We start from the raw sequence: 57,671 nt of genomic DNA, 5'->3' as shown, positions 1-57,671 counted from the left end.
AGGGCGATAGTTCCGCCAAAAATCAGCAGGCCCGTATCGTAAGGAATGCCCGCCGCCGTTTCCAGCAGGCGAGCGCCGCCGATAAACTGCACGGTCATGGCACCGATAAATGCCACCAGCAGGCTGATACTGGCCAGCCAGATCAGCAGCGGGCTGCGATAGCGACCATAAAGCATATCGTTGAGCGTTACTGCGTTATAGCGCCGGGCCAGAATGGCAAATTTCTTGCCGAGCACGCCCAGTGATAGCCAGACGGCAGGCACCTGAATCATCGCCAGCAGTACCCAGCCCAGACCATATTTATAGGCGGCACCGGGCCCCCCTATAAATGAGCTGGCGCTGATATAGGTTGTGGTCAGCGTCATGGCCAGCACAAACCCGCCCATGGAGCGGCTGCCGAGAAAATATTCGGTCAGAAAACTGCCCTGGCGCTGTTTGCGCATGGCGATTACCGATAGCACGGCGATCAGAACCAGGTAAGCCAGCAGCGGCAGAAGGATCTCACTCTCCATCACGGTCCTCCAGTGACATATCACGGAAAATGACGCGGACCATCAGCGCACAGAGTCCGGTAAACAGTAGCGGTGCAAATATGCAGGAGAGTTCGAACCAGCGGGGCAGGCCAGATATTCCGCTTTGCGTCCCGCCGAGCCAGGCAGACAGGGCCCACACCAGCAGATATGCGAGAGCGAGGCCCAGCGACCAGCGCGCCTCTTTGTTCGCTTGTAGAAAACGCCCATCCATCAGATAACCTCACAGGCGATAACAATAAAAAAGGCCGGATTAACCGGCCTCTGTCGTGCTCTGCGCTGCGATTACTTTTCGTGCAGGCCGAGTTTTTTCTCCAGATAGTGGATGTTAGTGCCACCCTGCTGGAAGTTTTCGTCGGACATGATTTTCATCTGCAGCTCGACGTTGGTTTTGATGCCGTCGATGATCAGCTCAGCCAGAGCATTTTTCATGCGGGCGATCGCCACTTCACGGGTTTCGCCGTAAGTAATGAGTTTGCCAATCATGGAATCGTAGTACGGCGGCACGGTGTAGCCAGCGTAAATGTGCGATTCCCAGCGTACACCAAAGCCACCCGGCGCGTGGAAACGCGTAATTTTACCCGGGCTTGGCAGGAAGGTATTAGGATCTTCGGCGTTGATACGGCATTCCACCGCATGACCACGCACGACCACATCTTCCTGTTTGATCGACAGCGGCTGACCGGCAGCAATACGCAGCTGCTCTTTGATAAGGTCAACGCCGGTGATCATTTCGGTAACCGGATGTTCAACCTGAATACGGGTGTTCATCTCAATAAAGTAGAACTCGCCGTTTTCATACAGGAACTCAAAAGTACCGGCTCCACGATAGCCAATTTCCACGCAGGCGTTAGAGCAGCGCTCGCCGATGAAGCGACGCAGTTCCGGCGTGATGCCTGGCGCAGGTGCTTCTTCCACCACTTTCTGGTGGCGACGCTGCATGGAGCAGTCGCGCTCCGCCAGATAGATGGCGTTGCCCTGGCCATCGGCCAGCACCTGAATTTCGATATGGCGCGGGTTCTCGAGGAATTTTTCCATGTAGACCATGTCGTTATTGAAAGCCGCTTTGGCTTCCGCTTTCGTCATGCCGATGGATTGCTCAAGATCTTTTTCATGGCGTACAACGCGCATACCGCGTCCGCCGCCGCCGCCAGAGGCTTTGATGATAACCGGATAACCGATACGCTTCGCGATAGCGCGGTTCTTATCCATATCATCAGTCAGTGAGCCATCTGAACCCGGAACGGTCGGTACGCCCGCTTTTTTCATCGCGGTAATAGCAGAAACTTTGTCGCCCATCAGGCGGATTGTATCCGCTTTCGGACCCACAAAGATAAAGCCTGAACGTTCAACCTGCTCAGCAAAATCAGCGTTCTCAGACAGAAAGCCGTATCCCGGATGGATCGCAACTGCGCCGGTAATTTCAGCGGCAGAGATCAGGGCCGGAATATTCAGGTAACTTTTGACCGACTGCGCCGGGCCGATGCAGACAGTTTCATCTGCCAGCAGCACGTGCTTGAGGTCGCGATCTGCCGTGGAGTGGACCGCTACAGTTTTGATGCCCAGCTCTTTGCAGGCACGCAGAATGCGCAGCGCGATTTCACCACGGTTAGCAATGACAATTTTATCCAGCATGCTTCGCCTCGTTATTCGATGACGACCAGCGGCTCGTCAAATTCAACCGGCTGGCCGCTTTCTACCAGGATCGCCTTCACAACGCCGGATTTATCGGCTTCGATCTGGTTCATCATTTTCATCGCTTCAACGATGCACAGGGTATCGCCAGCGTTCACTTTCTGACCCACTTCCACAAACGCTTTTGCGTCCGGGCTTGGGGTGCGGTAGAAGGTGCCGACCATCGGTGAACGGACAATGTGACCGCTGACTTCAGGCTTAGCGGCTTCAACCGGAGCGGCAGCAACCGGCGCAACGGCAGCGGCCAGTGCAGGCTGCGGAGCAGGTGCAGCATAAGCCTGCTGCATCATAGGATAACCGACATTGGCAGGTGAACGGCTGATGCGAACTGACTCTTCGCCTTCAGAGATTTCCAGCTCAGCAATGCCGGACTCTTCAACCAGTTCGATCAGTTTCTTAATTTTACGAATATCCATGAGTGTGGTTCCGTACTCTGTTTAATTGGAATGTGACAGGCGTTTTATCGCCGTTTGTAAAGCCCACGCGTACCCATCCGCGCCAAGTCCACAAATGACGCCGGCAGATACATCGGAAAGATAGGAGTGGTGCCGGAACGGCTCGCGTGCATGCACGTTGGAGAGATGCACCTCGATAAAAGGTATGCTTACCGCCAGCAAAGCATCACGCAGCGCAACGCTGGTGTGCGTGAACGCAGCCGGATTGATGATGATGTAATCCACATCGCTGCGCGCGGCGTGAATATGATCGATCAGCTGATATTCTGCGTTCGATTGCAAATGACTCAATTTCACATGGTGCTGGTCAGCCTGCTGCGCCAGATCGCTGACGATATCAGCCAGCGTGGCGTGACCATACTTGTCAGGCTCGCGCGTTCCCAGCAAATTCAGGTTGGGACCGTTCAACAACAGTATGTGAAATTTATGCGCCATCTTGCGGCTATCTCCTGCAATCATTAGGGCATCGCGTAAAATACCGCGACATCCTTCATTTGTCACCCTTGAGAGTGAAAAAGAAGGGTTTGCTTGCAATAAAGCCGGGCATTATATCCGTTTCGGGACAATTCGCAGCAAAATACTGGTCTTATCTGCGAAGTTGATCCGGTGCGGCCCGAAGGCCACACGTTTTAACAGAAAGCGGGGGGAGAAAACAACCTCAGGAAAATCAGCGGCTGAAGCTTTTGCGTAACTTTTTATAGCGCCACGCCAGCAGCAGCGCGGCTGCCAGCGCATAGAGCCACGGCTGTGGTGACAGGACTTTGACTGACCAGAGATAGTGAATGGGAACGAGGATCGCTACCAGATAGATAGCGTTATGCAGCGTTTGCCAGCGTCTGCCCAGCTTGCGCTGCGCGCGCTGAAACGAGGTTATTGCCAGCGCACACAGCACTACCCAGCTGATCATACCCAGCAGCAGATAGGGGCGGGCGAAAATTTCACTGCCGAGCAGACGCAGATGCGTAAAGCCCAGCTCCAGCAGCCAGTAGCTGATCAGATGTAGCGTGGCCCAGGCAAAGCACCAGAGTCCCAGCATGCGCCGGGTGCGGATCAGCAGTGGCTGTTTCAGGTAGCGCGTCAGCGGGCTGACCAGCAGCGTTGCCAGCAACAGCTTCAGCGCCATTCTGCCGGTAACGTGCTGAATATCTTTGGCCGGATCGGCGCTCAGCCAGCCCTGATCAGCCGAAAACATCAGATAGACCAGCGGCAGCAGGGCGGCCAGGTGCAGCACCACTTTAAGCCAGGTAACCTGTCTCAGGGTCAGTCGCATTTAAAAATTCTCCCGCAGATCGAGCCCGCGATAGAGTGACGCAACCTCACGTGCATAACCGTTAAACAGCAGCGTAGGCTGCCGCTCTACGTTGAGCAGGCCGCCCGCGCCGATAAAACGCTCTGTCGCCTGTGACCAGCGCGGATGATCAACATGCGGATTCACATTGGCGTAAAACCCATATTCGCTGGCGGCAATCTGGCTCCAGGTGGTCGGCGGCTGTTCAGCGGTCAGCGTGATTTTCACAATCGATTTAATGCCTTTGAAACCATATTTCCACGGCACCGTCAGGCGTATCGGGGCACCATTCTGCGGCGGCAGCGCTTTGCCATAGACACCGGTGCTGAGCAGCGTCAGCGGATGCATCGCTTCATCCAGCCGCAATCCTTCAACATAGGGATAGTCGAGTCCGCCGCCAATAAAGCGATCTTTCTGACCTGGCATCTGCTCAGGGTCGTAGAGCGTCTGAAACGCCACATAGCGTGCGTTGCTGGTGGGTTCAGCCAGCTTCAGCAGTTTACTGAGTTCAAAGCCCACCCAGGGCACGATCATTGACCAGGCTTCGACGCAGCGCATACGGTAGATACGCTGCTCCATGGCAAAGCGTTTAAAAATGTCATCCATATCCAGCGTTATGGGCTTGGCCACTTCGCCTTCAATACGCAGCTGCCAGGGTTCAGTCTTTAGTGAGCCGGCGTTGGCCGCGGGATCGGCCTTATCCAGGCCAAACTCATAAAAGTTGTTGTAGCCAGCAACCTTATCATAAGGCGTCAGGGGTAAATCCGCCTGCCACTGTGCGGGTTTGGTGAACGTTAAATCGCGTCCTGCCGGTGCCGGCGGACGATCGTTTCCTTTAAACCAGCTCAGAATGTCCGCCCGCGCGCTACCCGGCAGCGTCGCAGCGGCAGCGCCAATCCCCAGCGCCTTCAGCACCTGACGCCGGCGCAGCGCAAAGATGTTTTCCGGGGTAACATCAGCTTCAGTGAGAGTGTGCTTGAACTTCATGGTGTTCTCCGGCAGATAAGCAGTAATCATTAAGATGCGTAAACCCCATCGGCGATGCCACTTTGCCGGGGAAAATATGAAATTTCCTGGCAGACAGCCTCTGTTGAGAATAGGACGAAAAAGCCCGCCCGGCAGTCAGGCGCCGTGACTTTACCGTTATACTCGCGCGACAGCGTGCTTGCCGGAGCATTGGCGCTGATTCAGACAGCTATTTATGGTACTTTGCTCAGGATTGCGTCAGCTGAATGACGCACAGGCTGGCTGCCCGTTTATAACCGCAGTGGTACAGGCACAGGGATGCGATCAACAACGAAGTTTTCTGCATTTATTACATTATTAAGCTTACTGGCAATGTTACTGATGCTGGTAGGCTGCGCTTTTAGTTTTATCTGGCTGTCGCAGGAGCGCGTCGAGAGCCGTATCGATACGCTGGCGACCGAAGTCGACAAAGCGCTGATGACTCAGTCGCCGCAGGAGGTTGAACAGTGGCTGACGCGGCTGATGCCGGTGATCAACGCTGAGCAGGTCACGCTGCTTAACGACGAAGGCGAAGTATTCCGTCTTACCCGCCATGAGAATCCGATGCTGGAAGATGAACCTAACCGGTTTATCCAGTTTGAGCTGCCCCTGGTGCACGCGCCCGAGATGCAGCTGCGCGTCGTGGTTCTCGATCCGGCAAAAACATGGTTCCGCTCCTTTACCGGCGCCTATACGCTGGTGGTGCTGCTGAGCGTGGTTGCCATTATGGCAGCGCTGCTGGCGATGACGCACCACTGGCTTAATCGTCGCTGGCGCAATATGGATCGGCTGGAGGCGCGCGCGGAACGCATTATTGCCGGCGAGCGAATCGCCCGCATCCCGGGCACCACTGAATGGCCGGCTAAAGCCAGCCGCGCGCTGGATACGCTGCTCAGCGATCTGCAGGAGGCGGGAGAACAGCGTCTGCGAATCGATACGCTGATCCGCACATTTGCGGCTCAGGATGCGCGCACGGGTCTCAATAATCGCCTCTTTTTTGATAACCAGCTGGCGACGCTGCTGGAAGATCAGGAGGATGTCGGTACGCATGGCGTGGTAATGATGATCCGCCTGCCTGACTTCGACAATCTGCATGAGATAATTGGTCCGACGCTGGCCGAAGAGTACCTGTTTGATATCATCAATATGTTTTCTACGTTTGTGCTGCGCTATCCGGGGGCGCTGCTGGCACGCTATTTTCGCAGCGATTTTGCCGTGTTGCTGCCGCACCGGACGCTGAAAGAGGCGAACAGCATCGCCGAGCAGCTTATCAATGCGGTGGACTCGCTGCCGCCGATGCGCAGAGTGGATCGTGATGATTTAATCCATATCGGCATTAACGCCTGGTGCAGCGGACAGAGCGTACTGCAGGTGATGGAGAGCGTAGAGCTGGCCACGCGGCGCGCCGTGCTGCAGGGAGGCAACACCTGGTCAGTGGGCGAGGGTAATCCGCTGGAGATGGGCCGCGGCAGCGTGCGCTGGCGTACGCTGCTGGAGAATACGCTCAATCGCGGGGGTCCCCGTCTTTATCAAAAGCCTGCGGTACTGCTGGATGGTAAAGTGCACCACCGTGAGATGCTGGCGCGCATATTTGATGGTGATAAAGAAGTGGTTGCCGCCGAGTTTATGCCGCTGGTCATGCAGCTGGGGCTGACCGACAGCTGGGATCGCCAGCTGGTGACGCGCATCGCCGCGCTGACCGAAGTGTGGCCGGATGAGACGCTGGCGCTGCCGGTAAGTATCGATTCACTGCTGCAGCGCCCGTTCCAGCGCTGGCTGCAAAAATTGCTGCTGCAGTGTAATAAATCCCAGCGCCGGCGATTTTTATTTGAACTTGCCGAGGCGGATGTGTGTCAACACATCAATCGTTTGCTGCCGGTCTTTCACATGCTCACCACGTTTGGCTGCCGTATCGCAGTCGATCAGGCGGGAATGACGGTGGTCAGCAGCGCCTATATCCGCCAGCTTCCTGTTGATGTGATTAAGCTGGATCCGGGGCTGGTACGGAATATTGACCGCCGCACAGAGAATCAGCTTTTTGTGCAAAGCCTGCTGGAGGTGTGTAAATCCACCTCCAGCTATGTTTTTGCTGCTGGCGTGCGTACCCGGGCTGAATGGCAAACCCTGACTGCACTTGGGGTAGCGGGCGGGCAGGGCGATCTGTTTGCGCCTTCCTTACCGGTTAACAGTAACGTTAAAAAACACTCGCAACGTTACCGCATTTGATGCGCTGGCAGGGTTTGTCCTGGCAATCGATGTTTTTCTGGCGTTAACCAGCGGGAGCGGGCAGAGCCAGAGGCATGAAATGTTAAATTTTATGTCGATAACCCCGCCGCAGGTCCGGGCAATTTGCGTTAAAGAGGGCCGTTTAGCGCTATCTGGCGCTGCCAGTAGCGAACAGTACCGGCCGGAAAAATTATATGGTCTATTTTTTCACCTTAGCCGAACGTTTTTGCGCCTTGTAGCGGCTTCGTGTGGTTGGTAAAGTAAGCGGATTTTATTTTCCGCCCCCAGCTTGCAGGATTATCCCTTAGTATGTTTAAAAAATTTCGCGGCATGTTTTCCAATGACTTGTCCATTGACCTGGGTACTGCGAATACCCTGATTTATGTAAAAGGACAGGGCATCGTGCTTAACGAGCCTTCAGTGGTTGCTATCCGTCAGGACCGCGCCGGCTCCCCAAAGAGCGTAGCGGCTGTTGGTCATGACGCAAAGCAGATGCTTGGCCGTACGCCGGGCAACATTGCCGCTATTCGTCCGATGAAAGATGGCGTGATTGCCGACTTCTTCGTGACTGAAAAAATGCTCCAGCACTTTATTAAGCAGGTACACAGCAACAGCTTTATGCGCCCGAGTCCGCGCGTACTGGTGTGTGTACCGGTCGGCGCGACCCAGGTTGAGCGTCGCGCTATCCGTGAATCTGCGCAGGGCGCAGGGGCACGCGAAGTATTCCTGATTGAAGAGCCGATGGCTGCGGCTATCGGTGCCGGCCTGCCGGTCTCTGAAGCAACCGGTTCTATGGTCGTGGATATCGGTGGCGGTACGACTGAAGTCGCCGTGATCTCCCTGAACGGCGTGGTCTACTCCTCTTCTGTACGTATCGGTGGCGATCGCTTTGATGAAGCTATCATCAATTACGTGCGCCGCAATTACGGTTCATTGATTGGTGAAGCCACCGCAGAACGTATCAAGCATGAAATCGGTTCAGCCTATCCGGGCGACGAAGTGCGCGAAATCGAAGTGCGCGGCCGTAACCTTGCAGAAGGCGTGCCGCGTGGCTTTACGCTGAACTCAAATGAAATTCTTGAAGCGCTGCAGGAGCCGCTGACCGGCATCGTCAGCGCAGTTATGGTTGCGCTGGAGCAGTGTCCGCCAGAGCTCGCTTCTGATATTTCAGAGCGTGGCATGGTGCTGACCGGCGGTGGCGCACTGCTGCGTAATCTGGATCGCCTGCTGATGGAAGAGACAGGTATTCCGGTCGTGGTAGCGGAAGATCCGCTGACCTGCGTAGCGCGTGGCGGCGGTAAAGCGCTGGAGATGATCGACATGCATGGTGGCGATCTGTTCAGCGAGGAGTAATTCCTCACTGGCTGCGACCATGGTCATATTGCGCAGGGAATCGCGACAATACTCATCATAAACTGAACCGCACGCAGCGTTGTATTATGCAGCGGCGGTTCAGGCATGGGTAAATGGCGCGGCTGCGTATGACGGCATAGTGCGTCCAGCCCTGGAGGCGCGGGTCTGCGGACTGGTGCTTCTTCCCTGATGTCGAGGAATTCGCAGAATTTATGAAGCCGATTTTTAGCAGGGGGCCTTCCCTGCAGTTGCGTCTCTTTCTGGCCGTTATCGTGGCAATTGCGATTATCATCGCCGACAGCCGCGTAAGTACTTTCTCCCGGATCCGCAACTATCTGGACACGTCAGTCAGCCCATTTTATTTTCTGGCCAACGGCCCGCGACAGCTGCTTGACGGCGTGTCGGATACGCTGGCATCCCGTCAGCAGCTGGAGCTGGAGAACAAAGCGCTGCGCCGCGAGCTTTTCCTGAAAAACAGCGATCTGCTGATGCTGGGGCAATATAAGCAGGAAAATGCCCGCCTGCGCGAGCTGCTTGGATCGCCGCTGCGTCAGGATGAGCACAAAATGGTGACGCAGGTGATCTCAACCGGCACCGATCCTTATACCGATCAGGTGGTGATCGATAAGGGCAGCGTAAACGGCGTTTACGAAGGTCAGCCGGTGATCAGCGATAAAGGCGTTGTCGGGCAGGTGGTGGCCGTTGGCCAGCTGACCAGCCGCGTGCTGCTGATCTGCGACGCCTCTCACGCGCTGCCGATTCAGGTGCTGCGTAACGATATTCGCGTTATTGCTGCCGGTAACGGCTGCAGCGAAGATCTGCAGCTGGAGCATCTGCCAGGCAATACTGATATTCGCGTCGGCGACGTGCTGGTGACATCCGGCCTCGGCGGCCGGTTCCCGGAAGGTTATCCGGTCGGCGTCGTGTCGTCAGTCAAGGTAGATACCCAGCGAGCCTATACGGTCATTCAGGCGCGTCCGACTGCCGGGCTGCAGCGTCTGCGCTACCTGCTGCTGCTGTGGGGAGCAGATAAAAATGGCGATATGCCGATGGCACCGGATGAGGTACATCGCGTAGCGAACGAGCGTCTGATGCAGATGATGCCTCAGGTGCTGCCACCGGCGGGTGAAATGGGGCCGCCAGCGCCCGCGGGGATGCAGCAGAGTCAGCAGATGGGACCGCCATCTTCTGCGGCCAGCGGGAGTGCGCAGAGCACGCCGGCGAACACGCGTGGGGGCCAGCCTTGAGCCGATATCGCAGTCAGGGACGGTGGGTAATCTGGCTCTCTTTTCTGCTGGCATTAATTCTGCAAATCATGCCGTGGCCGGAGCAGTTCTATATGTTCCGGCCGTCGTGGCTGCTGCTTATTCTGATCTACTGGGTGCTGGCGCTGCCGCATCGGGTCAACGTCGGCACCGGATTCTTTCTCGGTGCCGTTATGGATCTGATTGCCGGCTCCACGCTGGGCGTACGCGCGCTGGCCTTCAGTATCATCGCCTACCTGGTCGCCTTTAAATTCCAGCTGTTCCGCAACCTCGCATTGTGGCAGCAGGCGTTAATGGTTATGGTTCTTTCACTGGCAGTAGATGTCATTGTTTTTTGGGCTGAATTCCTGGTCATAGACGTCTCATTCCGGCCAGAAATTTTCTGGAGTAGCGTGGTCGACGGCATCCTCTGGCCCTGGCTATTCTTATTGATGAGAAAGATCCGCCGGCAGTTTGCCGTTCAGTAAGGAACACAATGATTACCCTGTATCTGGCTTCCGGCTCGCCCCGCCGGCGCGAGCTGCTTACGCAGCTTGGGCTGCAGTTTGAGCGTCTGTTAACCCATACCGAAGAGCAGCGTCAGCCCGACGAAGCGGCTGAACATTACGTTCGCCGACTGGCGGCGGATAAAGCCCGCGCCGGTGTCGCTATGGCGCCCCGGGATCTGCCGGTACTGGGCGCGGACACGATTGTGGTGCTGAATGGTGACGTACTGGAAAAACCGCGTGATGCAGAACACGCCGCAGAGATGCTGGCAAGGCTCTCCGGACAGACGCATCAGGTGATGACCGCGATAGCGCTGGCTGACAGCGAGACGCTGCTGGATTGCCTGGTGCTTACCGATGTGACCTTCCGCAACTTGACCGCTGATGAAATCGCGCACTATATCGCCAGTGGCGAACCGATGGATAAGGCGGGCGCCTATGGCATTCAGGGTCTGGGCGGTAATTTCGTGCGCACGATTAATGGCAGCTACTACGCCGTAGTGGGACTACCGCTGGTGGAAACCACAGAGCTGCTGAGCCATTTTCAGTCGCTGCGTGCATTAAGGGGACAGAATGACGGCTGAACTGCTGGTAAATGTGACACCTTCGGAAACGCGCGTTGCCTATATTGATGGCGGCATTTTGCAGGAAATTCATATTGAGCGCGAAGCGCGACGCGGCATTGTTGGCAACATCTACAAAGGCCGGGTCAGCCGCGTGCTGCCGGGTATGCAGGCCGCCTTTGTCGATATTGGCATGGATAAAGCCGCCTTTCTGCACGCCTCCGACATCATGCCGCACACCGAGTGTGTTGCCGGCGATGAAAAGAAAAATTTTGTTGTACGCGACATCGCCGAGCTGGTACGCCAGGGGCAGGATCTGATGGTGCAGGTAGTGAAAGATCCGCTCGGCACCAAGGGCGCACGCCTGACCACCGATATCACGCTGCCGTCCCGCTATCTGGTTTTTATGCCCGGCGCATCACACGTGGGTGTTTCACAGCGTATTGAAAGTGAGGCGGAGCGCGAACGGCTGAAAGCGGTGGTGGCTGCCTACTGTGACGATCTGGGCGGTTTTATTATTCGTACCGCTGCGGAAGGCATCGGCGCAGAAGAGCTGGCGCAGGATGCGGCGTTTCTCAAACGCCTGTGGACCAAAGTCAGCGAGCGCAAAAAGCGTAACCAGACGCGCTGCCTGCTCTATGGCGAACTGGCGCTGGCGCAGCGTGTGCTGCGCGATTTTGCCGGCGCCGCGCTGGATCGCATTCGCGTCGATTCGCGTCTGACCTGCGATCTGCTGGTGGAATTTACCAGCGAATATATTCCTGAAATGGCGGGCAAAATAGAGCATTACAGCGGCAAGCAGCCTATTTTCGATCTCTATGATGTAGAAAATGAGATTCAGCGTTCGCTGGAGCGCAAGGTCGAGCTTAAATCGGGTGGCTACCTGATTATCGATCAGACGGAGGCGATGACCACGGTAGATATCAACACCGGAGCGTTTGTTGGCCACCGTAACCTGGATGAAACCATATTTAATACGAATATCGAAGCGACGCAGGCTATTGCCCGTCAGCTGCGGTTACGTAACCTCGGCGGTATTATCATTATCGACTTTATCGACATGAGTAATGACGATCACCGCCGTCGCGTGCTGCATTCGCTGGAGAGTGCGCTGAGTAAAGATCGGGTCAAAACCGGGATCCATGGCTTTTCAGCGCTGGGCCTGGTGGAGATGACCCGTAAAAGAACGCGTGAAAGCATTGAGCATGTGCTCTGTGCCGACTGCCCGGTGTGTAAAGGACGCGGCTCGCTGAAAACCGTAGAGACCGTCTGCTATGAAATCATGCGTGAAATTGTACGCGTGCATCACGCCTATGACTCCGACCGCTTTCTGGTTTACGTCTCGCCGGCGGTAGGCGAGGCGCTGAAAACAGATGAGTCGCATGCGCTGGCCGAAGTCGAAATCTTTGTCGGCAAACAGGTCAAAGTTCAGGTTGAACCGCTCTATACTCAGGAGCAGTTTGACGTCGTCATGATGTAAGGCCTGCGGCCAGACGTTATTATCCAGTGACCAGCAAGGAGAGATGTGTGAGGCGGTTGCCAGGGATTTTGTTACTGCTGATCGCCACAGTGATTGTCATTGTGGCGCTGCTGGTGAGCGGGCTGCGTCTGGTGATGCCGCATCTCAACAGCTATCGCAGCGACATTCTGCAGACGGTTTCACGCATCAGCGGCGTCAACGCAGACGCCAGCGAACTGCAGGGAACGTGGCAGAATTTTGGCCCGACGCTGCAGGTACGCGATCTGCGCATTGATATGAAGCAGGATGGCGAACTGCACATTGGCCGCGTCACTCTTGCGCTGGATGTCTGGCAGTCGCTGCTGCACTGGCGCTGGCAGTTCCGCGATCTCACCTTCTGGCAGCTGCGTCTGGCGACGGAGCGGCCGCTGTTTACCCGCGACAGCGATACCACCAGCATCAAGCCTGCTCAGATTAACGACCTCTTCCTGCGCCAGTTCGATCACTTCGATTTGCGCGACAGCACTATCCGCTTTCTGACGCCTTCAGGCCAGCATGCCGAGCTGGCGATACCGCGCCTTACCTGGCTGAATGAAGCCAGCCGGCATCGCGCTGAAGGCGAGGTCAGCCTCAGCAGCTTTACCGGCCAGCATGGCGTGGTGCAGGTCAGGCTGGATTTAAAGGATACCCGTGGCCTGCTGAACGACGGTCGCATCTGGATGCAGGCAGACGATGTGGATGTGCGTCCCTGGATTGGCCGCTGGCTGCGTGATAACACCAGTCTGGAGAGCGCGCGTATCAGCCTGGCGGCGTGGGCCAGCCTGCGCGATGGCGAACTCTATGCGGGCGATGTGCTGATCAAACAGGGTGGGGCGCGCTGGCGCGGCGAGCAGCGCGACCATCAGCTGCAGATTGACGGACTGACCGCACACCTGGCGCGCTTCCGCGACGGCTGGAGCCTGAATATACCGCAGACCCGGCTCAGCACCGATGGCGTGGCCTGGGCGCCCGGCCGGATTGCGCTGCTGTGGCAGCCTGAAGATAAAGCGGCAGCGGAGATCCGCGTGCGCGCTACCCGGCTGGACCTGCAGCGGTTTGCGCCGCTGGTGCCGCTGATTGGCCCGCTCTCGCCGACGCTGCTGGATACCTGGCGTGCGCTGCAGCCGCGCGGTTATATCGATACGCTGGCACTGGATATTCCACTGGCGCAGCCGGAACAGACGCGACTGCAGGCGACGTGGCGCGATCTGGCATGGCATAACTGGAAGCTGCTGCCGGGCATCAGCAATCTCAGCGGGCGCGCCAGCGGCAGCGTCAGCAATGGTCAGGTTTATCTCAGCATGGGGCAGGCTGAAGTGCCCTATGGTGATATGTTCCAGGCGCCGCTGGATATTCATCAGCTGAGTGGCCAGCTGAGCTGGCTGCGCGACCGTCACGGCCTGACGCTGGCCGGACATCAGCTGGATGTGCAGGCGCGGTCGCTCTGGGCGCGCGGAGATTTCCGCTATCAGCAAAACAGTGACGCTGCACCACGGCTCGATATTCTGGCCGGCATCCGCGTAACCGACGCGGGTGATGCCTGGCGCTATCTGCCGGAACCGCTGATGGGGCATAACCTGACGCACTACCTGAGCGAAGCGATAAAAGGCGGGGAGACCGATAACGCCACGCTGCTGTTCGCCGGCGATCCGCGCCTGTTCCCGTTTAAGCATAACGACGGCATGTTTGAAGTTAAAGTGCCGCTGCGCAATGCCGCGTTTCGCTTTCAGCCGGGCTGGCCGGCCCTGCAGGATCTGGATATCGATCTCGATTTTGTGAATGACGGCCTGTGGATGCGCGCCGATAACGCGCGCCTGGGCAAGGTCGAAGCGCGTAACGTCACGGCCGTTATTCCGGATTATCTTAAAGAGAAACTGCTGATCGCCGGCGATCTGAGCGGGCAGGGGGCGGATATCGGCGCCTACTTTAATGAGACGCCGCTGAAATCGTCGCTCGGCGCGGCGCTGCAGCAGCTGCAGGTTGGGGGCAACGTCAAAAGCACGCTCAACCTGGAGATCCCGCTGGATGGCGAACAGGTACACGCCAGCGGCAACGTGGTGATGAATAACAACACGCTGCATATTAAACCGCTGAAGAGCACGCTGACGCAGCTGACAGGGCGTTTCCGCTATAACAACGGCAACCTTGAAAGCGAAGAGATGCAGGCAAACTGGTTTGGTCAGCCGCTGGGCGTGACCTTCAGCACGCAGGAGAATCCGCAGGATTTTGGCGTTAACGTCCACCTGCTGGGCGACTGGCAGCCCGCGCGTCTCAGCGTGATGCCAGCGGCGGTAGCGCGTCAGCTCAGCGGTTCACTCGCCTGGCAGGGCGATGTGGCTATTACGCTGCCGCATAGCGGAGGTGCGAACTACAGCGTCGATCTCAGAGGCGATGGCAAAGCAGTAAGCAGTCACTTACCTGCGCCGCTGACCAAATCTGCCGGTGAGGCGCTGCCGGTAACGGTTAAGGCTAAAGGCGATCTGAACGGCTTTATGCTCAGCGGCAGCGTAGGCGAGATGCACCGCTTTAACAGCCGCTGGCTGCTGGAGCCGCAGCTGCGCGTCGAACGCGGCATCTGGCAGAACCAGACCACGGCAACGCCTGCGCTCCCGGCGCAGCGCGGTATGGTATTAAACCTGCCGCCGCTGGATGGGGAAGTCTGGCTCGGTGTACTGGCCGGAGCGGGCGGCAGCGGAGAGGGCGCCACGCAGGTGGGTGGGGTCGGCCTGCCGGGCGATGTCACGCTGCATACGCCAGCCCTGACGCTGGGCGGGCAGCAGTGGCACGATCTCAGCGCCACTCTGCTGCAGGGCGCGGGCGGTGATGCGCAGCTGAAGCTGGAGAGTCGTGAAGCGCGCGGCACGCTGACAACAGCGCAGCGTGCACCGTGGCGCATCAATCTGAACTACCTTTATTACAACCCGCAATGGAAAGAGACCAGCAGCAAACAGGCGTCATCACCGTTCAGCGGCGACAGCGGGATCGATTTCAGCCAGTGGCCTGCGCTGCAGCTTAACTGCGATGAGTGCTGGCTGCGCGGACAGAAGTTCGGACAGATGGCTGCGACGCTGACGCCGCGCGGAGAGACGTTAGCACTCACTAACGGAATTGTGGACAGCGGCAGCGCCCGGCTCAGCATCAGTGGCGAATGGGTTAACTCGCCGGGCAATCCGCGCACCTCGCTGAAGGGACGCCTGAGCGGCAGCAATATCAATGACGCCACTAACTGGTTCGGTATGAACACGCCGCTGCGCGATGCGCCGTTTAACGTGGATTATGACCTGCACTGGCGCGCCGCGCCTTGGCAGCCTGCTGAGGCGTCGCTGAGCGGCACGCTGAAAACGCACTTTGGCAAAGGAGAGATTGCCGACGTTAATACCGGACGGGCAGGACAGCTGCTGCGTCTGGTAAGTTTTGATGCGCTGCTGCGCAAGCTGCGTCTGGATTTCAGCGATACCTTCAGCGATGGCTTCTATTTTGATTCAATCAACGGCACCGCCTGGATCGAAAACGGCGTTATGCGCACTGATAACCTGCTGGTAGATGGGCTGGAGGCGGATATCGCGATGCAGGGCCGTATCGATCTGGTACAGCGAAAAATTGATATGGAAGCGGTTGTGGCGCCGGAGATCTCCGCGTCGGTCGGTGTGGCAACGGCGTTTGCAATCAATCCGGTGGTTGGGGCCGCCGTTTTTGCCGCCAGCAAGGTACTGGGACCGCTCTGGAACAAGATTTCCCTGCTGCGCTATCACATCAGTGGCCCGCTGGATAAACCGGAAATCAGTGAAGTGCTGCGCAAAGCGCGCGACGCCGGCAGCAAGTGAATTTGACGCCGTCGGGGAATTGCCGCAGGCTATGACTATCTGAGCACATAATGAGTGAGAAACGATGACTCTGAATCTGGTAAGTGAGCAGTTACTAGCTGCGAACAGCATTAATCAGCAGGACCTCCATTCCCTGTTAGGGCAGCTTTCAGAACGTCGTCTGGATTATGCCGATCTCTATTTTCAGTCCAGCTTCCATGAATCCTGGGTGCTGGAAGATAAAATTATTAAAGATGGCTCCTACCATATCGATCAGGGCGTTGGCGTACGTGCCGTAAGCGGTGAAAAAACCGGCTTCGCTTATGCAGACCAGATCACCCTGAATGCGCTACGGCAGTCTTCGGAAGCCGCGCGCAGTATCGTACGCGAGCAGGGCAATGGCACCGCACATACGCTGCAGGCAGTAATGCAACGTTCGCTCTATGCGCCGGTTAACCCGCTCGACAGCCTGACGCGCGAAGATAAAATCGCCCTGCTGCATCGCGTGGACCGCGTGGCGCGCGCGGCCGACCCGCGCGTACAGGAGGTCAATGCCAGCCTGAGCGGCGTTTATGAACAGGTGCTGGTTGCGGCAACCGATGGGACGCTGGCGGCCGATATTCGTCCGCTGGTGCGTCTGTCAATCAGCGTGCAGGTGGAAGATCAGGGCAAGCGCGAGCGCGGCTCAAGCGGCGGCGGCGCGCGTACCGGCTATGAATTTTTCCTCGCCGATGAGAGCGGTGACGTCCGGGCTGACGCCTGGGCGCGCGAAGCGGTGCGTATGGCGCTGGTTAACCTCTCTGCAGTTGCAGCCCCAGCTGGCGCGCTGCCGGTCGTGCTGGGCGCTGGCTGGCCGGGTGTGCTGCTGCACGAAGCGGTAGGACATGGCCTTGAGGGCGACTTTAACCGTCGTGAAACGTCGGTATTCAGCGGCAAGATGGGGCAGCTGGTTGCTTCGGAACTCTGCACCGTGGTGGATGATGGCACGCTGGAGGGGCTGCGTGGCTCGCTGGCGGTGGATGATGAGGGCGTTCCGGGTCAGTACAATATGCTGATCGAAAATGGCGTCCTGAAGGGCTATATCCAGGATAAGCTTAACGCCCGCCTGATGGGTGTGCCGCCAACCGGTAACGGCCGGCGCGAATCGTATGCGCATCTGCCGATGCCGCGCATGACTAATACCTACATGCTGGCGGGCAAGTCCACGCCGCAGGAGATCATCGAAAGCGTGGAATATGGCCTCTATGCGCCTAACTTCGGCGGTGGTCAGGTCGATATCACCTCGGGCAAATTTGTCTTCTCTACCTCAGAGGCGTATCTGATTGAGAAGGGTAAAGTTACCCGGCCGGTCAAAGGCGCTACGCTGATTGGTTCCGGCATTGAAGCGATGCAGCAAATCTCAATGGTCGGTAACGATCTGGCGCTGGATAAAGGCGTCGGCGTATGCGGTAAAGAGGGACAGAGCGTCCCGGTTGGCGTGGGCCAGCCGACGCTGAAGCTGGACAAAATCACCGTAGGCGGCACCGCCTGAGGTGCTGAACCTCTGTCACTATAAGGGCTGCCTACGGGCAGCCTTTTTTGTGGCTGCGTCAGCTATAAATGCCTCCGATTCAGCCACTTTGGCAAAAACAGACATCGCGCTAAGTCGTGCGATTATTTATTCGGATTAAAAAGTGATTTATGTCACGATTTGTAGAAAACATATAGTCAGGAACGTTATTATACGCGCGCTGGGTTTATGCACTGCATTCCGTTACGGACCAGACAGGCTGATGATACGCTATGATTAGCGCAGGGCGGCCTGAAGGTTACTGCCATTTTTCTGCTGCCTGCTTAACCATTCCCGGTGCGGCACAGCGTGGGGGTAAAAGCGGTGCGATCCCGGCAAGGTCGAACTAAGGAACCGAAATGAGTGTGCTTCCGGTATTTGTCGTATTCGGGCTATCTTTCCCGCCCATCTTCATTGAACTACTGGTTTCGCTGGCGCTGTTCTGGCTGGTGAAACGTGTGCTGACGCCAAGCGGGATCTACGATCTGGTCTGGCATCCGGCCCTGTTTAACACGGCCCTGTATTGCTGTGTGTTTTATCTTGTATCCCGTCTATTCATCTGAGGTTTTAAGTGAAAGCGCTCATAAGAAAAATCGCGCGTTACGCGATTACGCTCCTGCTGGTTATCATCGCCGTCGTGATTGTCTTCCGCGCCTGGGTGTTCTACACCGAATCCCCGTGGACACGCGATGCTAAATTCTCTGCGGATGTGGTGGCTATCGCACCTGATGTCACCGGTCTGATCACCGACGTGCCGGTACATGATAACCAGCTGGTGAAAAAGGGCGATACGCTGTTTATCGTCGACCGGCCGCGCTATCAGAAAGCGCTGGCGCAGGCGCAGGCAGACGTGGACTACTATCAGGCGCTGGTGAGTGAAAAACGCCGCGAGGCGGGACGCCGTAATCAGCTCGGTACCAGCGCGATGTCGCGTGAGGCGATTGAACAGGCTAACAGCGATCTGCAGACCAGTGAACATCAGCTGGCGAAATCGATCGCTACCCGCGATCTGGCGGTTATCGATCTCGACCGTACCACGATCAAAGCCCCCTCTGATGGCTGGGTGACCAACCTCAATGTCTATGAGGGTGAGTTCATTACGCGCGGCTCCGTGGCGGTCGCGCTGGTACAGCAGCACTCTTTCTACGTGCTGGCTTATATGGAAGAGACCAAACTCAGCGGCGTGCGTCCGGGCTTTCGCGCTGAAGTCACGCCGCTGGGCAGCAATACCGTGTTACGCGGCACGGTGGACAGCGTGGCTGCCGGGGTGACCAACAGCAGCAGCAGCATTGATAATAAAGGTATGGCAACGGTGGACTCTAATCTGGAGTGGGTGCGCCTGGCGCAGCGCGTGCCGGTGCGTATCCGTCTTGATGCCCAGCCTGGCAACCGCTTCCCGGCAGGCACAACCGCGACCGTGGTGATCACCGGTGAGCAGGATCGGCAGACCAACGCCTCGCCGCTGGCGCAATTCTTCAATCGCCTGCGTGAGTTTGGTTAAGCGGGGGCGTGATGATTGAGTTTTTGCGTTTCCCGATCAAGCTGACGTTTGCGCTGGTGGCCGCGCTGATGATTGGCTTTCACTTTCATCTGGAAACGCCGCGCTGGGCGGTGATGACGGCCGGTATTGTCGCTGGCGGTACCGCCTTTGCGGCCGGCGGCGATCCCTACTCCGGCGCGCTGCGCTATCGCGGCGTGTTGCGCATTATCGGCACCTTTATCGGCTGTATCGCTGCGCTGACTATCATGATCACCACCGTGCGTGCGCCGGTCGTGATGTTGCTGCTGTGCTGCATGTGGGCCGGTTTCTGCGTCTGGCTCTCTTCGCTGATCAAAGTCGAAAACTCCTATGCGCTTGGGCTGGCAGGCTACACGGCGCTGATTATCGTTGTAACCGCTGACGCAACCGGCGGGCTGACGCTCGCCCCCCAGTTTGCCGTTGAGCGCTGCAGCGAAATTGTGCTCGGGATCCTCTGTGCGATTCTGGCAGATATGCTGTTTTCACCGCGTTCCATTAAAAAAGTCATCGATGCCGAAGTGGATGCGCTGCTGGTGGCGCATTATAAACTGCTGCAGCTCTGCGTTGCGCATGAAGATAAAGATGAGGTGGACAAAGCCTGGAGCGCGCTGGTACGCCGCACCACTGCCCTGAACGGCATGCGCAGCCAGCTGATGATGGAGTCGTCTCGCTGGCAGAACAGCAGTCGCCGGCTGAAGATGCTTAATACGCTGTCGCTGACGCTGATTACGCAGGCCGCTGAGACGTTTCTTATCCAGAACTCCCGGCCCGACTATATTCCGCCGCAGTTCCGGCTGCTGCTGGAAAAAGAGGCAAACAGCGCCGGTGAGGTGCATAAGCGCATGAAAGTGCTGCGTCGCGTTATCAGCGACAGCAGCAAAACGGTTCCGGTCACGCTGGCGAGCTGGACCGGAGCAGCGACTGAATATCTGCTGCTGATCAAAGGGATTAAATGCAACAGCCGTATCAGCGCCCTTGAAGAGAACATCCTGCAGCGGGAGATTATCGTTCAGGCCCGTTCGGCTGAAACTCACCATGCGATGATCAACGGTATTCGCACCTTTGTCGCCACCGCGCTGGGGGCCCTGTTCTGGCTCTATACCGGCTGGACCTCCGGCAGCGGCTGCATGGTCATGCTGGGGGTGATCACCGCACTGGCGATGCGCATGCCCAATCCGCTGATGATGGCCAAAGATTTCTTTTACGGTATGGCGGTCGCCGTGCCGCTCGGGTTGTTCTACTTCACCTGGGTTCTGCCTGCCACGCAGCAGAGTGCGCTGCTGCTTTGCATCGCCATCGGCCTGCTCGGCTTTGTCGGCGGTATCTTTGTGCAGCGGCGGCAGATTGGCACGCTGGGCGCGCTGATCGGCACAATCAATGTGCTGGTGCTGGATAACCCGATGAAGTTTGAATTCAACGTGTTTCTGGATAACGCGCTGGGGCAGTGGATCGGCAGCTTTGTCGCCATGATGGTGATTTTGCTGATTCGCGATAAATCCAAAGCGCGTACCGGCCGCAAACTGCTGAATCGCCTGATGTATGCTGCTGTTGCAGCGCTGACGACGAATCAGGCCCGGCGCCGGGAAAACCATCTGCCGGCGCTTTATCAGCAGCTTTTTCTGCTGCTCAATCTGTTTCCGGGCGATATCGATAAATACCGTATCGCCCTGACGCTGATTATTGGTCATCAGCGGCTGCGTAATGCAGAAGTGCCGGTCAATGCGGAGCTCTCCGCTTATCACCGGCAGCTGCGACACACCGCGGACCGGGTTATCTCAGCCAGCAGCGATGATAAGCGACGCGACGCGTTCAAAACGCTGTTGCAGGAGCTGGCTGGCTATCAGGAGAAGCTGGCGCATTATAGTGCCCCTGCCAGCGTCACGGAGCCGGTCGCCCGCCTGACGCAGATGCTGGACAAATATCAGAACACCCTCATCCAGATTTAAGCCTGCCGCCCCGGGCGGCGGCGGGTTTATGCCACGCTGACACAAATCGGCTGCGCGTTGCCATCTATACTTTCCTGACGGATGCATACTGACAGGAGAATATCGATGTCCGCTTCTTTGCAGCAACATGAACTCTTCAAAACCGGCTTCTTCGCTGCGGGTCAATGGCATGCCGCCTCCGCGACGTTTGACGTAACCAATCCGGCGACCGGCGAGGTGATTGCCCGCGTCGCCAAAGCGGGTAAAGCGGAAACCGAACAGGCGATCGCTGCCGCGCAGCGCGCTTTCCCCGGCTGGCGGGATAAAACGGCCAAAGAGCGATCCGGGATCCTGATGCGCTGGTATCAGCTGATCGTGGAAAACAAACGCTGGCTTGCAGAGCTGATGACCGCCGAGCAGGGTAAGCCGGTCAAAGAGGCGGAAGGCGAAGTAGAGTATGCCGCGAGCTTTATTCAGTGGTTTGCAGAAGAGGCAAAGCGCGCTAACGGCGAGATTATTCCGCCCGCTAAACCCGGCTCGCGTATTCTGGCCACGCGTGAACCGGTTGGCGTGGTCGCGGCGATTACCCCCTGGAATTTCCCGATGGCGATGCTGACCCGTAAGCTTGGGCCGGCGCTGGCCGCAGGCTGCACCGGGATTATTAAACCGGCGAACAATACACCGCTCAGCGCGTTTGCCCTGATAGCCCTGGCGCAGCAGGCTGGCGTGCCGGACGGCGTGCTCAATGCCGTCGCGGGCGATACTCAGGCGATCAGCGACGCTATCATGGCCTCACGCGCAGTGCGCAAAATCTCGTTTACCGGTTCCACTGCCGTGGGCAAAACGCTGATGCGCAATGCGGCTGAGACGATGAAAAAGGTCTCCATGGAGCTGGGCGGCAACGCGCCATATATCGTCTTTGAAGATGCGGATATTGACGCTGCGGTACAGGGTGCGATTGCCAATAAATTCCGCAATGCCGGTCAGGTCTGCGTGAGCGTGAATCGTTTTTATATCCATGAGCAGATTTACGATCGCTTTGTTACGCAGCTGGCAGAAGCGGTTAATCAGCTCAAAGTCGGGAACGGTATGGATGAAGGCGTAATCGTCGGGCCGCTGATCGCTGCCTCCGCGCTGGAAAAAGTTGAAGAGCATGTGCAGGATGCGGTGCGTAAAGGTGGCCGAATTGTCACCGGTGGCGAACGGCATGCGCTGGGCGGCAATTTCTGGCAGCCCACGGTTATTGCCGGGGCGCAGGAGAGCATGATGCTGGCGCAGGAGGAGACATTTGGTCCGGTTGCGGCCTGCTTCCGCTTCAGCAGTGAAGAGGAGGTAATCGGGCGGGCGAATGATACCGAATATGGTCTGGCTGCCTACTTCTATACGCAGAATCTGCAGCGGGTGTTCCGCGTCGCTGCCGCGCTGGAAGCGGGGATGATCGGTATTAATGAGTGCGCGGTCTCTACTGAGGTGGCGCCGTTTGGCGGGATTAAAGAATCAGGTCTGGGACGCGAAGGCTCAGTGCTGGGTATTGAAGAGTACCTGGAAGTCAAAGCGCTGCATCTGGGCGGTCTCTCTTAGCAGGAGGATACAGCATGCGAACCGAGCGTTTCGATTTTGATGAAATCGTCGATCAGGCCCACTTCTACAGTCAGTTTGGCGAGCGTTTTATGCTGAACGAGGCCGCTATTCGCGATCCGGACGATCTCTGGCGGGTGATGACCGGTGAACAGCTTCCGCTGCCGCTGGAAATTGTCTTCGTTAATCTGGGGAGAGGGCAGAAACGCCGGTATAGCGCACTGATCCTGCTATTTGAAAAGGCAAAAGAGGAGCTGGAGGGCCAGCTCCGCTTTACCGCTCAGTAATACAACCCAAAAAGGGCCCCGCAAAGCGGGGCCAAAGGGTTCGTCAGGGGTGACGAGGAATTACTTATAGAGTTCGGCGGTCACATGATAGCTGTCGCCGGTACGCGCTTCGATGACGCGGTAAGCACTGGCGCCCTGCGCATCAGCTTTCTGAGAAAGCTGTTCGCGATAATCCATTGGTGAACCGCCGGTACCGCTGATTGAGATGGTGCTGCCAGCAGGCTGCAGATTTTGTGCTGATTCACTGGTAACCAGTTGAGCCGCAGAGGCGCCAAAGGCAAACAGAGAGAGCAGGCCAGCCGTTGCAAGAGTTGTTTTGATTTTCATGATGTATCTCCTCGTTAGCATCAACAACCTGCAGCTACACCAGAGTAAGCGGGTCGTCGATTAGCATCGGCGTTGTATCACGCCGGTTGACAGTTATTTATAGAGTTCAGCTGTAGCGTGGTATGTGTTGTCGTTATAAGCCTCGATAACACGATACGCTTTTGCGCCCTGCGCATCGGCTTTCGCATTCAGCTGCTGGTGGATATCCATTGGCGAGCCGCCCACGCCGCTGACGCTGATGGTGCCGGCAGACTGCAGGTTCGCTGCCTGATCGGCAGAAATAGAATCTGCTGCAGAAGCGCCAAATGAGAGTGCAGAAAGAATGCTTAGGGTGGCGATAGCCGCTTTAACGTTCATGGTATTTTCCTCGTCTGTGATTTTTATCTTTTTAGTTAGTGTGATTTGCGTCACGAAAAGAAGTATAGATCTAATCACGCGGGAAATTAATACTTCGCTAATAATGTTTCGTTGTTATACTTTATCCTTATGCCACCTTTTTATAACGTTAAGTTATTAAAATCGGCTATTTTTCATCCGTTAAGCGCTTTTTTTCGCAAAAACAGTGATCTGCGTCAAATTAACTTTTCGTGCCAAAGTTTATGGTCAATGCCGCTGCACGCTGGCGAGAAAATTAGTTAAAACGGGCGAAAGAGCGGTTACAGGCAGGAGAATATATGGCTGAGAGTAACAGGAGCTTAAAGGTCTGACCTATATCAGCCAGCCTGATAACCTTTAGCGATAAAGGCGGGGCGAAGTAACAGAGGACATCAGGTATCTGAACGCCAGAAGGTGCCGGCAGACTGGCCACCGGCAAAGAAGTGTTACAGCTCCTGCTCAAACAGCACCAGTACCGCGTCATAGAGCTGCTTAACGGTAAAAGCACGCGCCGGGGTGATGAAAATGGTGTCATCGCCGGCGATAGTACCCAGAATTCCTTCTGCTTTGCCGAGAGAATCGAGCAGGCGGGCAATCAGCTGCGCGGCGCCCGGGCTGGTATGAATCACGACCAGCGCTTCATTGTAATCGATATCCAGCACCAGGTTTTTCAGCGGGCTGGTAGCGGTAGGGACGCCCAGTTCAGCGGGCAGGCAGTAAACCATCTCCATTTTCGCGTTGCGCGTGCGCACCGCGCCAAACTTTGTCAGCATGCGGGAGACTTTTGACTGATTGATATTTTCAAAGCCATCTTCCTGCAGCGCCTGCACGATTTCGCCCTGAGAGCTGAATTTTTCTTCTTTAAGCAAGGCTTTAAATGCCTTGATAAGGTCGTCTTGTTTTGAAGGATTACGCATAAGCTACCAATGAATGAGAGGCGCAGCAGGCAACAAGCCTGCAGCTGATAAATTATTATGCATTTAGATGAATTTTTATGCAATGCGTCAGCAGCGACTTTCGCCATACGTCCGCGCGGGACGGGCATTCTAGCAGAAACTGGCTACGCACCAAAATCGCGCGCTGACGCGCAAAGCAGAGGTTGCAAAGTTGTTATATTATTGACGTGGTAACAACCAGATCGACGATCAAAGCCGTATATCTCTGCTGGCTGCGATAAGATCATTCAGGCGCTTCTGAAACAGAGCGGTATCGGAAGCAGATAGCAGCAGGCTGCCTGTGCGCAACGGCTATGTCGCTATCGCCTGAGATGTTGACTAAACTCGTAAGCTGATGGATTTCTGGCATATCTTTGCCCCATCTTAATAAGGAGTTCAGGATGAAAGTTGCCGTTCTCGGAGCCGCTGGCGGTATTGGCCAGGCGCTGGCTCTGCTGCTCAAAACGCAGTTACCCGCGGGTTCCGCCCTCTCTCTCTATGATATTGCACCGGTCACGCCTGGCGTGGCGGTCGATCTCAGCCATATCCCTACCGCTGTGACGGTTGAAGGTTTTAGCGGTGAAGATGCCACCCCTGCGCTGAAGGGGGCCGACGTGGTCCTGATTTCTGCCGGGGTAGCGCGTAAGCCCGGCATGGATCGCGCGGATTTGTTTAACGTTAACGCGGGCATTGTCCGTAACCTGATCGCGCAGGTAGCCAGCACGGCACCTAAAGCGCTGATTGGCGTCATTACTAATCCGGTTAATACCACCGTGGCGATCGCCGCAGAGGTGCTGAAAAAAGCCGGCGTTTACGATAAAAACCGGCTGTTTGGCGTCTCCACGCTGGATGTCATTCGTGCTAATACCTTTGTCGCTGCGCTCAAGGGTAAACAGCCAGGAGAAGTAGAGGTGCCGGTCGTGGGCGGCCACTCTGGCGTGACCATTCTGCCGCTGCTGTCGCAGGTGCCGGGCGTCAGCTTCAGCGAGCAGGAGATCGCCGATCTTACAAAGCGTATTCAGAACGCCGGCACCGAAGTGGTAGAAGCCAAAGCGGGTGGCGGATCGGCGACTCTCTCAATGGGGCAGGCCGCCGCACGCTTTGGTCTGTCGCTGATCCGTGCGCTGCAGGGTGAGGCCAATGTAGTTGAATGCGCCTATGTCGAAGGCGATGGTGAATATGCGCGCTTCTTTTCTCAGCCGCTGCTGCTGGGGAAAAACGGGATTGCCGAACGTCGCCCGCTGGGCACGCTGAGCGAATTTGAACAGCAGGCGCTGAACGGCATGCTGGAGACGCTGAAAAAAGATATTGCGCAGGGTGAAGAGTTTGTGAAGCAGTAACTCCTGTTACGCAGTGTGAAACGCCCGGCTGAAGCCGGGCGTTTTTGTTACAGTCCGCCAGATTTGAAGGTCTGCGTCGCCGCCGTGCCATTGCCGGCAGGCGTTTTGCGTCCCAGCGTTTCCATACGCACCTGGAAGGGCGGGAAAGGCATCTCAATATTGTGCTCCGCGAAGCCCCGCAGAATGAGCTGATGCAGCTCATGCCGCAGCGGCATGCGATGGCCCATCTCTGCCGCATGCACGCGCAGCTCAAACAGCTGAATACCCTGCTGCAGGTCCACCAGGTAAACTTCCGGCGGCGGCATATCCAGCACATAGGTGCAGCGCTCGGCCGCCTGTTTCAGTATGGTAGTGGCTTCTTCACTGTTTACGCGCGCCGGCGCCGGAATCGTCAGCACCACACGCGTAACGGAATCTGACAAAGACCAGTTCACGAACTGCTCGGTAATAAACGCTTTATTGGGCACGATAATCTCTTTCCGGTCCCAGTCGGTAATGGTGGTCGCGCGGGTGTTAATACGCGTAATGCTGCCGGTAAGATCGCGAATAGTGACGGTATCGCCGATGCGGATCGGTTTTTCAAACAGGATAATCAGGCCGGAGATAAAGTTGGCAAAAATCTCCTGCAGGCCAAATCCGAGCCCAAGACCCAGTGCAGCGACCAGCCACTGCAGCTTTGACCACTCCACGCCAATCATTGAGAAGCCTATCAGGCCCCCCATCAGCATCAGCGCATATTTGGTCAGCGTCGTAATGGCGTAGCCGGTACCCGGCGCGAGGCTGAGATGCTGCAGCAGCGCCAGCTCCAGCAGCGCAGGCATATTGCGGACCAGCTGCGTGGTGATGATCAGCACCAGAATGGCGATAAGCACCGCACCCAGCGTGATAGGCTGCACACTCTCAACGCCCTGAACCGTGGTACTGGCATCCCAGAGCGGAATGTTATCGAGGAAGCTAAACGCGGAGTGGATTTCCGACCAGAGCAGGATCACCGATACCAGTGCAATCAGCGTCAGGATAGAGCGCACCAGCCGCAGCGACTGCGCACTGATGGCATCGAGGTCAATCACCGGCTCATCAATTTCAATGGTGTCAGTATTGGTGGCGCTCTGCTGCTCTTTTTCTTCTTCACTGCGGGCGCGATTGGCCAGCATATCAGCGCGACGCTGGCGGGCGCGATCGAACGCAATGCGTCGGCGCTGAATCAGCATCCAGCGGCGAATAATGTGATAAATCACCAGCAGGAAGAACCAGATACAGACTGAGGTTTCCAGGCGAGCCAGCAGCGCCTGGGCGGTTGCCAGATAGCCGATGCAGGATGCAAAAGCGGCCACCAGCGGAATGGCGATCATCAGGTTCCACAGGATGCGATTGACAAAATTATCACCGCTGCCCTCTTTATCAAGATAAAGCGGAATACCGGCGCGCTTCAGGCTGACCGTGACAATGCTCAGTGCACCGCAAATCAGCACAAAACAGAGTCGTCCCAGCGTCGCGGAAAACTGCGGATCTTCCAGATTGCCAAAGGCGATCAGCAGCATGATCAGCGGTACAATCAGCCCAACCGTCAGCGAATAGTAGCGCATGGCGCGCGCCACCCGCGTCTGCGGCCAGCGAAAATGCACGACAAACAGGCCGTCGTGACGGGCAAAGGCGGCGCTAATCATAAACGCCCACAGCAGAGGCAGCGTGGCGGTAATGCCATCCCCTATCGCCACGGCAAACGGATAGGGCCACGCATGCTGCAGGCCATACCCCAGTGCCGCCCAGAGCACCGGCAGCGGCAGCGCCACCAGAATGGACCAGAATACCGTCCGCAGCGTCAAACTGAAGCGATCCTGTGTCACTTTGCCCACGCGGCTGGCGGCGCGCGCCATAAACGCGTTGTAGTGGCGGCGTGAGCTGATGCTGAAACCCACCAGCAGCACGGCACCCATAATCGGCAGCACCGTTTCGCGACTGGTAAACATCATGGCCAGCGCTTTGCCCATCTGACCCAGCGTATCCAGCGACAGCAGGCGGGTGAGGGCGCTTGCTACCTCAAGGGGATACTTCAGGCCCACCGGACTGACATCTGCCGTCCAGAAGAGGTAACGATGCGTCGCCTCTTTAACTTCGCTGAGCGCATCCTGCAGCTGCGTGTTTGACACCCGCAGCTTAGTGATCTCCAGAATCAGCGTATCGCAGCCGGAGATCAGCGAATTAAGCAGTTCACGCTGGGTGCGCAGCTGCGCGTCCAGGATCCGGCTCTGTTCGCTGGTATAAGGCGTGCCATCTTCCTGCTTCTCTTTACGCAATGTCTGCTGACGCTCGAGCAGTGACTCATAGTGCAGCCGCTGTACCCGCAGCTCGCCCATTTCGCTATCGATCTGCTGTGCTTTTGGCATATCGGGCAGACGGGCTACCTGCGCGCGCAGCGCTTCACCCAGCAAATTAGAGGCGCCCAGCCACTGTGACTGCTCGCGCAGCGTGCTCAGCGCCTGGCGCACCTGCAGCGTCTGATTAGTTGCCAGACGCTGCTGCGAGGCGACCAGATCCATACGCTGCGCCTGCTGATTCAGATCGGCAGAGAGCTGACGATTAATACGCAGCTGCTCGCTAATGGTGGGCGGCAGATCGCCGCTGTTTTCCGCCAGCTGCTCCGTGCGCTCCAGCGCCAGTTCCGCCTCGCGCTGACGCTGATTGTTCAGCTGGCTGCGCAGCGCCTGCAGATAGTTATCCAGCTGCGTGGCTTTCCGCTGATGCACTTCTGCCCGCATGCGGGCCAGCTCCTGACGGTTATTGGCTGAAAGCTGCGCCAGCTCCAGCTCATCCACCCGGGCTTTGCTCGCTGCGCTTTCCGCCTGACGGGCATACACCTGCGCCTGGGCAAGGGGTGACGCGTTGTTTGAAATGCCCTGCGCGCGACGCTCATTCTCCGTCATGGCACGGCGCGCATCAGTCTGCTGCTGCGGCAGCTGCGCCAGCGAGTCGCTGATTTCACGTGCGCGGTCCTGCTCCTGCTGCGCCTGCCGTCCCTCTTCCAGCAGCTGGCTGCTGACCTGGAGTATTTCCTGATCCAGTTCCGCATTGCTCATGTTGCTGCGTACGGGTTTGCTGGTCTCGTTCAGCGTGGCGATCTGCTGGCGCAGTTCGCGTGCCAGCCGGGGAAAATCGTCGATCACCTGCTGATACTGCTTCGCCCGCTCCAGCGAGTCGCTGCGTTCAGAGAGAAAATTGATGGCCGCTTCCAGCGCCTGCACCTGTTCGGTTTGTGCAGGACTGTTTTTAGCGGATTTCGCCTCATCCAGCTCCTGCTGCAGCTGCGTAGTGGAGGGGAGGGAGGCGGCACAGAGAGGGCTGCTGAGCACGAGGCTCAGCAGTAGAACAAGGAAAGCGCGCACGGGAGCAGGTCTCTGATTATTGAGTCAGCGGGGCGCTGTCGCCAGACTGCGGCAGTGCAATAGCCAGCGGCTGGCCGAGACGCGTTTTACTTTCCGCCTCCAGGCTTTCCGCCAGTTTTACCCGGTCAGGAGCGAACAGGTTGATCACGGTTGAACCCAGCTTGAAACGGCCCATTTCCTGACCTTTCAGCAGTACGACCGCACCATCATGTTCGGCAGAAGGATAGCGCCAGCGTTTGATCACACCTTCACGCGGCGGCGTCACGGTTCCTGCCCAGACAGTTTCAATACTGCCGACGATAGTGGCACCCACCAGAATTTGCACCATCGGGCCGTGATCGGTATCAAATACGCAGATAACGCGCTCATTACGCGCAAACAGATTAGGAATATTGCGCGCCGTGAGCGGGTTAACGGAGTAGAGGTCGCCCGGCACGTAGATCATTTCACGCAGAATGCCGTTGCAGGGCATATGCACGCGGTGGTAGTCGCGCGGGGCAAGATAAGTGGTAACGAACTCCCCATCAATAAACTTCTCTGCCAGCTCGTCGTTGCCTGCCAGCAGCGCCTGCAGCGTATAGTAGTGTCCTTTCGCCTGAAAAATCTGATCGCCGGTGATGCGGCCCAGCTGGCTGATCGCGCCATCACACGGCAGCGCCAGCAGCGAGGCGTCAGGATCGACAGGGCGGGCACCCTCTTTCAGCGGGCGGACAAAGAAATCGTTGAACGTGCGATAGCTGCCGGTATGCGGCTTACTGGCTTCCGCCATGTCAACTTTATAGAACCAGACGAAAGCATCAATGACCGCTTTGGTCAGCCAGCCACCGCGGCGACTGGCGCCCCAGCCGGCGAGTTCGGTCAGCGCCTTCTTGGGCAGAATATGATTCAGGCCGAGTTTAAAACGATCAAACACCGTTGCCTCCTGGCTTAATACCTGTGGTTTACGTAAAAAAGGGGGGGCGGATTGTAGCAGCGCCCCGGTGAGTTAGCGACTATGTCGTTTTACCGATCAATCTTCATCGGCAGAAAAGTTTTTACGCGTTTTTACCTGCGCCATACTCTCAAGAATACGGTGGTAATTATCAAAGCGCGACGCGTTGATCAGGCCATTCTCTACCGCTTCACGGATTGCGCAGCCGGGATCGGTATCGTGCTTGCAGTCGCGGAACTTACAGCTGCCGAGAAATTCGCGGAATTCGATAAACCCGCGGGTAACCTGTTCCGGCTCAAGGTGCCACAGGCCAAATTCACGCACTCCGGGCGAGTCGATCACATCGCCGCCGTGCGGGCAGTGGTAAAGACGTGAGGCGGTCGTGGTGTGCTGACCCAGTCCGGACACATCCGACACATCATTGGTCAGAATCTCACTGCCGGCAACATCCAGTCCCAGCAGCCGGTTCAGCAGGCTCGATTTACCCACGCCTGACTGGCCGGCAAAAATGCTGACGCGCCCGGTCAGTGCCGCTTCCAGATCTTTCAGGCCATCCTGTGCGTAGCTGGAGACCATCAGCACGCGATAGCCGATATGGCGATAGATATCCATCTGCTCATCAACAAACGCACGCGCGTCACTATCCAGCAGATCGATCTTGTTGAGTACCAGTAACGGCTCAATACCCAGCGTTTCGCTGGCGACCAGATAGCGGTCGATAATATTGAGCGAAAGCTCCGGCAAAATAGCTGACACGATCATGATCTGATCGATATTGGCCGCGATAGGCTTTACGCCGTCATAAAAATCGGGGCGGGTCAGCACGGTTTTACGCTCGTGTACCGCTTCAACGATACCTTTACCGCCATTTTCATTCGCTGCACGCCATACAACGCGATCGCCGGTAACCAGCGAGCGGATAGTGCGGCGGATATTACAGCGATGCACTTCGCCCGCCTGGTCTTCGACATCTGCGTGCATGCCAAAGCGGCTGATCACCACGCCCTCAGACGCATCGCCAAACAGGCTATCATCAGGCTCCGGTTTTTCACTCCGTTGCTGCAGACGACGCTGATGGTTTGCGCTTACGCGACGTTGTTGACCCTTCGTCAGTTTATTTTTGCTCACGCATCCTCTCACGCTTTCGCCAGGCTTCGCCCCGCTGGGCAAAACGTCTATGATACACCTTAACGCGGTCGAATGACGACACTGGCAATGGATGGAAAATAGATGACAGCTGGAAACGAAAATAACCTGATCTGGATCGACCTTGAAATGACCGGACTCGATCCGCTTCGCGATCGCATTATTGAGATCGCGACGATCGTTACCGATGCAAACTTAAACGTGCTCGCTGAGGGGCCGGTACTGGCGGTGCATCAGTCTGATGAGCAGCTGGCCCTGATGGATGAGTGGAACGTGCGGACCCATACCGGCAGTGGCCTGGTTGAGCGGGTCAAAACGAGTCAGTATGACGATCGGGCGGCAGAACAAGCCACGCTGGCGTTTCTGCAGCAGTGGGTGCCTGCCAACACTTCACCGATTTGCGGCAACAGCATCGGTCAGGATCGCCGTTTTCTGTTTAACTATATGCCAGAGCTGGAAGCCTACTTCCATTATCGCTATCTGGATGTCAGCACGCTGAAAGAGCTGGCGCGACGCTGGAAACCGCAGATCCTGCCGGGCTTTAAAAAAGCGGGTACGCACCAGGCGCTGGATGATATTCGCGAGTCAATCGCGGAGCTGGCGTACTATCGCGAGCATTTTTTGCAGCTTTAACGGCCTGAAATGCACAGTAAAGCATCATTTTGTCGATTAAATCAGCAAACGCGCTGAAAGCGCAAAATTTTGCGATAAGAGGCTTGCGGCAAAAACGAATTCTCGTATAATGCGCACCCCGTACCGATGAAGAATTTCGTGTGGTGCGCAGCAGTAAAGCATCAGCGTTTATCCCTCCGCGTGAAAGTTACGCCGGTTCAGATAGTCGCGATGATGATGCGGGAATAGCTCAGTTGGTAGAGCACGACCTTGCCAAGGTCGGGGTCGCGAGTTCGAGTCTCGTTTCCCGCTCCAGATTTAAAGATGTAGTCAGATACCAATATCAGATGTTTTGCTTTGCCGCATAGCAGCAGGCTGAATATCAACGATAATGCGGGAATAGCTCAGTTGGTAGAGCACGACCTTGCCAAGGTCGGGGTCGCGAGTTCGAGTCTCGTTTCCCGCTCCAGAATCTGTTTTGTAGTAACCTCTTTGCGGGAATAGCTCAGTTGGTAGAGCACGACCTTGCCAAGGTCGGGGTCGCGAGTTCGAGTCTCGTTTCCCGCTCCAGTTTTCTTATTCACGATTGTTTCCTGCCTGCGGGCGTCATCAGACATTAAGCACTGCTTTTGCTCTTTCTGCAGTCTGCGTTGTTCTGAACATTACACACGCTGTGTCAGCGTCGATATTGCCGATGGTTTGCTGCATACCGCTGCAAGTTATCCACAATTTGTCCGCGCCTGAAAGGCGGCGTTATACCCATCATGCAAAACCCTTTTAAACAGAGTTATCCACAAGCTCTGGCTCGACGCCTGCGCGTTATTCAGCAAATATAAGTTTACAATTTACATTCAAGTAATTGTTTTTATTATATAAATCACTATTTCATTATGTTAATGGTCTCTATAGACCACGCATGCCTGTGCGTCACTATTTTTATGAAAAAATCTTATGCACAGCGTGTGGACAAGCCTGTGTGCAGCAGATGCGCTCAATCATGCATCACGTGTCAGACCCTTTTCCACGGCGCGGACTAAACGCAGCGTTTTCGCAGGCTGCACCTCAATAACTTCGGCTGCGCGCTTCTGCTGCTGCTGATCCAGCGCCCAGTCAATATGCTCATCCAGCAGCGGATCTTCACCGCGTCGCTGCTGCAGCGCCGCCACGCATTCAGCTGACCAGGGGGCATTGCCCAGCGCCACGGCAATGTTGCGCAGCCAGCGCAGATGACCGATTCGCCGGATTGCCGAGCCTTCCGTCACGCGCAGAAAACGCGCTTCGTCCCAGCCAAACAGCGCGGTCAGCTCTGGCGCATGCAGTACCGCACGCGGTGAAAAGTCCGCTTCATCCGTCAGCTGGCTGTAGCGGTTCCAGGGACAGATCAGCTGGCAGTCATCACAGCCATAAATACGGTTGCCGATGAGCGGACGCAACGCTTCAGGGATGGCGCCTTCCAGCTCAATGGTGAGGTAGGAGATACAGCGCCGCGCATCCACAACATAGGGCTCAACAATGGCCCCGGTCGGGCAGATCGTCATGCAGGCGACGCAGCGGCCACACTGCTCCTCCTGGGGAGCATCCACCGGCAGCGGCAGATCGATCAGCAGTTCACCAAGGAAAAACCATGAGCCCGCTTCACGATTCAGAATCAGTGAATGTTTTCCGGTCCAGCCGAGGCCCGCTTTCGCCGCCAGCTGCCGCTCCATTACGGGAGCGGAATCCACAAACGGGCGAAAATTGAGTTCACTGCAGTGCGCCTGGATCATTTCTCCGAGCTTTTTCAGACGATTGCGCAATACTTTGTGATAGTCGCGACCCAGCGCATAGCGGCTGACGTAGCCAAGCTGAGGATTTTTCAGGGTTTGGGAAAAAGCCGCTTTTGCGGGCAGATAGTTCATGCGGACGCTGATCACCCGCAGCGTGCCGGGCAACAGTTCATGCGGACGCGCACGCATCATGCCGTGGCGCGCCATCCATGCCATCTCACCGTGATACTGCTTGTCCAGCCACGCCTGTAGCTTTGGCTCTTCAGCACGTAAATCGGTGTCGCAGATGCCGACCTGCTGAAAGCCGAGGTCGCGGCCCCACTGTTTAATCTGTTGAGCAAGCTGTTGAAGATCGAGAGGGTATGACATGAGAAACCAGGCAGTTGATGCAAACGCGCGCAGTTTACCACACTCTGTCTGGCCTGCGCAGGCCATGGCGCAGCTGGAGCAGGATGCAGCAGACAGCCTGGGGCTGACGCTTTATGAACTGATGCAGCGCGCCGGTCAGGCGAGCTTTACCCTGGCGCGCCAGAGCTGGCCAGAGGCCGGGCACTGGCTGATCCTGTGCGGCCACGGCAACAACGGCGGTGATGGCTACGTCATTGCGCGGCTGGCTCAGGCAGCCGGTATGGCGGTCACGCTGCTGGCGTGTGAAGGCAGCAGGCCGCTACCTGATGAAGCACGGCAGGCGCGCGAAGCCTGGCTGGACGCAGGCGGCGAGATTCATGCCGCAGACAGCCCGTGGCCGGAGCAGGTCGATTTGATTGTGGACGCGCTGCTGGGCACCGGCCTCAGCCGCGCGCCCGCGGCACCTTATGCACCCCTGATTGAAGCGATCAATCAGCACACCGCGCCGGTACTCGCTATCGACGTGCCGTCCGGCTTACTGGCGACGACCGGTGCCACGCCAGGTGCGGCGGTTGTCGCCAGTCGCACGCTGAGCATGATTGCGCTGAAGCCGGGTCTGCTGACGGGAAAAGCACGCGATCATGTCGGTGAGCTGCACTGCGATACGCTGGGCCTTGATGCCTGGCTCAGCGGGCAACAGGCGCCTGTCCGGCGCTATGCAGCGGAGCACCTGACGCGCTGGCTTAAACCGCGCCAGGCGACCTCGCATAAAGGCGATCACGGACAGCTGCTGATTATTGGCGGCGACAGCGGTACTGCCGGCGCCATCCGTATGACCGGCGAGGCGGCACTACGCAGCGGTGCCGGACTGGTGCGCGTGCTGACGCAGGCTGATAATATCGGTCCGCTTATTACCGCACGTCCTGAGCTGATGGTTGATGCATTTACGCGCGAAAAACTGCATAACGCGCTGGCGTGGGCGGACGTTGTGGCGATTGGGCCGGGTATGGGACAACGCGACTGGGCACAGCAGGCGCTGCAGCAGGTCGCGGCCTGTGAAAAGCCCATGCTTTGGGATGCAGATGCGCTTAACCTGCTGGCAATCAATCCGGATAACCGTCAGAATCGCATCATTACGCCGCATCCCGGCGAAGCGGCCCGGCTGCTCGGAGTAAAAACCAGTGAGATCGAGCACGATCGCCTGCAGGCCGCGCAGAACCTGGCCCGGCGTTATGGCGGAGTCGTGGTTCTGAAAGGCGCCGGTACGGTCATTGCCAGCGCCGCGGGCGATATTGCCATTGCTGATGTCGGTAACGCCGGTATGGCGTCGGGCGGCATGGGCGATACGCTGAGCGGTATCATTGCGGCCCTGCTGGGCCAGCAGCTTTCGCTGTTTGAAGCCGCCTGTGCGGGCTGCGTGGTACACGGCGCAGCGGCCGATGCAGTTGCCCGTCAGCACGGAACGCGCGGTATGTTAGCCACTGATTTGTTTGAGCAACTGTGGCAGTTTGTTAATCCAGAGATGATGCAATAATAACGCATGAAAACCTGTGTAATTTCTTTGCCCGATGAGGCGGCAACCCTGAAAATGGGTGCGCAACTGGCTCGCGTTTGCAGCAGCGCGGCCGTTATTTATCTGTATGGCGATCTGGGCGCCGGTAAAACGACGTTCAGCCGCGGCTTTCTGCAGGCGCTCGGTCATCAGGGCAATGTTAAAAGCCCGACCTATACGCTGGTTGAGCCCTATGAGATTGGCGATCGTACCCTCTATCATTTCGACCTCTATCGCCTGGCCGATCCGGAAGAGCTGGAGTTTATGGGTATCCGCGACTATTTCAGCGGTGAGGCGCTCTGTCTGGTTGAATGGCCGCAGCAGGGCGCAGGCTTTCTGCCCGAGCCCGATCTGTCACTGACGCTGCGTTATGCAGAAACGGGGCGTGAAGCAGAAATCACGGCGGTTTCCGCACATGGCGCCGTGCTGCTGGAGCAGATGCAGCAGGGAGATCCGGCATGAAGCCACGGATAAAAAGCATCGTGCTGGTCGTGCTCTGCCTGTTTTCCGCTACGTCATTTGCCGCCACGCTTTCAGATATTAAAGTTGAGAACGGGGCGAATCAGGCAACGGTGACGCTCAGCTTCAACGGCCAGCCGGTATACGGTTTTTTTCCGCTGCATAACCCTGACCGGGTGGTGCTGGATATTCGCCAGAGCGGCACGATCAAAGGGCTGCCGCTGAGCTTCAGCGGTGAAAACATCGTGCAGCGCATTCGCAACAGCCAGCCTAAAGATGCCCGGAGCATCCGGCTGGTATTTGATTTAAACCAGTCCACTAAAACGCGCGCTGCGACGCAGCGTGACGGCAATAATTATCGCGTGGTGTTTACCCTGCGCGGCACCCGGCCGGTAAACCGCAGCAGCACCGCAGCCGCGCCGGTTACCGCTGCGCGCCAGAGCGCCAGCGTAGCCAGCAGCCAGGGCAATCCGTTTGATGGCAATCCGGTCACCGCGGTGACCAACAGCAACACCACGATACGTCCGGGCGGCGCGGTTACCCTTAACGATGCGGTGATTGTGGCCATTGACGCCGGTCATGGCGGGCAGGATCCGGGGGCGATGGGGCAGCGCGGGCTGCGGGAAAAAAACGTTACTATCGCTATTGCACGCAAGCTTAAAGCGCTGCTGGATCGGGATCCGATGTTTAAACCGGTGCTGACGCGCAACGGCGATTACTTTATCTCGGTGATGGGACGTTCAGAGGTTGCCCGCAAAGAGAACGCCAATTTGCTGGTCTCTATTCACGCCGATGCGGCGCCAAACCACTCGGCAACCGGCGCTTCCGTCTGGGTGCTGTCAAACCGGCGCGCCAATAACGAAATGGCAAACTGGCTGGAGCAGAAAGAGAAACAGTCTGAGCTGCTGGGCGGAGCGGGCGATCTGCTGGCGAACAGCCAGGCCGATCCCTATCTCAGCCAGGCGGTGCTGGATCTGCAGTTTGGCCACTCACAGCGCGTCGGTTATGACGTAGCGGTCAAAGTTCTGCAGCAGTTACGCGGCATCACGCCGCTGCATAAACGGTTGCCGGAGCACGCCAGCCTTGGCGTGTTGCGTTCACCCGATATTCCATCTTTACTGGTTGAAACCGGCTTTATCAGTAACGCCGGGGAGGAGCGGCTGCTTGGCAGCAGTGCGTACCAGGAAAAAATTGCGCTGGCGATCCATAAAGGCCTGCGCAGTTATTTCCTCGCACATCCGTTACAGTCCGTCCCAAAGCAGGAAAACCGGCCGCTGGACAGCGCACCAGCGGTTAGCGTCGCCAGCAATCCCGCCAGCGGAACCGTACAGTATACGGGCGTGACGCAGCGCCACACGGTAACGCGCGGCGAAACGCTGTCGGGAATCGCCGCAAAGTATGGGGTCAGCATGGCGACGCTGCGCGATCTCAACAACCTGAAGCGCGACGTGGTCTGGGTGGGGCAGCGCCTGAAAGTACCTGCCGGCAGCCGCGTCAGCACGACGGCTGCACGCCCGGCGCGCCACAAAGTGGTTCGCGGTGATTCGCTGACGGCCATTGCCGTGCGTTACGGCGTGAGTCCGAAAGCGATTATGCAGGCCAATAATATGAAGTCAGACAATGTAATGCTGGGACAGAATTTAAAAATTCCTCAATCCTGATCGCTGGCCTTCGGGCCAGCAAGCTACAAGGATCACCACCATGCCTATACAGATTTTACCGCCGCAGCTGGCAAACCAGATTGCCGCTGGCGAAGTGGTTGAGCGTCCGGCATCGGTTGTAAAAGAGCTGGTGGAGAACAGCCTCGATGCCGGCGCAACGCGTATCGATATCGATATTGAAAAAGGCGGAGCCCGGCTGATTCGCATTCGCGATAATGGCTGCGGTATTCCCAAAGCAGAGCTGGCGATGGCGCTGGCGCGTCACGCTACCAGTAAAATTGCGTCGCTGGACGATCTCGAAGCGATAGCCAGCCTCGGCTTTCGCGGTGAAGCGCTGGCCAGCATCAGTTCAGTTTCCCGTCTGACGCTGACCTCACGCACCGCCGATCAGCAGGAAGCGTGGCAGGCGTACGCCGAAGGGCGTGATATGCAGGTCACCGTTAAGCCGGCGGCCCATCCGGTGGGAACCTCGCTGGAGGTGCTGGATCTGTTCTACAACACGCCGGCCCGGCGCAAATTTATGCGCACGGAAAAAACGGAGTTCACCCATATTGATGAAGTGATCCGTCGCATTGCGCTGGCGCGTTTTGACGTCGCGATTTCGCTCACGCACAACGGTAAACTGGTGCGTCAGTACCGCGGCGTGACGCAGACGTCGCAACAGGAACGACGTCTGGGCGCGATCTGCGGTACGGCATTTATGCAGCATGCGCTGCGTATCGACTGGCAGCATGACGATCTCGCGCTACGCGGCTGGGTAGCCGATCCGGCTGGCGCGCGGCAAACTCCGGACCTGCAATATTGCTACGTCAACGGTCGTATGATGCGCGACAAGCTGATCAACCATGCCATCCGCCAGGCCTGGCAGGCCCAGGGGGGCGACGATCAGCAGCCTGCCTATGTACTCTATCTGGAGATCGACCCGCATCAGGTTGATGTCAACGTTCATCCTGCCAAGCATGAAGTGCGCTTTCACCAGTCGCGACTGGTGCATGACTTTATCTGGCAGGGCGTGATGAGCGTGCTGCAGGCGAGCCGCAGTGCGGAGCTGCCGGAAGTCGCGGTAAAAGAGCCTGCTGCACCGTGGCAGCCAGAGAACCGTCAGGCTGCCGGCGGTAACCATTTTGCTCAGCCTGCCGCTGCCCCATCCCGGCCTGACGACGCCGCCGCCAGCCCGCGCGATCGTGCGCCTGCCCGCAGCGGAAACGCGGGCGCAGGCTGGCAGCATAAAGAACCCGCGTATCGCGCCCGTGAGGGCGCCGCGTATCAGCAGCTGCTGAAGACGCCCTCAGCCGCACCCGCGGCACCGACACCGGCTCCGGCAGCCCCACAGAGAACGCGCGAGCCCACAGCTGGTGCACCGCTGGCCGCGCACGCGCAGAGTTTTGGCCGCGTGCTCAGCGTCGTCCGCGAGCGCTATGCGCTGCTGGAGCGGGGCGCAGCGCTCCAGCTACTCTCGCTGTCCGTCGCTTCGCGCTGGCTAAAGCAGGCGCAGCTTCAGCCGGGGGAGGAGGGGCTGCGGCCGCAGCCGCTGCTGATACCGGTACGCCTGAAAATTGCCGCCAGTGAGCAGGAGGTTATTACCACCCGGGCTGCGCTGCTGCAGCAGATGGGTATTGATTTGCAGCGGGATGGGCAGCATGTCACCCTGCGCGCGGTGCCTTTACCGTTAAGAACACAAAATTTACAAATCTTGATTCCAGAACTGTTAGGCTACCTGGCCCGGCAGCAAGAGGTTTCTGCGTCCATGCTGGCTCAGTGGCTGGCACGTCGTGAGGATGCAGAGGAGCCACACTGGAATCACTCGCAGGCGATTGCGCTACTGGCGGAGCTGGAACGGCTCTGTCCGCAGCTGCTGAAGTCGCCGCCTTCAGGTCTGTTACAGACCCTGGATATTGAGAGCGCGATTAACGCGTTAAAGCATGAGTGAACTAAACCAGGCTGGCCGGCCAAAGGCTATTTTTTTGATGGGGCCAACCGCCTCCGGCAAAACCGCGCTGGCCATTGCATTACGCCAGCAGCTGCCGGTAGAGCTGATTAGCGTTGACTCCGCCCTGATCTATCGCGGGATGGATATAGGAACAGCAAAACCTTCAGCTGAAGAGCAGACGCTGGCTCCTCACCGTCTGCTGGACATACGCGATCCGGCGGAGAGTTATTCTGCCGCTGAATTTCGTCGCGATGCGCTGGCAGAAATGGCGGAGATTACCCGGGAAGGTAAAATTCCGCTGCTTGTTGGTGGAACCATGCTCTACTTTAAGGCGTTGCTTGAAGGATTGTCGCCGCTGCCCCCGGCCGATCCGCAAATACGTCAGCAAATAGAGCAAACGGCGGCTGAACAAGGGTGGGAAACCCTGCACCGCCAGCTGTGTGAAATCGATCCGGTCGCCGGCAGTCGTATTCATCCGAATGATCCGCAGAGACTTTCGCGAGCACTGGAAGTTTTTTTTATTTCGGGTAAAACTTTAACGGAACTGACAAAAACGTCCGGTGAAGCGCTACCCTACGATGTGCACCAGTTTGCGATCGCTCCGGCGCATCGTGAAATGCTGCACCAGCGCATTGCAATGCGTTACGACCAGATGTTAGCGTCAGGCTTTGAGGCGGAGGCTCGTGCCCTTTTTGCGCGAGGTGATTTGCATACGGATATGCCTTCCATTCGTTGTGTCGGTTATCGCCAGATGTGGTCTTATCTTTCAGGCGAAATCAGCTATGACGATATGGTTTATCGGGGAATTTGCGCCACCCGGCAGTTAGCCAAGCGCCAGATGACCTGGTTACGAGGCTGGGAAGATGTGCACTGGTTAGACAGTGATGCGCCTGAAACAGCCCGCGACACGGTACTTCAGGTAGTTAGTGCTAAGCAGGGCTGATTGTGTACAATTGATCGGTTAGCGTGCGCAAATTTTTACGCAGTTTTTCTGAACCACGGTTCTTAGGTAACAAACAACAAGCATATAAGGAAAAGATAGAATGGCTAAGGGGCAATCATTACAAGACCCGTTTCTGAACGCACTGCGTCGTGAACGTGTTCCGGTTTCGATTTATCTGGTGAACGGCATTAAGCTGCAGGGACAAATTGAGTCTTTCGATCAGTTCGTTATTTTACTGAAAAACACAGTGAGCCAGATGGTGTATAAGCACGCCATCTCTACCGTGGTTCCTTCGCGTCCGGTTTCGCATCACAGTAATAATGCGGGCGGCGGCGGTAGCAGTAACTACCACCACGGCGGAAGCAATCAGAGCGCTCAATCGCAGCCACAACAAGACGGTGATAGCGCAGAGTAAGTTTGCGTAGCCGTAAAGCCAGGGCCGGGGAGCAATCAGGTTTTCCCGTCCTGGTTATTTTATTTTAGCGAGGTTATAGCTTGTTTGACCGTTATGATGCCGGTGAGCAGGCCGTACTGGTACACATCTGGTTCTCCCAAGACAAAGAGCTGGAAGATTTGCAGGAGTTTGAAACTCTTGTCTCTTCTGCGGGCGTCGATGCACTGCAGGTCATTACCGGCAGTCGTAAAGCGCCACATCCCAAATATTTTGTCGGTGAAGGAAAGGCAGTTGAAATTGCCGATGCGGTAAAAGCGAGTGGAGCATCGGTCGTATTATTCGATCATGCCTTATCTCCTGCTCAGGAACGTAATCTCGAGCGTCTGTGCGAATGTCGTGTTATCGATCGCACCGGCTTAATTCTCGACATCTTTGCGCAGCGCGCCCGTACCCATGAAGGGAAATTACAGGTCGAGCTGGCGCAGCTACGCCATCTGGCCACCCGCCTGGTGCGCGGCTGGACACACCTTGAACGTCAGAAAGGCGGCATCGGACTACGTGGACCCGGTGAAACTCAGCTGGAAACTGACCGGCGCTTGCTGCGCGGTCGCATCAGCCAGATCCTGTCGCGGCTTGAGCGTGTTGAAAAGCAGCGTGAACAGGGACGTCAGGCGCGTGCCAAAGCTGATGTGCCTACTGTTTCGCTGGTGGGTTACACCAACGCCGGAAAATCCACCCTGTTTAACGCGGTAACGTCTGCCAATGTGTATGCGGCGGATCAGCTGTTTGCCACGCTCGATCCAACCCTGCGCCGTCTTAATGTCGCCGACGTAGGCGAGGTGGTGCTGGCCGATACCGTCGGTTTTATCCGCCATCTTCCGCACGATCTGGTCGCGGCGTTTAAAGCAACGCTGCAGGAGACCCGCCAGGCAACTCTGCTGCTGCACGTCATCGATGCCGCTGATTTACGCGTTACCGACAACATTGACGCCGTGAATGAAGTGCTGGCTGAAATTGAGGCGGATGAGATCCCCTCGCTGCTGGTTATGAACAAAATCGATATGCTGGATGGGTTTGAACCGCGTATCGATCGCGATGAAGAGCAGCGCCCGACGCGCGTATGGCTCTCAGCGCAAAACGGCGTCGGTCTGGAGCTATTGTGGCAGGCGCTCTCAGAACGGCTGGCAGGTGAGATTGCGCAGTATGAACTGCGTTTGCCACCTGAAGCAGGACGTCTGCGTAGCCGCTTTTACCAGCTGCAGGCGATAGAAAAAGAGTGGAATGAAGAAGATGGCAGTACGGGTTTGCAGGTGCGTATGCCAATTGTTGACTGGCATCGCTTATGCAAACAGGAGCCGTTGCTAACCAGTTATATTGTTTGATATTGCCCAAACGCCTTTATCTGACACATGAGAATGATGCTGTAAGTATGATTGCAGGTTGTCTGCGCCGGAACACGGTTTTGCGGGCGCAACAACCACTGTGCGACTGACCGGATGCTTACCTCTGTAGCGGTCCGGCGACGGGCAGGCAGTTTACCGCGCGGCAGCAGGCGACGTGAAAGGTAAAACACGTAAATACAATAAATGGAGTAGAAACATGGCGTGGAATCAGCCCGGAAATAACGGACAGGACCGCGACCCGTGGGGAAGCAGCAATAATCAAGGCGGCAACTCTGGGGGGAATAAAGGAGGGCGCGAGCAGGGGCCTCCCGATCTGGATGATATCTTCCGTAAGCTGAGTAAAAAACTCGGCGGACTGGGCGGTGGCAAACAGAACGATAACGGTCAGCGCAGCGGCGGTAGCGGTGGCAAACTGGTTGGCATTGCAGGCGCAGCCGTAGTGATTATCTGGGCGGCAAGCGGCTTCTACACCATCAAAGAAGCGGAACGCGGTGTTGTAACCCGTTTTGGCAAATTCAGTCATCTGGTTGAGCCTGGCCTCAACTGGAAGCCGACATTTATTGATAACGTACGCGCTGTCAACGTTGAAGCCGTGCGCGAGCTGGCTGCATCAGGCGTGATGCTGACATCCGATGAAAACGTGGTACGCGTTGAGATGAACGTCCAGTATCGCGTGACCGATCCGGAGCGCTATCTTTATGCAGTAACCAGCGCGGATGACAGCCTGCGTCAGGCCACCGACAGCGCGCTGCGTGGCGTGATTGGTCGTTCCACCATGGATCGCATTCTGACCGAAGGGCGTACCGTGGTGCGTAGCGATACGCAGCGTGAGATTGACGAAACGATTCGCCCCTACAATATGGGGATCACCCTGCTTGACGTAAACTTCCAGGCGGCGCGTCCACCGGAAGAGGTAAAAGCCGCGTTTGATGATGCGATCGCCGCACGCGAAAACCGTGAGCAGTATGTGCGTGAAGCAGAAGCCTATGCCAACGAAGTGCAGCCGCGTGCCAACGGTCAGGCGCAGCGTATTCTGGAAGAAGCGCGAGCGTACAAAGAGCGTACCGTACTGGAAGCGCAGGGTGAGGTTGCCCGTTTTGCGCGTCTGCTGCCGGAGTACAAGGCGGCACCACAAATCACCAAAGAGCGTCTCTATATCGAAACCATGGAGCGCGTGCTGAGTCATACGCGTAAAGTGCTGGTTAACGATCGCAGCAACAATCTGATGGTACTGCCGCTCGACCAGCTGCTGCGCAACGGCCAGTCAGGCAGCCAGAGTGGCCAGAACAACACTAACCTGATGAAATTGCCTTCGTCGCCAGGCAGCAGTGCCGATCGCAACAGTAACTCATCTTATAGTCCGGACAGCGTCATGGACCAGCGCCGCGCAAACGCGCTGCGCAACGATACCCAGCGCGAAGGGAGGGAGTAACCGATGCGTAAGCCAATCATCGCCGTAATTATCGTAGTGCTGGTGGTGCTCTACGCGTCACTGTTTGTTGTGCAGGAAGGGCAGCGCGGTATCGTGCTGCGTTTTGGTAAAGTCCTGCGCGACGACGAGAATAAGCCACAGGTTTATGCGCCGGGTCTGCACTTTAAAATTCCATTCATTGAAACCGTGAAATCGCTGGATGCACGTATTCAGACCATGGATAACCAGGCCGATCGCTTTGTCACCAAAGAGAAGAAAGATCTGATCGTCGACTCTTATATCAAGTGGCGTATCAGCGACTTCAGCCGCTACTACCTGGCAACGGGCGGTGGCGATATCTCTCAGGCTGAGGTGCTGCTGAAACGTAAGTTCAGCGACCGCCTGCGTTCAGAAATGGGCCGTCTCGATGTGAAAGATATCGTGACCGATTCGCGTGGCCGTCTGACCACTGACGTACGCGATGCGCTGAACACGGGCAGCGCGGGTAACGATGATGAAGTTCAGACGCCGGCAGCAGATGATGCCATCGCCAGCGCTGCCGCACGCGTTGAGCGCGAAACCAATAGCAGCGAGCCTGCGCCAAATCCAAACAGTATGGCGGCGCTGGGTATTCAGGTTGTTGATGTGCGTATTAAGCAGATCAACCTGCCAACTGAAGTCTCTGACGCCATCTACAACCGTATGCGCGCCGAGCGTGAAGCGGTTGCCCGTAGCCAGCGTTCACAGGGGCAGGAAGAGGCAGAAAAACTGCGTGCGCAGGCTGATTACCAGGTAACCCGTACGCTGGCTGAAGCGCAGCGTCAGGCGCTGATCTCGCGCGGTGAAGGGGATGGTGAAGCCGCCAAGCTGTTCGCCGATGCCTTCAGCCAGGATCCTGATTTCTATGCGTTCATTCGCAGCCTGCGGGCGTATGAAAACAGCTTTGCGGATAATCAGGACGTCATGGTGCTGAGCCCGGATAGCGATTTCTTCCGCTATATGAAAGCACCGACCAACGTTTCACGATAAGCGCTTATAAAGCCAGGGCCGACACTGATGTCGGCCCTTTTTTTTGGATAACGTATGAATTCAACCATCTGGATGGCGCTTGCGCTGGTGCTGATACTGGAAGGCGCAGGGCCGATGTTAATGCCGCGACTCTGGCGGCGCATGATCCTTTCTCTGACGCAGCTGCCTGACCGCCTGCTGCATCGTTTTGGCGGTGGACTGGTGGTGGCGGGCGTGGTGATTTACTGCCTGTTCAGCCAGCATATGCAGGGATAATCGCGCCGCTTACCGGTTAAGTTGTGCCTGTCGGGCCGAGCCTCCCCAACATGTTGTGAGCTGAACAAAAGGCAGGCAAAAAACAGCGCAAACGTGTGCTAAAAGTGCTGAAACTGTGAAAAACCGATGGTAGAATCCATTTTTAAGCAATCGGTGATTTTAGAAATGGGTAAGAACGTCGTCGTACTGGGCACCCAATGGGGTGACGAAGGTAAAGGTAAAATCGTAGACCTTCTGACTGAACGCGCTAATTATGTGGTGCGTTACCAGGGTGGCCACAATGCAGGCCATACACTTGTCATCAACGGTGAAAAAACCGTCCTCCACTTAATTCCTTCTGGCATCCTGCGTGAAAATGTTACCAGCATCATTGGTAACGGGGTGGTATTGTCACCTGAAGCGCTGATGAAAGAGATGAATGGTCTGGAAGCGCGCGGTGTGCCGGTACGTGAACGTCTGCTGATTTCTGAAGCCTGCCCGCTGATCCTGCAATATCACGTTGCAATGGATCTGGCACGCGAAAAAGCGCGCGGTGCCAAAGCGATCGGTACCACGGGCCGCGGTATCGGGCCTGCCTATGAAGATAAAGTGGCGCGTCGCGGCCTGCGGGTCAGCGATCTGTTCAACAAAGAGACCTTTGCAGCCAAGCTGAAAGAGATTGTTGATTTCTACAACTTCCAGCTGGTGAACTACTACAAAACCGATGCCGTTGACTACGAAAAAGTGCTGAGCGACGTGATGGCCGTAGCGGACATCCTGACCAGCATGGTAGTGGACGTATCCGATCTGCTGGATGGCGCGCGCAAGCGTGGCGATCTGATCATGTTTGAAGGTGCGCAGGGTACCCTGCTGGATATCGACCACGGTACTTACCCCTATGTGACTTCCTCTAACACCACCGCAGGCGGCGTGGCAACCGGCTCCGGTATCGGTCCGCGCTATGTCGACTACGTGCTGGGTATCGTGAAAGCCTACTCCACCCGCGTCGGAGCGGGTCCGTTCCCGACCGAGCTGTTTGATGAGACCGGTGAGTTTCTGTGCAAGCAGGGCAATGAGTTTGGTGCCACTACCGGCCGCCGTCGCCGTACCGGCTGGCTTGATGCGGTTGCTGTACGCCGTGCCGTACAGATTAACTCGCTTTCCGGCTTCTGCATGACCAAACTGGACGTGCTGGATGGCCTGAAAGAGGTTAAAATCTGTGTCGGCTACCGTATGCCGGATGGCCGCGAGATGACCACTACGCCGCTGGCAGCTGAAGGCTGGGAAGGTATCGAACCGATTTACGAAACTCTGCCTGGCTGGAGTGAGACCACCTTTGGTGTCAAAACCGTGGAGGGTCTGCCCCAGGCCGCACGTGATTACATCAAGCGTGTCGAAGAAGTAACCGGTGTGCCGGTTGATATTATCTCAACGGGCCCGGACCGTAGTGAGACCATGATTCTGCGCGATCCGTTCGACGCATAATCTTCTCAGGCCGGACATGTTCCGGCCTCTGTTTATCCGCTGTCTGCTTCCGCTCACTCTGTTTTTTTCGGCTCAGGACCACACGGGCATGAAAAAAGCGCTCCGGGTTTTTCCGCACTGGTTTATCATCATTGTTAATCGAAGCGTGCAGCTGGCGCTAAAACTAAAAAATCTGATGGTTTACTGAGGTATATGTGCAGCTAACAAGTTTTACCGATTATGGTCTGCGCGCACTGATTTACATGGCTACGCTGCCCGAGGGCAGGCAGACTAACATTACTGAAGTCACCGATACTTACGGCGTATCGCGTAACCATATGGTAAAAATCATCAATCAACTGAGCCGGGCCGGCTTTGTAGCTGCTACACGCGGCAAAAACGGCGGAATTCGTTTAGGTATGGACCCGGAAAAAATTATTATTGGCGACGTTGTCAGAAAGATGGAGCCGCTGCAGTTAGTTAACTGTGACACCTGCGCCATCACCCCAGCCTGCCGCTTACGTAAGGCGCTTAATGACGCCGTGCAGTTATTTTTGCAGGAGCTGGATAACTATACGCTGGCCGATCTGGTAAGAAACAACGATTCGCTCTACCACATCCTATTGTCCGAACCGCCGGTGGCAATCCACTCCAAATGACATCGGAGGAACCTAATGTCAAAAGATCCTTTTCAGGACAGAGAAGCTGAAAAATATGATAACCCGATCCCCAGCCGCGAATTTATTCTCGGGCTGCTGGAGCAGCGGGAAAAACCAGCCAGCCGCGAAGAGATTGCGGGGGCGTTAAACATCACCAGTGAAGATCAGCTGGAGGCGCTGCGCCGTCGTCTGCGCGCAATGGAGCGTGACGGTCAGCTGGTCTTTACCCGTCGTCAGTGCTATGCGCTGCCGGAACGCCTCGACCTGCTGCGCGGCAAAGTGATTGGCCATCGTGACGGCTACGGCTTTTTACGCGCTGAAGGGCAAAAAGATGACTTCTATCTTTCCGCCGAACAGATGAAATTCTGCCTGCATGGCGACGTGATCCTGGCGCAGCCAGGCGGTGCCGATCGTAAAGGTCGCCGTGAAGCGCGCGTGGTGCGGGTGCTTGAACCGCGCAACAGCCAGATTGTCGGCCGCTACTTTACCGATGCCGGCACGGGCTTCGTGGTGCCGGACGATAGCCGTCTGAGCTTTGATATTCTTATTCCGCAGGACGCAACGCTTGATGCCCGGATGGGCTCTGTTGTCGTGGTCGAGATTGTGCAGCGCGCCACGCGCCGCACCAAAGCTATCGGTAAAGTCACCGAAATCCTCGGCGACAATATGGGCACCGGTCTGGCAGTTGATATGGCGCTGCGTACGCATGAAATTCCGCACACCTGGCCGGAAGAGGTCGAAAGAGAGATTGCGAAGCTGAAAGAAGAGGTGCCGGAAGCGGCGAAGCAGGGACGTATCGATCTGCGTCAGCTGCCGCTGGTTACCATTGATGGCGAAGATGCCCGCGACTTCGATGATGCCGTCTACTGCGAGAAAAAGCGCGGTGGTGGCTGGCGCCTGTGGGTAGCGATCGCTGACGTAAGTTACTACGTGCGGCCGGGTACGGCGCTGGATGACGAAGCGCATCAGCGCGGAACATCAGTCTACTTCCCGTCGCAGGTCGTGCCGATGCTGCCTGAGATCCTCTCCAACGGCCTCTGCTCGCTGAATCCGCAGGTTGACCGCCTTTGCATGGTCTGTGAGATGACTATCTCTGCCAGCGGTAAACTGACCGGCTATAAGCATTATGAAGCGGTGATGAACTCACACGCGCGACTGACCTATAACAAAGTCTGGAATATCCTGCAGGGTAATCCCGAGCTGCGTGAGCAGTATGCGGCACAGGTAAAACATCTCGAAGAGCTGCACGCTATGTACGAGGTGCTGGAAACCGCACGCGAGCAGCGCGGTGGCATCTCATTTGAAACGGAAGAAGCGAAGTTTATCTTCAACGCTGAGCGCCGTATTGAGCGCGTTGAGCGCACGGTACGTAACGACGCGCATAAACTTATCGAAGAGTGCATGATCCTCGCTAACATCGCGTCTGCCCGCTTTGTGGAGAAACACCAGGAGCCGGCGCTGTTCCGCGATCACGATCGTCCGAGTGAAGACAGCATCACCAGTTTCCGCACCGTACTGAGCGAGCTGGGTCTGAGCCTGCCGGGCGGCGCAAAACCGCAGCCTGTGGACTACGCCGAACTGCTGGATCAGATCGCCGAGCGTCCGGATGCTGAGATGCTGCAGACCATGCTGCTGCGCTCCATGAAACAGGCGGTCTACGATCCGGAAAACCGCGGACACTTTGGTCTGGCGCTGGCTTCTTACGCCCACTTTACTTCGCCGATCCGCCGCTATCCGGATCTGCTGCTGCACCGGGCGATTAAATATCTGCTGGCAAAAGAGCAGGGCATGGAAAACGGTATCACTACGCCGAACGGCGGCTACCACTATGATATGCAGCAGATGCTGCAGCTGGGTCAGCACTGTTCGATGACCGAGCGCCGCGCTGATGAAGCGACGCGCGACGTTGCTGACTGGCTGAAGTGCGACTTCATGCAGGATCAGGTGGGCAATGTGTTTAACGGCGTGATCTCCAGCGTGACCGGCTTTGGCTTCTTTGTGCGGCTGAGCGATCTGTTCATCGATGGCCTGGTGCATGTCTCCACGCTGGATAACGACTATTATCGCTTTGATGCCGTCGGACAGCGTCTGATCGGCGAGTCGGGCGGCCGTACCTATCGTCTTGGCGATGCGGTGGAAGTGCGCGTGGATGCGGTGCACATGGATGAGCGTAAAATCGATTTTGCACTGATCTCCAGCAAGCGCGTGCCGCGTGGCGAAGGCAAAACCGCGCGGGAACGCGAGAAGCGCAGCGGCAAGCCTGCCACAAAGCGCCGTCGCGACGCGGGTAAAAAAGGCAACTTTGAACCGGATGCGGCTTTCCGTGGTGAAAAGAAACCGGCTGCTGCGCAGAAAAGTGAGAAAAAAGGCAATAAAGTCTCTGAGAAAACCCGTAAAATCGCCGCCGCCACTAAGGCTAAGCGGGCATCAAAAAAAAGCAGCGCGACCTGATGGTCACCGGATTGTCCTGACAGGCAATCCGGGTATGCTGTACGCGCTGTACCGGATGCGCCGCCGCGCGCATCCTGAACCCGGATCTCAGCGATCGCTGTTCTAACCCAATCTTGAGCAAAATAATGAGCGAAATAGTTTTTGGCATTCATGCCGTGCAGGCGCTGCTGGAGCGCGACCCCCAGCGTTTTCAGGAAGTTTTCATTCTCAAAGGGCGCGACGATCGCCGCCTGCAGCCGCTGATTGCCGCACTGGAAGCTCAGGGTATTGTGATCCAGCTGGCTAACCGCCAGTGGCTCGATGCACAGGTAGAGGGCGGCGTGCATCAGGGCATCGTGGCGCGTATCAAACCGGGTAAAAATTACCAGGAGGGCGATCTGCCCGATCTGCTGCAGTCGCTGGAGAAACCGTTTCTGCTGATCCTCGACGGCGTAACCGATCCACACAACCTGGGTGCCTGCCTGCGCAGTGCTGACGCGGCGGGTGTTCATGCGGTCATCGTGCCGAAAGATCGTGCTGCACCGCTTAACGCCACGGCAAAAAAAGTCGCCAGCGGCGCTGCGGAAAACGTTCCGCTCATTCGCGTCACTAACCTGGCGCGCACTATGCGACTGCTGCAGGAATACAACATCTGGATCGTTGGCACTGCCGGTGAGGCGGATCATACGGTTTATCAGAGCAAAATGACCGGTCCGCTGGCGCTGGTGATGGGGGCGGAGGGCGAAGGTATGCGCCGCCTGACGCGCGAACACTGCGATGAGCTGATCAGCATTCCGATGGCAGGCAGCGTCTCTTCGCTGAACGTCTCGGTGGCGACCGGCGTCTGCCTGTTTGAGGCCGTGCGCCAGCGCCAGGCGTGATCGGCACCGCAAAATATCAACAAGCGCTTTCCCCTCCTGTACGGCTCTCCTGAATAATTCAGACAGAGCAGGCTGCCAGACGGTTACTCTGCCTGGCAGCCTCGTCGCTATGATGCGTTATCATCAGGAGGCGCTATGTTTCATACCACTCACCACGTATTCAATCAGCCTCATCCTCTCTGTAACAGTAATCTGTTTACCCGCGACAGCGCTCTGTGCGATGCCGTGGTGCGCGAAGGCGCGGCCTGGGACCAGGCGTGGCTGGCGTCGGTTGGTCTGCAGCTTGGCAGCGCGGAATCGCTGGAGCTGGGACGGCTGGCCAATAGTGAACCGCCGGTACTGCAGCGCTATGACGCGCGCGGCGAGCGCATCGACGAGGTGCGGTTTCATCCCGCCTGGCATCTGCTGATGCAGGGCGTCTGTGCCAGCCGCTTACATAATCTCAGCTGGCAGCCTGATGCCCCGGCTCATGCCATGGTAGCGCGTGCGGCGCGCTTTATTCTGCATGCCCAGGCGGAAGCGGGTTCCCTCTGTCCGGTCACCATGACGCACGCCGCGCTTCCTCTGCTGCAGGCGCATCTGCCCGCAGCCTATGCTGACTGGCGCGCAGGCCTGCTGAGCGACCGCTACGATGCCCATCACCTGCCAGGCGGTCAGAAGCGCGGGCTGCTGATTGGCATGGGGATGACTGAAAAGCAGGGCGGTACTGACGTGCTGACTAACACCACGCGCGCTGAACCACTCGGTGTGCGTGCGCCGGGCGAGCCGTGGCGCATTACCGGTCATAAATGGTTTTTCTCTGTGCCGCAAAGCGATGCGCATCTGATCCTGGCCCATACCTCACGCGGCCTGAGCTGTTTTTTTCTGCCGCGACTGCTGCCTGACGGCACGCGCAATGCGCTGCGCATCGAGCAGCTCAAGGAGAAGCTGGGCAACCGCTCCAATGCCAGCGCTGAAGTGGAGTTTCAGGATGCCACTGGCTGGCTGATGGGCGAAGAGGGTGAAGGCGTGCGGCTGTTGTTACGCATGGGCGGCATGACGCGCTTCGACTGCGCGCTCGGCAGCCACGGCCTGATGCGCCGTGCGCTGTCGGTGGCGCTGCATCATGCGCAGCAGCGACAGGTCATGGGCAAACCGCTCAGCGAGCAGCCGCTGATGCGCCTCCAGCTGGCACGACAGGCGCTGCAGCTTGAAGCGCAGACTGCGCTGTTGCTGCGGCTCGCCCGGGCGTGGTCAGCGCCAGCCAGCGAGACGGAGCGGCTCTATGCCCGGCTCTTTACACCGGTAGCGAAGTTTGCCATCTGCCGGGCCGGTATGCCGTTTGTCGCGGAGAGCATGGAGGTGCTGGGCGGTATCGGCTACTGCGAACAGAGCGAACTGCCGCGGCTGTATCGCGAGATGCCGGTTAACAGCATCTGGGAGGGATCGGGCAATGTCATGTGTCTGGATATTCTGCGCGTACTGCAGCGCTATCCTGCATGCCATGCGCTGCTGCAGCAGGAGTTTGAGGCGGTGAGGGGCGCTAATCGTCATGTTGATCGCAGCTGGCGTCAGCTGCGTCTGCAGCTGCGTCATCCGCATGAAGCGCAGGCGCGTGACCTGGCGCAGGAGCTGTTCTGGCTGGCGAGTGCGGCGATACTACTGAAAGTCGCAGAACCGCCGCTGGCCGATGCGTGGTGTGCGCTTGCGCTCGACGGGCGCGGCGCACGTGGCCCGGATGAGACGCTGGCCGCGCGTCTGCTACTGCGCGCCGGCGCTGCCTGAAGGCGCGCCGTAGAGGATCGCGGTGGCGTACCACAGGCCGGGAAAGGAGGTGTCATCCAGCATCACAATCTGATAATAGACAGCCCCAGCCTGGCTGGCGCGTGCGGCAATCGCGCGCTGTGCATCATCCGGTGAACCGCGCGTCGACGCGCTGATATTGCCCAGCTTCGGCAGTCCGGCGCTCTGCGCGCGCGAAATCTCCTGGGGCTGTGAGGCGGGCGGCGGTGGCGCCTGCGGGGTCGACTGCAGCGTTGAACATCCACACAGCACCAGACTCAACAGCAGTAACAGACGGGACATAACGGCTCCGGAAATGCAGGGAAGATAGCTAAAGTGTAAGCCATCTTCCCGCAATCATCAGCTGTTGAGCCTGAACAGGCTGACCAGCGCCGTAAGATGATGCCCTTTCTCGCTCAGATGCCGGGCGGTGCTCTCAGACTGCATAACCATATCGCTGCTCTGATGTGTCGCCTGACCAATATGGTTCATCGCCAGGTTAACCTGACCGATACCCGCCGCCTGCTCCTGTGCCGCGATATTGATCTCATCCATCAGCGTTTTGACCTGCTCAAAATGCGTCACAATGTGGCTCATATTATCGCGCGTCTGCTCAGAGAGCGCATGGCCCGCCGCAACCCGCTCAATGGAGCGGGCGATCAGCGTATCGATCTCTTTTGCTGCGCTGGCGCTGCGTTGCGCCAGCGCCCGCACTTCGGCGGCGACTACGGCAAAGCCGCGCCCGTGTTCGCCGGCGCGCGCGGCTTCTACGGCCGCGTTCAGTGCCAGGATATTGGTCTGAAATGCTATTGACTCAATCACATGGGTAATATCGGCAATACTCTGCGACGCAACCCTGATCTCCGCCATGGTTTCCGCTGAGCGGGCGACAGTGGCCCCACCCTGACTGACGGTACCGGCAGCTTCGCTCATCAATGCCATCGCCTGACGTACGTTAGCCGCGGTCTGCGCCACCGTGGCGCCAAACTGCTCCATGCTGGCGGAAGTCTCTTCCACGCTGCTCGCCTGACGGCTAATCTGCTCGCTGATGGTCGCGCTGCCAGCCGCAATCGTATCGGTGCCGTCACTGATCTCCTGAGCGGCGCCCCGCACCTGGCGCACCACTTTTTCCAGCCCGTCGCCAATGCCGTTGATGGCAGCCACCAGCTGGCCCACCTCATCGCGTCGCGCTGAGTTAAGATGCGCCTGCAGGTTACCCGCCGCATACTCTTCGGCCAGATGGATCACCTGCTGCAACGGGCGTGTAAGGGCATGACGACAGTAAAAAACAAAGCCGGCAGCAAACAGCAGCACCAGCGCCAGGCCGATAGCCATAAACAGGTTGCGACTCTGCGTAACCGGCGCCAGCAACGCGGCACGGCTGACCTCACCGGCAATAACCCAGTCCCAGCCCGGCAGCTGCTGCCACGCCAGCAGCCGGGTTTCACCGGCGTCCTCAAAGCTGAGCAGCCCGGCGGGCTGTGTAAGCAGCCGCTGCTGTACCGCCTGACTCCAGCGCGGCTGCTGCCCCTCAGCGTGGCGGTCAAACAGGTAGGTGCCCTGTTTACTGCCCGGCGTACCATTCAGCACAAAGAAACTGCCGCTGTCACCAAGATGGCGCGCCAGCACTTTGTCGCGTATCAGCGCATACTGTGTATCGATTTTTACGCCGACAAATAAAATCGCAATGACGCTGCCGCTTTCATCACGTACCGGCTCATACTGGGTGATATAGCGATGCCCGAACAGCGTAGCCAGCCCGCGCCATGTGGTGCCTTGCTGTACGCTGCGCCAGGCGGCGCTGCTGCGATCCAGGCGGGTGCCAATGGCGCGGCTGCCATCCTCTTTTTTCAGTGACGTCGCGATACGCACGTAGTCATCACCGTCGCGGACAAAGATGGTCGTCACCGCGCCGGTACGCTCAAAAAAGTCATCCACGGCAAGCTGATCGAGATTAAGCGTTTTCAGACCGGCACGCAGCACCGGCGTGCTCAGCTCACCTGTCTGAACGCGGGTGCTCTCGTCACGGCTGAAACGTTTAGGTAAAAAGCTCTGGAATAATCTGGTGTAGTTTGCCACCTCTTCGGAGAGCGTAGCGTTAAACAGCGTGGCCATTTCACTGATGCCCTGTACCTGATTGGTCATATCGTCGGTTGCCAGCTGCTCCAGCTGACGGGCGGCGTTATGGCTCAGGGTAAATGTCAGGACAAACAGTACGACGGCGACGCTGAAAGACGTCAATACAGACAGCCTGACGCCAAGGCTCAGGGCGCTGAGAGAAAGACGCTTCATAAAATACCTGTTATTTAGAATGGGGGAGAACGATCAACGGCAAAAACCGGCAAAGGTTTAGGGTGAAAAAGCAGCGACGTTAATCTGCTAACGCGCCGGCAGAGAACAGGTACACTCGGTATCAGATGCACGCTATTCAGGAGCGCTACCGTGATTGAACTGACAACAGAGACTCTGGCAGGAATCGAGTGTATTCATGCCGCACCCGCCGGTCAGCGGCAGACTCCGCTGCCCGCCATTCTCTTTTACCATGGCTTTACCTCATCAAAAGAGGTTTACAGCTACTTTGCTGTAGCGCTGGCGCAGGCAGGATTTCGCGTCATCATGCCCGATGCAGAGATGCACGGGGCGCGTTATCAGGGCGACAGCGCACTGCGTATGACGCGTTTCTGGGAGATTTTGCGCCAGAATATTGATGAGCTGCCGCAGCTGGAGAGCGCGCTGCGTGACAACCGCTGGATCGCCGGCGAACGTTTTGCGGTGGCGGGGGCCTCAATGGGCGGGATGACGGCGCTGGGAGCCATGGCGCGCTACCCGCACATTCAGAGTGTTGGCTGTCTGATGGGATCGGGCTATTTCCGGCAGCTCAGCGAGCAGCTCTTCCCGCCGCTGGTACCGAAAACCGCTGAGCAGCAGCAGCTGCTTGCTGCGCGCCTGGCGCCGCTGAGCGCTTACGATCCCGCCACAAAGCTGGCCCGGCTTGCCAGCCGGCCGCTGCTGCTCTGGCACGGCGAAGCGGATGAGGTGGTGCCTTTCGCTGAGACGCAGCGCCTTGCAGAGGCGCTGCGCGCCACACAGCAGGATGGTCAGCTTACGTTCCTGTCTGAGCCGCAGATCGGGCATAAAATCACGCCCGCCGCGCTCACCGCGCTGGTGGCGTTTTTTACGCGTTCCCTCTGAGCAGCCGCCAGCGGGGACTTCAGCGCTGCCCGGACAGTCGATCGGCGGGGCGCTGCGCAGCGGTAAACGGGTTATCAGCCGGCGCATCCAGCCGGTTAACATAGATATAGCCTGAAGCCGCTTTACTGCTGCTTCTCATCTGCTGCGCAGAGTCAGTAACGCTGGCAATGGCGGGGGAAGAGAGAAAGAGACTCAGTAAAGTGGCGACAATGACAGCTTTCATAATCGACTCCTCACCTGTGATACTTCATCAATCGCGCACGCGGTGCATTTTTCAGGGCGCTTTTATAGAGTTTAGTTTTTAACCAGCGCAGCGCCAGAGCGGCTTTTTGAACGCGTACTTCAATGTTTTTGAAAAAACGCGCGTAACAGGCTGAAGTTGCACGCTTAGCACAAAAAGGCGCGCTGTCTGGCACGCCTGTGCAAAACAGGCGAAATGTGCGCTTGTGTTTAGCCCCTGAGGCCAGTATGATTACGCGTCAATTTTTCAGCTGCATTCAGAGGTGTGTGTCATTTAACGATGATATGCAACCTATAACGTTCCTTGCTTCCATGGGCCGCAGCTGACCCTGACAGGAGGCTGAATAATCCGTAAGGAGCTATCGATGCGTCATTACGAAATCGTATTTATGGTCCATCCTGACCAGAGCGAACAGGTTCCGGGCATGATCGAGCGTTACACTGGTGCTATCACTGGTGCACAGGGCACGATCCACCGTCTGGAAGACTGGGGCCGCCGTCAGCTGGCTTACCCGATCAACAAACTGCACAAAGCTCACTATGTTCTGCTGAACGTAGAAGCGCCGCAGGAAGTGATCGACGAGCTGGAAACTAACTTCCGCTTCAACGACGCCGTTATCCGCAGCATGGTTATGCGCGTTAAGCACGCGGTAACTGAAGCTTCTCCGATGGTTAAAGCGAAAGACGAGCGTCGTGAGCGCCGCGAAGATTTCGCTAACGAATCGGCAGAAGAGTCAGATGCTGGGGATTCTGAAGAGTAATTCCCGATGACGGCAAATCAGCTGCGTCTGTCCGGCACTGTGTGCAGGACGCCAGTTCGAAACGTCAGTCCGTCAGGGATCCCACACTGCCAGTTCATGCTTGAGCATCGTTCTGTGCAGGAGGAGGCCGGGTTTCACCGGCAAGCCTGGTGTCAGATGCCGGTGATTATCAGCGGCAGCGCCCATCAGGCGATTACTCAACATATAACGGTCGGCACGCAACTCACGCTCACAGGTTTTATTAGCTGCCATCAGGCACGCAATGGCCAGAGCAAACTTGTGTTACATGCCGAGCAGATTGAATTGATAGATTCTGGAGACTAGCCAAATGGCACGTTATTTCCGTCGTCGCAAGTTCTGCCGTTTCACCGCGGAAGGCGTTCAAGAGATCGATTATAAAGATATCGCAACGCTGAAAAACTACATCACTGAAAGCGGCAAGATTGTTCCAAGCCGTATCACCGGTACTCGTGCTAAATACCAGCGTCAGCTGGCTCGTGCTATCAAGCGCGCGCGTTACCTGTCTCTGCTGCCGTACACTGATCGTCATCAGTAATCGGCAACTGTCCATTAACGACTTTAAGAGGATAAGGTAATGCAAGTTATTCTGCTTGATAAAGTAGCAAACCTGGGCAGCCTGGGTGACCAGGTTAACGTTAAAGCGGGCTACGCTCGTAACTTCCTGGTACCACAGGGCAAAGCTGTTCCTGCTACCAAGAAAAACGTTGAGTTCTTTGAAACTCGTCGTGCTGAACTGGAAGCCAAACTGGCTGACGTTCTGGCAGCTGCCAACGCACGTGCTGAGAAAATCAGCGGCCTGGGCACCGTTACCATCGCGTCTAAAGCAGGCGACGAAGGTAAACTGTTCGGTTCTATCGGTACCCGCGACATCGCTGATGCAGTTTCTGCAGCAGGTGTTGAGGTGTCTAAGAGCGAAGTTCGCCTGCCGAACGGCGTTCTGCGCACCACCGGTGAGCATGAAGTTGACTTCCAGGTTCATAGCGAAGTTTTCGCTAAACTGGTTGTGAATGTAGTTGCTGCATAATTTTATGCAGTAATGCGAAAACGCCGGCCCTGTGC

General features: G+C 57.2%; 52 protein-coding genes and 3 tRNA genes (1 of these 55 running past the window's edge). 38 read left to right on the top strand and 17 right to left on the bottom strand.

All coding sequences use genetic code 11. The annotated features are described in order from the left end of the window. From panF to msrP, 7 genes are all read right to left on the bottom strand, one after another. A protein-coding gene (panF, locus tag B4M48_RS17955) for a sodium/pantothenate symporter (RefSeq protein ID WP_071669159.1) crosses the window boundary here: on the bottom strand, positions 1-512 show its 5' end (the start). Its footprint begins 934 nt before the window's first position; 512 of the gene's 1,446 nt are visible here — the first part of the coding sequence; its start codon is at positions 510-512; the stop codon falls past the left edge of the window. Then, positions 502-744 (bottom strand): YhdT family protein, encoded by a 243-nt coding sequence (locus B4M48_RS17950; protein ID WP_071669160.1) that lies wholly within the window; start codon positions 742-744, stop codon positions 502-504. Before B4M48_RS17950 ends, panF begins: the two co-directional genes overlap by 11 nt. Positions 745-815: 71 nt before the next feature. Beyond that, positions 816-2,165 carry an acetyl-CoA carboxylase biotin carboxylase subunit gene (gene accC / locus B4M48_RS17945; protein ID WP_071669161.1) on the bottom strand — a complete coding sequence of 450 codons (1,350 nt, stop codon included), beginning with the start codon at positions 2,163-2,165 and terminating at the stop codon, positions 816-818. An 11-nt stretch (positions 2,166-2,176) separates the two neighbouring features. Continuing rightward, positions 2,177-2,641, bottom strand: coding sequence for an acetyl-CoA carboxylase biotin carboxyl carrier protein (accB, locus tag B4M48_RS17940; protein WP_039380716.1), 465 nt, complete (start codon positions 2,639-2,641; stop codon positions 2,177-2,179). Positions 2,642-2,662: 21 nt separating this feature from the next. Next, positions 2,663-3,115, bottom strand: a complete 453-nt coding sequence (gene aroQ / locus B4M48_RS17935; protein WP_288657521.1) for a type II 3-dehydroquinate dehydratase — start codon at positions 3,113-3,115, stop codon at positions 2,663-2,665. 232 nt (positions 3,116-3,347) lie between these two features. Then, a complete protein-coding gene (gene msrQ / locus B4M48_RS17930; RefSeq protein WP_288657519.1) occupies positions 3,348-3,950 on the bottom strand; it encodes a protein-methionine-sulfoxide reductase heme-binding subunit MsrQ in 603 nt (200 codons plus the stop codon). After that, positions 3,951-4,955 (bottom strand): protein-methionine-sulfoxide reductase catalytic subunit MsrP, encoded by a 1,005-nt coding sequence (gene msrP / locus B4M48_RS17925; RefSeq protein WP_286877019.1) that lies wholly within the window; start codon positions 4,953-4,955, stop codon positions 3,951-3,953. A 297-nt stretch (positions 4,956-5,252) separates the two neighbouring features. Here msrP and csrD point away from each other — a divergent pair, with 297 nt between their 5' ends. The 13 genes from csrD (at position 5,253) to B4M48_RS17860 (ending at position 23,024) form a co-directional block, all read left to right on the top strand. Further along, entirely contained in the window at positions 5,253-7,199 is a 1,947-nt protein-coding gene (csrD, locus tag B4M48_RS17920; protein ID WP_071669164.1) for an RNase E specificity factor CsrD, read from the top strand. Between the two features lie 309 nt (positions 7,200-7,508). Continuing rightward, positions 7,509-8,552: a rod shape-determining protein MreB gene (gene mreB / locus B4M48_RS17915; protein ID WP_003855260.1), complete on the top strand. Its 1,044-nt coding sequence runs from the start codon at positions 7,509-7,511 to the stop codon at positions 8,550-8,552. Between the two features lie 212 nt (positions 8,553-8,764). Further along, positions 8,765-9,799, top strand: a complete 1,035-nt coding sequence (gene mreC / locus B4M48_RS17910) for a rod shape-determining protein MreC (protein WP_039380699.1) — start codon at positions 8,765-8,767, stop codon at positions 9,797-9,799. After that, positions 9,796-10,284 carry a rod shape-determining protein MreD gene (mreD, locus tag B4M48_RS17905; RefSeq protein WP_039380697.1) on the top strand — a complete coding sequence of 163 codons (489 nt, stop codon included), beginning with the start codon at positions 9,796-9,798 and terminating at the stop codon, positions 10,282-10,284. Before mreC ends, mreD begins: the two co-directional genes overlap by 4 nt. Positions 10,285-10,292: 8 nt before the next feature. After that, positions 10,293-10,886 carry a Maf family protein gene (locus B4M48_RS17900; protein WP_288657516.1) on the top strand — a complete coding sequence of 198 codons (594 nt, stop codon included), beginning with the start codon at positions 10,293-10,295 and terminating at the stop codon, positions 10,884-10,886. Beyond that, positions 10,876-12,345: a ribonuclease G gene (gene rng, locus B4M48_RS17895; protein WP_071669165.1), complete on the top strand. Its 1,470-nt coding sequence runs from the start codon at positions 10,876-10,878 to the stop codon at positions 12,343-12,345. The genes B4M48_RS17900 and rng overlap by 11 nt, the downstream gene beginning before the upstream one ends. 47 nt (positions 12,346-12,392) lie before the next feature. After that, entirely contained in the window at positions 12,393-16,187 is a 3,795-nt protein-coding gene (yhdP, locus tag B4M48_RS17890) for an AsmA2 domain-containing protein YhdP (RefSeq protein WP_288657514.1), read from the top strand. Between the two features lie 64 nt (positions 16,188-16,251). Then, on the top strand, positions 16,252-17,697 hold the full coding sequence (tldD, locus tag B4M48_RS17885; RefSeq protein ID WP_039380688.1) for a metalloprotease TldD: 1,446 nt from the start codon (positions 16,252-16,254) through the stop codon (positions 17,695-17,697). A 377-nt stretch (positions 17,698-18,074) separates the two neighbouring features. Further along, a complete protein-coding gene (gene aaeX, locus B4M48_RS17880) occupies positions 18,075-18,278 on the top strand; it encodes a p-hydroxybenzoic acid efflux pump operon protein AaeX (protein ID WP_065648072.1) in 204 nt (67 codons plus the stop codon). Positions 18,279-18,286: 8 nt separating this feature from the next. Beyond that, positions 18,287-19,216 (top strand): p-hydroxybenzoic acid efflux pump subunit AaeA, encoded by a 930-nt coding sequence (gene aaeA, locus B4M48_RS17875; RefSeq protein WP_039380683.1) that lies wholly within the window; start codon positions 18,287-18,289, stop codon positions 19,214-19,216. An 11-nt stretch (positions 19,217-19,227) separates the two neighbouring features. After that, positions 19,228-21,180: a p-hydroxybenzoic acid efflux pump subunit AaeB gene (gene aaeB / locus B4M48_RS17870; protein ID WP_094111847.1), complete on the top strand. Its 1,953-nt coding sequence runs from the start codon at positions 19,228-19,230 to the stop codon at positions 21,178-21,180. A gap of 105 nt (positions 21,181-21,285) precedes the next feature. Then, positions 21,286-22,740 carry an NAD-dependent succinate-semialdehyde dehydrogenase gene (locus B4M48_RS17865; RefSeq protein ID WP_082032643.1) on the top strand — a complete coding sequence of 485 codons (1,455 nt, stop codon included), beginning with the start codon at positions 21,286-21,288 and terminating at the stop codon, positions 22,738-22,740. Positions 22,741-22,754: 14 nt separating this feature from the next. Beyond that, the gene (locus B4M48_RS17860) at positions 22,755-23,024 is read left to right on the top strand and encodes a barstar family protein (protein ID WP_039380676.1); all 270 of its coding nucleotides are present in this window, start codon (positions 22,755-22,757) and stop codon (positions 23,022-23,024) included. A 60-nt stretch (positions 23,025-23,084) separates the two neighbouring features. On the opposite strand, the gene yhcN (B4M48_RS17855) is transcribed toward B4M48_RS17860, so the two are convergent. From yhcN (B4M48_RS17855) to argR, 3 genes are all read right to left on the bottom strand, one after another. After that, complete coding sequence (gene yhcN, locus B4M48_RS17855; protein WP_039380672.1) at positions 23,085-23,351, bottom strand: peroxide/acid stress response protein YhcN; 267 nt, start codon at positions 23,349-23,351, stop codon at positions 23,085-23,087. Positions 23,352-23,444: 93 nt separating this feature from the next. Continuing rightward, on the bottom strand, positions 23,445-23,708 hold the full coding sequence (gene yhcN / locus B4M48_RS17850; RefSeq protein WP_039380669.1) for a peroxide/acid stress response protein YhcN: 264 nt from the start codon (positions 23,706-23,708) through the stop codon (positions 23,445-23,447). 464 nt (positions 23,709-24,172) lie between these two features. Next, positions 24,173-24,643 carry a transcriptional regulator ArgR gene (argR, locus tag B4M48_RS17845; RefSeq protein ID WP_039380667.1) on the bottom strand — a complete coding sequence of 157 codons (471 nt, stop codon included), beginning with the start codon at positions 24,641-24,643 and terminating at the stop codon, positions 24,173-24,175. Between the two features lie 419 nt (positions 24,644-25,062). On the opposite strand from argR, the gene mdh reads away from it, so the two are divergent. Continuing rightward, positions 25,063-26,001 (top strand): malate dehydrogenase, encoded by a 939-nt coding sequence (mdh, locus tag B4M48_RS17840; RefSeq protein WP_039380662.1) that lies wholly within the window; start codon positions 25,063-25,065, stop codon positions 25,999-26,001. A gap of 47 nt (positions 26,002-26,048) precedes the next feature. Here the strand turns inward: mdh and mscM are convergent, their stop codons facing one another. The 3 genes from mscM to rsgA form a co-directional block, all read right to left on the bottom strand. Further along, the gene (mscM, locus tag B4M48_RS17835) at positions 26,049-29,384 is read right to left on the bottom strand and encodes a miniconductance mechanosensitive channel MscM (RefSeq protein ID WP_071669169.1); all 3,336 of its coding nucleotides are present in this window, start codon (positions 29,382-29,384) and stop codon (positions 26,049-26,051) included. 16 nt (positions 29,385-29,400) lie between these two features. Continuing rightward, a complete protein-coding gene (gene asd, locus B4M48_RS17830) occupies positions 29,401-30,297 on the bottom strand; it encodes an archaetidylserine decarboxylase (protein WP_094111853.1) in 897 nt (298 codons plus the stop codon). Between the two features lie 96 nt (positions 30,298-30,393). Beyond that, on the bottom strand, positions 30,394-31,443 hold the full coding sequence (gene rsgA / locus B4M48_RS17825; RefSeq protein WP_288657512.1) for a small ribosomal subunit biogenesis GTPase RsgA: 1,050 nt from the start codon (positions 31,441-31,443) through the stop codon (positions 30,394-30,396). 102 nt (positions 31,444-31,545) lie between these two features. Between rsgA and orn the strand changes: the two genes are divergently transcribed. The 4 genes from orn (at position 31,546) to B4M48_RS17805 (ending at position 32,643) form a co-directional block, all read left to right on the top strand. Further along, positions 31,546-32,094: an oligoribonuclease gene (gene orn, locus B4M48_RS17820; protein WP_039380653.1), complete on the top strand. Its 549-nt coding sequence runs from the start codon at positions 31,546-31,548 to the stop codon at positions 32,092-32,094. A gap of 218 nt (positions 32,095-32,312) precedes the next feature. After that, positions 32,313-32,388: transfer RNA gene (locus tag B4M48_RS17815), tRNA-Gly, on the top strand. Positions 32,389-32,466: 78 nt separating this feature from the next. Then, positions 32,467-32,542 (top strand) — tRNA-Gly (locus B4M48_RS17810). Between the two features lie 25 nt (positions 32,543-32,567). Beyond that, a tRNA-Gly gene (locus tag B4M48_RS17805) sits at positions 32,568-32,643 on the top strand. Between the two features lie 425 nt (positions 32,644-33,068). Here B4M48_RS17805 and queG read toward each other — a convergent pair. Further along, positions 33,069-34,208 (bottom strand): tRNA epoxyqueuosine(34) reductase QueG, encoded by a 1,140-nt coding sequence (gene queG / locus B4M48_RS17800; RefSeq protein WP_039385654.1) that lies wholly within the window; start codon positions 34,206-34,208, stop codon positions 33,069-33,071. Here queG and nnr point away from each other — a divergent pair. The 15 genes from nnr (at position 34,207) to B4M48_RS17725 (ending at position 52,401) form a co-directional block, all read left to right on the top strand. Beyond that, on the top strand, positions 34,207-35,721 hold the full coding sequence (gene nnr, locus B4M48_RS17795; protein ID WP_071669171.1) for a bifunctional ADP-dependent NAD(P)H-hydrate dehydratase/NAD(P)H-hydrate epimerase: 1,515 nt from the start codon (positions 34,207-34,209) through the stop codon (positions 35,719-35,721). The two genes, queG and nnr, sit on opposite strands and share 2 nt — an antisense overlap. Before the next feature lie 6 nt (positions 35,722-35,727). Continuing rightward, entirely contained in the window at positions 35,728-36,201 is a 474-nt protein-coding gene (gene tsaE / locus B4M48_RS17790; RefSeq protein WP_039380649.1) for a tRNA (adenosine(37)-N6)-threonylcarbamoyltransferase complex ATPase subunit type 1 TsaE, read from the top strand. After that, entirely contained in the window at positions 36,198-37,859 is a 1,662-nt protein-coding gene (amiB, locus tag B4M48_RS17785) for an N-acetylmuramoyl-L-alanine amidase AmiB (RefSeq protein ID WP_039380646.1), read from the top strand. The genes tsaE and amiB overlap by 4 nt, the downstream gene beginning before the upstream one ends. A 40-nt stretch (positions 37,860-37,899) precedes the next feature. Beyond that, positions 37,900-39,789 carry a DNA mismatch repair endonuclease MutL gene (gene mutL, locus B4M48_RS17780; RefSeq protein WP_145339504.1) on the top strand — a complete coding sequence of 630 codons (1,890 nt, stop codon included), beginning with the start codon at positions 37,900-37,902 and terminating at the stop codon, positions 39,787-39,789. Then, on the top strand, positions 39,782-40,732 hold the full coding sequence (gene miaA / locus B4M48_RS17775) for a tRNA (adenosine(37)-N6)-dimethylallyltransferase MiaA (protein WP_288657511.1): 951 nt from the start codon (positions 39,782-39,784) through the stop codon (positions 40,730-40,732). The genes mutL and miaA overlap by 8 nt, the downstream gene beginning before the upstream one ends. Before the next feature lie 100 nt (positions 40,733-40,832). Further along, positions 40,833-41,147 carry an RNA chaperone Hfq gene (gene hfq / locus B4M48_RS17770; RefSeq protein ID WP_039380637.1) on the top strand — a complete coding sequence of 105 codons (315 nt, stop codon included), beginning with the start codon at positions 40,833-40,835 and terminating at the stop codon, positions 41,145-41,147. Positions 41,148-41,227: 80 nt separating this feature from the next. Further along, positions 41,228-42,508: a ribosome rescue GTPase HflX gene (gene hflX, locus B4M48_RS17765; RefSeq protein WP_039380634.1), complete on the top strand. Its 1,281-nt coding sequence runs from the start codon at positions 41,228-41,230 to the stop codon at positions 42,506-42,508. A gap of 217 nt (positions 42,509-42,725) precedes the next feature. Then, positions 42,726-43,961 (top strand): FtsH protease activity modulator HflK, encoded by a 1,236-nt coding sequence (gene hflK, locus B4M48_RS17760; protein ID WP_071669173.1) that lies wholly within the window; start codon positions 42,726-42,728, stop codon positions 43,959-43,961. Positions 43,962-43,964: 3 nt separating this feature from the next. Beyond that, on the top strand, positions 43,965-44,969 hold the full coding sequence (gene hflC, locus B4M48_RS17755) for a protease modulator HflC (RefSeq protein WP_071669174.1): 1,005 nt from the start codon (positions 43,965-43,967) through the stop codon (positions 44,967-44,969). Positions 44,970-45,023: 54 nt separating this feature from the next. Continuing rightward, a complete protein-coding gene (locus B4M48_RS17750; protein WP_039380628.1) occupies positions 45,024-45,224 on the top strand; it encodes a DUF2065 domain-containing protein in 201 nt (66 codons plus the stop codon). 165 nt (positions 45,225-45,389) lie between these two features. Continuing rightward, on the top strand, positions 45,390-46,688 hold the full coding sequence (locus tag B4M48_RS17745; protein WP_071669175.1) for an adenylosuccinate synthase: 1,299 nt from the start codon (positions 45,390-45,392) through the stop codon (positions 46,686-46,688). A gap of 194 nt (positions 46,689-46,882) precedes the next feature. Beyond that, positions 46,883-47,326, top strand: coding sequence for a nitric oxide-sensing transcriptional repressor NsrR (gene nsrR / locus B4M48_RS17740; RefSeq protein ID WP_039380624.1), 444 nt, complete (start codon positions 46,883-46,885; stop codon positions 47,324-47,326). Positions 47,327-47,341: 15 nt separating this feature from the next. After that, entirely contained in the window at positions 47,342-49,777 is a 2,436-nt protein-coding gene (gene rnr / locus B4M48_RS17735; RefSeq protein ID WP_039380621.1) for a ribonuclease R, read from the top strand. A 125-nt stretch (positions 49,778-49,902) separates the two neighbouring features. Further along, positions 49,903-50,637: a 23S rRNA (guanosine(2251)-2'-O)-methyltransferase RlmB gene (rlmB, locus tag B4M48_RS17730; protein ID WP_039380618.1), complete on the top strand. Its 735-nt coding sequence runs from the start codon at positions 49,903-49,905 to the stop codon at positions 50,635-50,637. A gap of 135 nt (positions 50,638-50,772) precedes the next feature. Then, a complete protein-coding gene (locus B4M48_RS17725) occupies positions 50,773-52,401 on the top strand; it encodes an isovaleryl-CoA dehydrogenase (RefSeq protein WP_039380614.1) in 1,629 nt (542 codons plus the stop codon). Here the strand turns inward: B4M48_RS17725 and bsmA are convergent. Further along, positions 52,378-52,701 (bottom strand): biofilm peroxide resistance protein BsmA, encoded by a 324-nt coding sequence (bsmA, locus tag B4M48_RS17720; protein ID WP_250341117.1) that lies wholly within the window; start codon positions 52,699-52,701, stop codon positions 52,378-52,380. The genes B4M48_RS17725 and bsmA overlap by 24 nt on opposite strands. 57 nt (positions 52,702-52,758) lie before the next feature. Continuing rightward, positions 52,759-54,690, bottom strand: coding sequence for a methyl-accepting chemotaxis protein (locus B4M48_RS17715; protein ID WP_071669177.1), 1,932 nt, complete (start codon positions 54,688-54,690; stop codon positions 52,759-52,761). Positions 54,691-54,840: 150 nt separating this feature from the next. On the opposite strand from B4M48_RS17715, the gene yjfP reads away from it, so the two are divergent. Next, a complete protein-coding gene (gene yjfP / locus B4M48_RS17710) occupies positions 54,841-55,590 on the top strand; it encodes an esterase (RefSeq protein WP_094112187.1) in 750 nt (249 codons plus the stop codon). Between the two features lie 19 nt (positions 55,591-55,609). On the opposite strand, the gene B4M48_RS17705 is transcribed toward yjfP, so the two are convergent. Beyond that, entirely contained in the window at positions 55,610-55,813 is a 204-nt protein-coding gene (locus tag B4M48_RS17705) for a hypothetical protein (protein ID WP_039380605.1), read from the bottom strand. 382 nt (positions 55,814-56,195) lie between these two features. Between B4M48_RS17705 and rpsF the strand changes: the two genes are divergently transcribed. Genes rpsF through rplI form a run of 4 tightly spaced genes read left to right on the top strand, consistent with a single transcriptional unit; the run spans position 56,196 to position 57,636 of the window. Continuing rightward, entirely contained in the window at positions 56,196-56,591 is a 396-nt protein-coding gene (gene rpsF / locus B4M48_RS17700) for a 30S ribosomal protein S6 (RefSeq protein WP_039380603.1), read from the top strand. A 6-nt stretch (positions 56,592-56,597) separates the two neighbouring features. After that, positions 56,598-56,915 (top strand): primosomal replication protein N, encoded by a 318-nt coding sequence (priB, locus tag B4M48_RS17695; RefSeq protein WP_071669179.1) that lies wholly within the window; start codon positions 56,598-56,600, stop codon positions 56,913-56,915. Between the two features lie 4 nt (positions 56,916-56,919). Next, positions 56,920-57,147 carry a 30S ribosomal protein S18 gene (rpsR, locus tag B4M48_RS17690; protein WP_000135199.1) on the top strand — a complete coding sequence of 76 codons (228 nt, stop codon included), beginning with the start codon at positions 56,920-56,922 and terminating at the stop codon, positions 57,145-57,147. 39 nt (positions 57,148-57,186) lie between these two features. Then, on the top strand, positions 57,187-57,636 hold the full coding sequence (rplI, locus tag B4M48_RS17685) for a 50S ribosomal protein L9 (protein WP_065648101.1): 450 nt from the start codon (positions 57,187-57,189) through the stop codon (positions 57,634-57,636). Positions 57,637-57,671 lie beyond the last annotated feature (35 nt).

Source organism: Pantoea sp. UBA6567, assembly GCF_002434165.1.
In the GTDB taxonomy this organism is placed as follows: Bacteria; Pseudomonadota; Gammaproteobacteria; order Enterobacterales; family Enterobacteriaceae; genus Pantoea; species Pantoea eucrina.
Note: the sequence above shows the minus strand (reverse complement) of the source record. Positions and strands in the feature narration are given on the sequence as shown.

What these genes read in the sequence shown, in the direction of transcription:
- hflK (WP_071669173.1), top strand. Translation starts at nt 42,726, where the DNA reads ATGGCGTGGAATCAGCCCGGAAATAACGGACAGGACCGCGACCCGTGG.
- rng (WP_071669165.1), top strand. Translation starts at nt 10,876, where the DNA reads ATGACGGCTGAACTGCTGGTAAATGTGACACCTTCGGAAACGCGCGTT.
- B4M48_RS17950 (WP_071669160.1), bottom strand. Translation starts at nt 744, where the DNA reads ATGGATGGGCGTTTTCTACAAGCGAACAAAGAGGCGCGCTGGTCGCTG.
- aaeB (WP_094111847.1), top strand. Translation starts at nt 19,228, where the DNA reads ATGATTGAGTTTTTGCGTTTCCCGATCAAGCTGACGTTTGCGCTGGTG.
- yhcN (WP_039380672.1), bottom strand. Translation starts at nt 23,351, where the DNA reads ATGAAAATCAAAACAACTCTTGCAACGGCTGGCCTGCTCTCTCTGTTT.
- mreB (WP_003855260.1), top strand. Translation starts at nt 7,509, where the DNA reads ATGTTTAAAAAATTTCGCGGCATGTTTTCCAATGACTTGTCCATTGAC.
- amiB (WP_039380646.1), top strand. Translation starts at nt 36,198, where the DNA reads ATGAAGCCACGGATAAAAAGCATCGTGCTGGTCGTGCTCTGCCTGTTT.
- mdh (WP_039380662.1), top strand. Translation starts at nt 25,063, where the DNA reads ATGAAAGTTGCCGTTCTCGGAGCCGCTGGCGGTATTGGCCAGGCGCTG.
- B4M48_RS17745 (WP_071669175.1), top strand. Translation starts at nt 45,390, where the DNA reads ATGGGTAAGAACGTCGTCGTACTGGGCACCCAATGGGGTGACGAAGGT.
- rpsF (WP_039380603.1), top strand. Translation starts at nt 56,196, where the DNA reads ATGCGTCATTACGAAATCGTATTTATGGTCCATCCTGACCAGAGCGAA.
- accB (WP_039380716.1), bottom strand. Translation starts at nt 2,641, where the DNA reads ATGGATATTCGTAAAATTAAGAAACTGATCGAACTGGTTGAAGAGTCC.
- aaeX (WP_065648072.1), top strand. Translation starts at nt 18,075, where the DNA reads ATGAGTGTGCTTCCGGTATTTGTCGTATTCGGGCTATCTTTCCCGCCC.
- yhcN (WP_039380669.1), bottom strand. Translation starts at nt 23,708, where the DNA reads ATGAACGTTAAAGCGGCTATCGCCACCCTAAGCATTCTTTCTGCACTC.
- B4M48_RS17900 (WP_288657516.1), top strand. Translation starts at nt 10,293, where the DNA reads ATGATTACCCTGTATCTGGCTTCCGGCTCGCCCCGCCGGCGCGAGCTG.
- rlmB (WP_039380618.1), top strand. Translation starts at nt 49,903, where the DNA reads ATGAGCGAAATAGTTTTTGGCATTCATGCCGTGCAGGCGCTGCTGGAG.
- B4M48_RS17750 (WP_039380628.1), top strand. Translation starts at nt 45,024, where the DNA reads ATGAATTCAACCATCTGGATGGCGCTTGCGCTGGTGCTGATACTGGAA.
- tldD (WP_039380688.1), top strand. Translation starts at nt 16,252, where the DNA reads ATGACTCTGAATCTGGTAAGTGAGCAGTTACTAGCTGCGAACAGCATT.
- msrP (WP_286877019.1), bottom strand. Translation starts at nt 4,955, where the DNA reads ATGAAGTTCAAGCACACTCTCACTGAAGCTGATGTTACCCCGGAAAAC.
- rpsR (WP_000135199.1), top strand. Translation starts at nt 56,920, where the DNA reads ATGGCACGTTATTTCCGTCGTCGCAAGTTCTGCCGTTTCACCGCGGAA.
- bsmA (WP_250341117.1), bottom strand. Translation starts at nt 52,701, where the DNA reads ATGTCCCGTCTGTTACTGCTGTTGAGTCTGGTGCTGTGTGGATGTTCA.
- hflC (WP_071669174.1), top strand. Translation starts at nt 43,965, where the DNA reads ATGCGTAAGCCAATCATCGCCGTAATTATCGTAGTGCTGGTGGTGCTC.
- mreC (WP_039380699.1), top strand. Translation starts at nt 8,765, where the DNA reads ATGAAGCCGATTTTTAGCAGGGGGCCTTCCCTGCAGTTGCGTCTCTTT.
- hfq (WP_039380637.1), top strand. Translation starts at nt 40,833, where the DNA reads ATGGCTAAGGGGCAATCATTACAAGACCCGTTTCTGAACGCACTGCGT.
- rnr (WP_039380621.1), top strand. Translation starts at nt 47,342, where the DNA reads ATGTCAAAAGATCCTTTTCAGGACAGAGAAGCTGAAAAATATGATAAC.
- aroQ (WP_288657521.1), bottom strand. Translation starts at nt 3,115, where the DNA reads ATGGCGCATAAATTTCACATACTGTTGTTGAACGGTCCCAACCTGAAT.
- csrD (WP_071669164.1), top strand. Translation starts at nt 5,253, where the DNA reads ATGCGATCAACAACGAAGTTTTCTGCATTTATTACATTATTAAGCTTA.
- B4M48_RS17865 (WP_082032643.1), top strand. Translation starts at nt 21,286, where the DNA reads ATGTCCGCTTCTTTGCAGCAACATGAACTCTTCAAAACCGGCTTCTTC.
- mutL (WP_145339504.1), top strand. Translation starts at nt 37,900, where the DNA reads ATGCCTATACAGATTTTACCGCCGCAGCTGGCAAACCAGATTGCCGCT.
- B4M48_RS17705 (WP_039380605.1), bottom strand. Translation starts at nt 55,813, where the DNA reads ATGAAAGCTGTCATTGTCGCCACTTTACTGAGTCTCTTTCTCTCTTCC.
- tsaE (WP_039380649.1), top strand. Translation starts at nt 35,728, where the DNA reads ATGAAAACCTGTGTAATTTCTTTGCCCGATGAGGCGGCAACCCTGAAA.
- B4M48_RS17725 (WP_039380614.1), top strand. Translation starts at nt 50,773, where the DNA reads ATGTTTCATACCACTCACCACGTATTCAATCAGCCTCATCCTCTCTGT.
- msrQ (WP_288657519.1), bottom strand. Translation starts at nt 3,950, where the DNA reads ATGCGACTGACCCTGAGACAGGTTACCTGGCTTAAAGTGGTGCTGCAC.
- queG (WP_039385654.1), bottom strand. Translation starts at nt 34,208, where the DNA reads ATGTCATACCCTCTCGATCTTCAACAGCTTGCTCAACAGATTAAACAG.
- nnr (WP_071669171.1), top strand. Translation starts at nt 34,207, where the DNA reads ATGAGAAACCAGGCAGTTGATGCAAACGCGCGCAGTTTACCACACTCT.
- B4M48_RS17860 (WP_039380676.1), top strand. Translation starts at nt 22,755, where the DNA reads ATGCGAACCGAGCGTTTCGATTTTGATGAAATCGTCGATCAGGCCCAC.
- orn (WP_039380653.1), top strand. Translation starts at nt 31,546, where the DNA reads ATGACAGCTGGAAACGAAAATAACCTGATCTGGATCGACCTTGAAATG.
- B4M48_RS17715 (WP_071669177.1), bottom strand. Translation starts at nt 54,690, where the DNA reads ATGAAGCGTCTTTCTCTCAGCGCCCTGAGCCTTGGCGTCAGGCTGTCT.
- accC (WP_071669161.1), bottom strand. Translation starts at nt 2,165, where the DNA reads ATGCTGGATAAAATTGTCATTGCTAACCGTGGTGAAATCGCGCTGCGC.
- argR (WP_039380667.1), bottom strand. Translation starts at nt 24,643, where the DNA reads ATGCGTAATCCTTCAAAACAAGACGACCTTATCAAGGCATTTAAAGCC.
- priB (WP_071669179.1), top strand. Translation starts at nt 56,598, where the DNA reads ATGACGGCAAATCAGCTGCGTCTGTCCGGCACTGTGTGCAGGACGCCA.
- miaA (WP_288657511.1), top strand. Translation starts at nt 39,782, where the DNA reads ATGAGTGAACTAAACCAGGCTGGCCGGCCAAAGGCTATTTTTTTGATG.
- rplI (WP_065648101.1), top strand. Translation starts at nt 57,187, where the DNA reads ATGCAAGTTATTCTGCTTGATAAAGTAGCAAACCTGGGCAGCCTGGGT.